Origin of the sequence: Citrobacter sp. S-77 (assembly GCF_963864895.1) — a bacterium.
GTDB classification, from domain to species: Bacteria; Pseudomonadota; Gammaproteobacteria; order Enterobacterales; family Enterobacteriaceae; genus Citrobacter; species Citrobacter murliniae.
Map to the genome: position 1 here is coordinate 2,173,073 of NZ_CAWLWU010000002.1, position 57,671 is coordinate 2,230,743.

At 51.7% G+C, this 57,671-nt stretch carries 35 protein-coding genes (1 of these 35 cut by a window edge); 20 read left to right on the top strand and 15 right to left on the bottom strand.

The features are described from left to right. Nucleotides 1-164 precede the first annotated feature (164 nt). Together AACS05_RS11005 and AACS05_RS11010 are read right to left on the bottom strand one after the other, a co-directional pair. Nucleotides 165-479, bottom strand: a complete 315-nt coding sequence (locus tag AACS05_RS11005) for a PTS sugar transporter subunit IIB (protein ID WP_045442697.1) — start codon at nucleotides 477-479, stop codon at nucleotides 165-167. A gap of 127 nt (nucleotides 480-606) precedes the next feature. Further along, entirely contained in the window at nucleotides 607-885 is a 279-nt protein-coding gene (locus tag AACS05_RS11010; RefSeq protein WP_045442700.1) for a hypothetical protein, read from the bottom strand. A gap of 236 nt (nucleotides 886-1,121) precedes the next feature. Here AACS05_RS11010 and AACS05_RS11015 point away from each other — a divergent pair, with 236 nt between their 5' ends. Together AACS05_RS11015 and AACS05_RS11020 are read left to right on the top strand one after the other, a co-directional pair. After that, nucleotides 1,122-1,754 carry a CatB-related O-acetyltransferase gene (locus AACS05_RS11015; RefSeq protein WP_045442702.1) on the top strand — a complete coding sequence of 211 codons (633 nt, stop codon included), beginning with the start codon at nucleotides 1,122-1,124 and terminating at the stop codon, nucleotides 1,752-1,754. 152 nt (nucleotides 1,755-1,906) lie between these two features. Beyond that, a complete protein-coding gene (locus tag AACS05_RS11020; protein ID WP_045442704.1) occupies nucleotides 1,907-2,833 on the top strand; it encodes a diguanylate cyclase in 927 nt (308 codons plus the stop codon). Nucleotides 2,834-3,105: 272 nt separating this feature from the next. Here the strand turns inward: AACS05_RS11020 and mgtS are convergent, their stop codons facing one another. Then, nucleotides 3,106-3,201: a protein MgtS gene (mgtS, locus tag AACS05_RS11025; protein ID WP_000901362.1), complete on the bottom strand. Its 96-nt coding sequence runs from the start codon at nucleotides 3,199-3,201 to the stop codon at nucleotides 3,106-3,108. Nucleotides 3,202-3,753: 552 nt separating this feature from the next. Here mgtS and urtA point away from each other — a divergent pair. Genes urtA through urtE form a run of 5 tightly spaced genes read left to right on the top strand, consistent with a single transcriptional unit; the run spans nucleotide 3,754 to nucleotide 9,223 of the window. Next, nucleotides 3,754-5,025 carry an urea ABC transporter substrate-binding protein gene (gene urtA, locus AACS05_RS11030; protein WP_045442711.1) on the top strand — a complete coding sequence of 424 codons (1,272 nt, stop codon included), beginning with the start codon at nucleotides 3,754-3,756 and terminating at the stop codon, nucleotides 5,023-5,025. 45 nt (nucleotides 5,026-5,070) lie between these two features. After that, the gene (gene urtB, locus AACS05_RS11035; RefSeq protein ID WP_045442713.1) at nucleotides 5,071-6,645 is read left to right on the top strand and encodes an urea ABC transporter permease subunit UrtB; all 1,575 of its coding nucleotides are present in this window, start codon (nucleotides 5,071-5,073) and stop codon (nucleotides 6,643-6,645) included. Then, complete coding sequence (gene urtC / locus AACS05_RS11040; protein WP_045442716.1) at nucleotides 6,645-7,718, top strand: urea ABC transporter permease subunit UrtC; 1,074 nt, start codon at nucleotides 6,645-6,647, stop codon at nucleotides 7,716-7,718. The genes urtB and urtC overlap by 1 nt, the downstream gene beginning before the upstream one ends. Beyond that, on the top strand, nucleotides 7,718-8,515 hold the full coding sequence (urtD, locus tag AACS05_RS11045; RefSeq protein WP_045442718.1) for an urea ABC transporter ATP-binding protein UrtD: 798 nt from the start codon (nucleotides 7,718-7,720) through the stop codon (nucleotides 8,513-8,515). The genes urtC and urtD overlap by 1 nt, the downstream gene beginning before the upstream one ends. 9 nt (nucleotides 8,516-8,524) lie before the next feature. Further along, nucleotides 8,525-9,223 carry an urea ABC transporter ATP-binding subunit UrtE gene (urtE, locus tag AACS05_RS11050; RefSeq protein ID WP_045442720.1) on the top strand — a complete coding sequence of 233 codons (699 nt, stop codon included), beginning with the start codon at nucleotides 8,525-8,527 and terminating at the stop codon, nucleotides 9,221-9,223. A gap of 42 nt (nucleotides 9,224-9,265) precedes the next feature. On the opposite strand, the gene ydeE is transcribed toward urtE, so the two are convergent. After that, nucleotides 9,266-10,453, bottom strand: coding sequence for an efflux MFS transporter YdeE (ydeE, locus tag AACS05_RS11055; protein ID WP_045442723.1), 1,188 nt, complete (start codon nucleotides 10,451-10,453; stop codon nucleotides 9,266-9,268). A 198-nt stretch (nucleotides 10,454-10,651) separates the two neighbouring features. Between ydeE and eamA the strand changes: the two genes are divergently transcribed. Further along, nucleotides 10,652-11,551 carry an O-acetylserine/cysteine exporter gene (gene eamA, locus AACS05_RS11060; RefSeq protein ID WP_045442725.1) on the top strand — a complete coding sequence of 300 codons (900 nt, stop codon included), beginning with the start codon at nucleotides 10,652-10,654 and terminating at the stop codon, nucleotides 11,549-11,551. 31 nt (nucleotides 11,552-11,582) lie between these two features. Here eamA and marB read toward each other — a convergent pair whose 3' ends face one another. The 3 genes from marB to marR are packed head-to-tail and all read right to left on the bottom strand — an operon-like array spanning nucleotide 11,583 to nucleotide 12,669. Then, complete coding sequence (gene marB / locus AACS05_RS11065; RefSeq protein ID WP_045442728.1) at nucleotides 11,583-11,801, bottom strand: multiple antibiotic resistance protein MarB; 219 nt, start codon at nucleotides 11,799-11,801, stop codon at nucleotides 11,583-11,585. Nucleotides 11,802-11,832: 31 nt separating this feature from the next. Then, complete coding sequence (gene marA / locus AACS05_RS11070) at nucleotides 11,833-12,216, bottom strand: MDR efflux pump AcrAB transcriptional activator MarA (protein ID WP_138140554.1); 384 nt, start codon at nucleotides 12,214-12,216, stop codon at nucleotides 11,833-11,835. Nucleotides 12,217-12,234: 18 nt separating this feature from the next. Continuing rightward, nucleotides 12,235-12,669 carry a multiple antibiotic resistance transcriptional regulator MarR gene (gene marR, locus AACS05_RS11075; RefSeq protein WP_045442733.1) on the bottom strand — a complete coding sequence of 145 codons (435 nt, stop codon included), beginning with the start codon at nucleotides 12,667-12,669 and terminating at the stop codon, nucleotides 12,235-12,237. A 257-nt stretch (nucleotides 12,670-12,926) separates the two neighbouring features. Between marR and AACS05_RS11080 the strand changes: the two genes are divergently transcribed. Then, nucleotides 12,927-13,592 carry a MarC family NAAT transporter gene (locus tag AACS05_RS11080; RefSeq protein ID WP_045442735.1) on the top strand — a complete coding sequence of 222 codons (666 nt, stop codon included), beginning with the start codon at nucleotides 12,927-12,929 and terminating at the stop codon, nucleotides 13,590-13,592. Between the two features lie 37 nt (nucleotides 13,593-13,629). Here the strand turns inward: AACS05_RS11080 and AACS05_RS11085 are convergent, their stop codons facing one another. Together AACS05_RS11085 and ptrR are read right to left on the bottom strand one after the other, a co-directional pair. Continuing rightward, the gene (locus AACS05_RS11085) at nucleotides 13,630-14,823 is read right to left on the bottom strand and encodes a sugar transporter (protein WP_045442742.1); all 1,194 of its coding nucleotides are present in this window, start codon (nucleotides 14,821-14,823) and stop codon (nucleotides 13,630-13,632) included. 292 nt (nucleotides 14,824-15,115) lie between these two features. Continuing rightward, nucleotides 15,116-15,991 carry a putrescine utilization regulator PtrR gene (gene ptrR, locus AACS05_RS11090; protein ID WP_045442743.1) on the bottom strand — a complete coding sequence of 292 codons (876 nt, stop codon included), beginning with the start codon at nucleotides 15,989-15,991 and terminating at the stop codon, nucleotides 15,116-15,118. A 105-nt stretch (nucleotides 15,992-16,096) separates the two neighbouring features. On the opposite strand from ptrR, the gene sad reads away from it, so the two are divergent. From sad to AACS05_RS11125, 7 genes are all read left to right on the top strand, one after another. After that, nucleotides 16,097-17,485, top strand: coding sequence for a succinate-semialdehyde dehydrogenase (gene sad, locus AACS05_RS11095; protein WP_045442744.1), 1,389 nt, complete (start codon nucleotides 16,097-16,099; stop codon nucleotides 17,483-17,485). Nucleotides 17,486-17,587: 102 nt separating this feature from the next. Further along, entirely contained in the window at nucleotides 17,588-19,165 is a 1,578-nt protein-coding gene (locus tag AACS05_RS11100; RefSeq protein WP_045449605.1) for a methyl-accepting chemotaxis protein, read from the top strand. Nucleotides 19,166-19,227: 62 nt separating this feature from the next. Next, the gene (glsB, locus tag AACS05_RS11105) at nucleotides 19,228-20,154 is read left to right on the top strand and encodes a glutaminase B (RefSeq protein WP_045442746.1); all 927 of its coding nucleotides are present in this window, start codon (nucleotides 19,228-19,230) and stop codon (nucleotides 20,152-20,154) included. Further along, nucleotides 20,154-20,513, top strand: a complete 360-nt coding sequence (locus AACS05_RS11110) for a DUF4186 domain-containing protein (RefSeq protein WP_045442747.1) — start codon at nucleotides 20,154-20,156, stop codon at nucleotides 20,511-20,513. Before glsB ends, AACS05_RS11110 begins: the two co-directional genes overlap by 1 nt. An 80-nt stretch (nucleotides 20,514-20,593) precedes the next feature. Beyond that, entirely contained in the window at nucleotides 20,594-21,121 is a 528-nt protein-coding gene (locus tag AACS05_RS11115) for a GNAT family N-acetyltransferase (RefSeq protein ID WP_045442748.1), read from the top strand. Between the two features lie 106 nt (nucleotides 21,122-21,227). Further along, complete coding sequence (locus AACS05_RS11120; RefSeq protein ID WP_045442751.1) at nucleotides 21,228-22,679, top strand: tagaturonate reductase; 1,452 nt, start codon at nucleotides 21,228-21,230, stop codon at nucleotides 22,677-22,679. A gap of 214 nt (nucleotides 22,680-22,893) precedes the next feature. Continuing rightward, nucleotides 22,894-23,808 (top strand): bestrophin family protein, encoded by a 915-nt coding sequence (locus AACS05_RS11125; RefSeq protein ID WP_045442753.1) that lies wholly within the window; start codon nucleotides 22,894-22,896, stop codon nucleotides 23,806-23,808. A gap of 8 nt (nucleotides 23,809-23,816) precedes the next feature. On the opposite strand, the gene AACS05_RS11130 is transcribed toward AACS05_RS11125, so the two are convergent. From AACS05_RS11130 to AACS05_RS11150, 6 genes are all read right to left on the bottom strand, one after another. Beyond that, nucleotides 23,817-24,194, bottom strand: coding sequence for a GFA family protein (locus AACS05_RS11130; protein WP_045442757.1), 378 nt, complete (start codon nucleotides 24,192-24,194; stop codon nucleotides 23,817-23,819). 162 nt (nucleotides 24,195-24,356) lie between these two features. Beyond that, nucleotides 24,357-25,115 (bottom strand): trans-aconitate 2-methyltransferase, encoded by a 759-nt coding sequence (gene tam / locus AACS05_RS11135; protein ID WP_045442762.1) that lies wholly within the window; start codon nucleotides 25,113-25,115, stop codon nucleotides 24,357-24,359. Nucleotides 25,116-25,259: 144 nt separating this feature from the next. After that, nucleotides 25,260-25,532 carry a hypothetical protein gene (locus AACS05_RS11140; RefSeq protein ID WP_045442764.1) on the bottom strand — a complete coding sequence of 91 codons (273 nt, stop codon included), beginning with the start codon at nucleotides 25,530-25,532 and terminating at the stop codon, nucleotides 25,260-25,262. A 36-nt stretch (nucleotides 25,533-25,568) separates the two neighbouring features. Beyond that, nucleotides 25,569-25,745 (bottom strand): YnfU family zinc-binding protein, encoded by a 177-nt coding sequence (locus tag AACS05_RS24975; protein WP_223306989.1) that lies wholly within the window; start codon nucleotides 25,743-25,745, stop codon nucleotides 25,569-25,571. Between the two features lie 218 nt (nucleotides 25,746-25,963). After that, nucleotides 25,964-34,552: a GH36-type glycosyl hydrolase domain-containing protein gene (locus tag AACS05_RS11145; protein WP_045442766.1), complete on the bottom strand. Its 8,589-nt coding sequence runs from the start codon at nucleotides 34,550-34,552 to the stop codon at nucleotides 25,964-25,966. A 153-nt stretch (nucleotides 34,553-34,705) separates the two neighbouring features. Then, nucleotides 34,706-34,870 (bottom strand): YnfU family zinc-binding protein, encoded by a 165-nt coding sequence (locus AACS05_RS11150; protein WP_223306990.1) that lies wholly within the window; start codon nucleotides 34,868-34,870, stop codon nucleotides 34,706-34,708. Nucleotides 34,871-35,721: 851 nt separating this feature from the next. Between AACS05_RS11150 and AACS05_RS11155 the strand changes: the two genes are divergently transcribed. The 4 genes from AACS05_RS11155 to AACS05_RS11170 form a co-directional block, all read left to right on the top strand. Further along, nucleotides 35,722-37,005, top strand: coding sequence for a TolC family outer membrane protein (locus AACS05_RS11155; protein WP_045449606.1), 1,284 nt, complete (start codon nucleotides 35,722-35,724; stop codon nucleotides 37,003-37,005). A gap of 123 nt (nucleotides 37,006-37,128) precedes the next feature. Then, nucleotides 37,129-55,188: an Ig-like domain-containing protein gene (locus AACS05_RS11160; protein WP_045442769.1), complete on the top strand. Its 18,060-nt coding sequence runs from the start codon at nucleotides 37,129-37,131 to the stop codon at nucleotides 55,186-55,188. Between the two features lie 177 nt (nucleotides 55,189-55,365). Further along, on the top strand, nucleotides 55,366-57,558 hold the full coding sequence (locus AACS05_RS11165) for a type I secretion system permease/ATPase (RefSeq protein ID WP_045442771.1): 2,193 nt from the start codon (nucleotides 55,366-55,368) through the stop codon (nucleotides 57,556-57,558). Continuing rightward, on the top strand, nucleotides 57,555-57,671 hold the 5' portion of the coding sequence (locus AACS05_RS11170) for an HlyD family efflux transporter periplasmic adaptor subunit (RefSeq protein WP_045442773.1). It continues 1,059 nt past the right edge of the window; only the first 117 of its 1,176 coding nucleotides appear in the window; the start codon lies at nucleotides 57,555-57,557; its stop codon lies off the right edge, out of view. Before AACS05_RS11165 ends, AACS05_RS11170 begins: the two co-directional genes overlap by 4 nt.

Sequence of the window (57,671 nt, forward strand, 5' to 3'; positions counted from 1 at the left end):
GGGGAATTCTTCCCGGTTTTTATTTACAGGAATCTCCCTCGAACCTCGTCCAGTATGTTCTGGGCGAGGTGAGTGTTTCCGGCGTAGTGGCGTACATAAAGGTAATGTGCCGCGCTTAAGTTGATAAATTACCTATACATGATGTGTATGGTCGACCGCACAATTTAATCGATCATCTCTGGCATATGAGCGAGTACAAAGCTTAATACTTTCTCTCCGTCCAGCGAGGCATACGGAAGACTTTCTATAACAGCAATGGGGCGTAAGTCACCGACAACGGCTTTGAGCTCAGAGAGTTTGTACTGGATGTGGGGAGCAACCAGAAAACAGTCGAATGCAGGTGCCACACTGGCAAAATTATCCAGCCCAACTGCGCTGATTATCATCTGGTGGTTTTGTGCGTTCGCTATTTTCTGCATTTTTTTTGCCAGAGAATTGGCTGTATTTCCGAATAAGCAACATATTAGTAACTTTTTCATGATTATGTCCTTCAGGGAACCGATCACACACTAATCCCGGTAATCACCGGAAAATGCGTTCTCGATCATGTTTGCATGACAATAATCACAGGCGAAGGATAAAGCTGCGTTTTTTCAGCGGCCTTGTCTATTTGAAATATTTATCTAACGGATCGTGATGAGATTGCTTTCGGTAGAAGAAAAACCATACCACAAAGCCGATTATTGCACCCAGCCCTGAAAGTTTGAGCAAAAGTAGTTTTCGTAACTCAAAGTAATCAGTGACAGTAAGTTCGCCTCTCCACAGATCAATGGCTACACCCGCTACAACAAAATCAGCAAACAACGCCATGACTACAACTGCGATAGCGTACGCACAAACCAGGTAACATAGTGAACAAATCCTTACTTTTGTGTCGACACGCATACATGTCTCCGTTGTTAGTTTATGCAAAAAACGATATCACGAATCCATAGCGATTGTTGATGTTACGGATAAACCTGGAGTAGAACCCCCAACTTTATTCTGTGCCAGATAACCACCAGCTTCAGGTTCGTCAGCCGCCAGATGACTCATCTGCTTTCTCTCATGACAATCAGATATAATGAGGCCATTCATAATTGCGTTGTTTTTTAAAAACGCTATATAAAAGGATGACGGAAATGTCAGGAAAGCATTGGTCAAGAATGGAATATCTTCATCAGACAGTGACTAACCCAAATATTTGTATCAAAGGGACTCATAGCTATTACAGTGACTGTTGGGATAAAGGATTTGAACATTCAGTTGTGCGATATTTGCTCGGTGATGAGGTTAGTAGAGACTGGGAACCTCTTGGCCATCTGGATAAGCTGATTATCGGTAATTTTGTCTGTATTGGCGCGGAGAGCGTTATTCTTATGGGGGGGAACAGTACACATCGGCTTGACTGGATAAGTCTTTATCCCTTTATGGAATCTATTAAGGATGCCTACCAGTTTCGTGGTGATACCGTACTACAGGATGGTTGTTGGTTAGGTATGCGAGCAATGATAATGCCTGGCGTCACCATTGGAGAAGGCGCCGTAGTGGCCGCTGGTTCGGTTGTTACCAAAGATGTACCTCCATACGCAATCGTTGGGGGCAATCCTGCAAAAATCATAAAATATCGATTTCCTGAAAATGATATTAAGCGATTACGGGATCTTGATTTATATCAAATTCCAGAAGAAAGGTTGCTAGAGTTACAACCACTATTATCATCTGGAGATATTTCAGAACTGGAATTGAGAGTCTCCAGCCTCAGAAAAGCATAGCCGTGAGGGTGATACAGTCTGCGTAATAACAGCCCGTATCACTACTAATTTTAACGGTGGTATATTAACTACTATTAATAAGTTTACATAAGTTTTCTTTTTTATCGTTAAACTGTTTCTGTTGAAGTGCTCACACAGGGAAGGGAGTCGAGATGATAAAAAGAACACCGGAAATAGATACAATTTTGCTGGAACTCAATCATTCAATTGATGCTCACTACAAATGGTTGGTGAAAATGTTCCGCTGCGTCGTATCGTCTGACGTCACGCAGTTGGACATTACAGGATCTCACGCGCATTGTGCCTGCAAATTTGGTCAATGGTTAAATAATTCTGCGCCGCAAAATAATGGAGATTGTAGTTATATTGCCGGGATTACATCCGCGCATGAAAAAATGCACTCGTTAGGTAAAGAGTTACTATTGGCGATAGTCGCAGAGCGTAGTCATTCATGGCATTTTGATAGCTTTCAGGACGCGCTATTGTCGTTTACGTCTGCGGTAATGGACTATAAAATATATTTACTCAATATTCGTAGCAATATCGATGTGTTAACCGGGTTGCCCGGCAGAAGGATGCTTGATGAGACTTTTGACCGCCAGTTGCTCGATGCTGAGCCACTTAATTTGTACATCGTATTGCTGGATATCGACCGTTTTAAATATGTTAATGATACTTATGGTCATCTGGTTGGCGACATGGTGTTGCGTAGTCTGGCTGCAAATCTACAAGTATGGACACGTCATGATGAAACCGCGTATCGCTATGGTGGTGAAGAGTTCATTATCCTTATCAGGACGAAGACTGATGAGCAAGCGTACCAGGCGGGATTACGTATTTGCCATTTAATTGGCGGTAAAAAAATCTCATATCCTGACGGCGAACTGAGCATCACTGTGACTGCAGGTATCTCCCGTGTGCACCAGGGGGAAACGCTGGATATCGCTCTCGGGCGGGCGGACAGTGCGATGTATGAAGGGAAGCAGACTGGCAGGAATCGCTGTATGTTTATGGATCAACATCAGCAAATCAGGTTGGTTGAGACTAACGATCGATTGATGCCACGGGTCAGAGAGTGAGTTTTGTCTGGGGAGTTTCGTTTCGTTTAACTTTCATTGGGGTTGTCAATGATAGCATAGACGACTATCCGTTATCTCAGCAGGGAATCGCCTGATAGCGTATAAAGCAAAACACAAATCTATCCATGCAAGCATTTACCGCTGGTCTGTCCGGCGGTTTTTTTTTACCTGTTACGCTGGAAAATTCTTACTGGACTGTGGCGGGTAAAAAAATGGCCCCTTGTGCAGTTACGCTACAAGGGGCCGGTTCGGTGCAGGACTATCGTCGTTCATCAATCATCCCATTTGTGACTAAAATAGGCGGCCAGAAAACCGGAAAATAAAATAATTCCCAGAACTGCCATGAAAATATTCATATTACCTAACATATTAAATTACTCCTTTGCTTTTTGAGTTTCCTCTCTTACCTTAATTTCACCTCGTTTATAACCATACCCTCCATACTTCAAGTTACCTGGGGCTTCGCTCAGTTGTCGCTTGCCAGCAACTCAAATTATTTTGGATATAGAGTAGCAATTCAAACTTAAACAAAGGCTGAACTATGTGATTATTTCGACGGAAAGGTAAGTTTTTAACGCTATTTCGTCGAGGAAAATAAATAATAGTGACGAAAATAATGATGGAATAATGCAGGAACTCAAAAAGCGACTGTCATTATCCCCGTTTGTGATGCTGCAACCGATACAAAGTGTTGCACGTTTCTAATGCAACGCTGTTTCATGGTGGTTCAACTTACCTGGCATTTGAGCCCAGGTGTTGCAGTTGAATTCCTGTATTTGTTTCTAATTCATTGATTTTAAATGGGCTTAAAATATCTGGCATCGTTTTTGCCTTATTACTTCTGAACACCCTTAATTTGCACCGTTTTGTCAGCCCGGCTGCACCGGAGCTTTCGCAAATCATCTTTCAGGAGTGAAATTATGCAGCGTCGTACATTACTAAAAGCTTTTGCTCTTTCGGCCTCTGCTGTGGCAATGGGGCTAAGTTTTAGCGTCCAGGCCGCAGACACTATTAAAGTCGGCATCATGCATTCATTGTCAGGGACGATGGCAATTTCTGAAACACCGCTTAAAGATGTGGCTCTAATGACCATCGATGAAATCAATGCCAGTGGTGGTGTGTTGGGCAAGAAGCTGGAACCGGTGGTGGTTGACCCGGCCTCAAACTGGCCGTTGTTTGCCGAAAAGGCCCGTCAGTTGTTGAGTCAGGATAAGGTGGCGGCGGTCTTTGGCTGCTGGACATCGGTGTCGCGTAAATCGGTTCTGCCGGTGTTCGAAGAGCTAAACGGTTTGCTGTTCTATCCAGTGCAGTACGAAGGTGAGGAGATGTCACCTAATGTCTTTTATACAGGAGCAGCACCTAACCAGCAGGCGATTCCGGCGGTTGAGTACCTGATGAGCGAAGACGGCGGCAGCGCCAGACGTTTCTTCCTGCTTGGTACGGATTATGTCTATCCCCGTACAACTAATAAAATTTTGCGCGCCTTTTTACATTCGAAGGGCGTCGCCGATAAAGACATTGAAGAAGTGTATACCCCATTTGGACACAGCGATTATCAGACAATTGTTGCCAGTATTAAAAAATTCTCCGCTGGCGGCAAAACAGCGGTGGTATCGACCATTAATGGTGACTCCAACGTTCCGTTTTATAAAGAACTGGCTAACCAGGGGCTGAAAGCAACGGATGTTCCGGTGGTGGCATTCTCAGTTGGCGAAGAGGAATTACGTGGCATTGATACCAAACCACTGGTGGGAAATCTGGCGGCCTGGAACTACTTCGAGTCCGTTGATAATGCAACTAATCAGAAGTTTGTTGCTGATTATCGGGCCTATGCCAAAGCGCATAAGCTGCCGAATGCGAATTCTGTAGTGACAAACGATCCGATGGAGGCGACCTACGTCGGCCTGCATATGTGGGCGCAGGCGGTGGAAAAAGCCGGCACCACCGATGTGGATAAAGTACGTGCTGCGATGGCAGGGCAATCTTTCGCTGCACCTTCAGGTTTTACCCTGACGATGGATTCAACCAACCATCACCTGCATAAACCGGTCATGATTGGTGAAATTGAAAGTAACGGCCAGTTCAACGTGGTATGGCAGACCGATGCCCCAGTCCGCGCTCAGCCGTGGAGTCCGTATATCAGCGGCAATGACAAAAAGTCAGAACAGCCCGTCAAAACTGCCAGCAACTGATCTTTTGCCCTCCTGCGGGAGGGCGCAATTTTGGAGAACGCTATCATGAAAGCCATGCGCTTAATTCGTGGCGTGTTGCTGCTGACGTGGCTTTTGCCGTGGATAGCACAGGCAACAGATGCCGATATCTTTACCGCAGCCAGCCGTACTCAACAGGCCGCCTTACTGGAACAATGGTCGCTCAACCCTGAGGCGCAACGTTTACCTGTGCTGTATGCATTGGGGAGCGAAAGTCTGCTGACCGACAGCGCAAAGAATGCGTTTACAATGAATGGCACCCTGGTGCAACCGCTTGGTGCAGTGACCAGCCCATCCGGGGAGTTAACAAAAATCCGCCTGACTAACCGACTACGTAATCTGGTCGCCGGGACGCTGGCGATACATCAACTTCTAAGTGACAGTGTCACTGAAAGAGTTGCCGCTGCAAGGACATTGCAACGGGAAGCACTTCCTGCCATGTTGCCGTTTCTGCAACAAAGGCTGGCGCAGGAGACTGATGCAGGCGTGAAGTCACAGCTCTCCATTGCACTGGCAAATCTGCAACTCAACAGCACGTTGCCGCAGGTCAGACGCCAGGCGATCAAACTGTTGGCTGAGTCAAATGATCCTGAAACTCAGGCGCGGTTACAACCCTTTACCCAGATTGAATATGAACCTGATGCCAGCGTACGCGCGGCAGCAAGCGAGAGCCTGAATTCCATCGGCCATCGCATGATGATTAGCGATCTTCTTGGGCAGGCGTTTATGGGGTTATCACTGGGGTCAATTTTGCTGCTGGCAGCTCTGGGATTGGCAATTACTTACGGGTTACTCGGCGTCATCAATATGGCACATGGTGAAATGCTGATGCTTGGGGCCTACTGTACCTGGATGGTGCAACAACTGATGATCCACTTTACTCCACAGTGGTTGTCCTTTTACCCGATTGTCGCACTGCCGGTTGCTTTTCTTCTTACCGCAGGGATAGGGATGATTCTCGAACGCGGCGTTATTCGTCATCTATACGGACGCCCTCTTGAAACGCTGTTGGCGACCTGGGGGATCAGTTTGATGCTTATCCAGTTGGTGCGCATGACCTTTGGGGCACAGAACCTGGAGGTTGCTAACCCGGTATGGCTATCGGGTGGCATCCAGGTCTATGCCAACCTGATTTTGCCGTGGAACCGGCTCGTGGTACTTGGTTTTGCCATTCTGGTTCTGTTCTTTACCTGGCTGTTGCTGAATAAAACACGTCTGGGAATGTACGTGCGTGCGGTAACGCAAAATCGCAGTATGGCGGCCTGTTGCGGTGTGCCTACCGGGCGTGTGGATATGCTGGCTTTTGGCCTGGGATCCGGAATTGCCGGACTGGGTGGTGTGGCGTTGTCGCAGCTAGGCAACGTCGGACCTGAACTGGGACAGGGTTACATTATCGATTCGTTTCTGGTGGTAGTGCTCGGCGGCGTTGGGCAACTTGCAGGCAGTGTGGCTGCCGCGTTTGGCCTTGGGATCTTCAATAAAATACTTGAACCGCAGGTTGGCGCTGTACTCGGCAAAATTATGATCCTGGTGCTAATCATTCTGTTTATTCAGAAACGCCCCCAGGGATTGTTCGCGCTGAAAGGGAGGGTTATTGACTGATGACGATGCCAATGACATTAACGTTGGCGCGTAAAGCGCCGCGTACAATGCGGATACTGGGGCTGAGTTTGTTGCTCGCGCTGATTATATTGCCGTTTCTTGCGCTCCTGCCTGCAGAGCATCCGCTGGCAATATCCGTTTGGACGCTGACCCTGGTTGGAAAAATCCTCTGTTATGCCATTGTTGCGGTTGCGCTGGATCTGGTATGGGGATACGCCGGAATGCTTTCTCTCGGACATGGCATTTTCTTCGCGCTGGGGGGTTATGCAATGGGGATGTATCTGATGCGTCAGGCGTCTGGCGAAGAATTGCCCGCATTTATGTCTTTCCTGTCATGGAGCGAACTGCCCTGGTTCTGGTGGGGAACGCAACATTTTATCTGGGCAATGCTGTTGGTCGTTCTGGTTCCCGGTCTGCTGGCGCTGGTATTTGGCTATTTTGCTTTCCGGTCAAAAATCAAAGGTGTCTATTTTTCCATCATGACCCAGGCGCTGACTTTTGCCGGGATGCTGTTGTTTTTTCGCAATGAAACCGGGTTTGGCGGCAACAATGGTTTTACCGGATTCACGACGATTCTGGGGTTTCCCATTACCGCAACCTCAACTCGTGTCGCCTTATTTTTAGCGACCGTAATGCTGTTGGTTCTGGCGCTGTGGCTGGGACTGGCGCTTGCCCGCAGTAAGTTTGGCCGTATTTTGACTGCTGTACGTGACGCTGAAAACCGTCTGACGTTTTGCGGTTATGACCCGAAAGGATTCAAGGTGTTGGTGTGGACACTTTCTGCGGTGCTATGTGGGCTGGCAGGGGCACTGTATGTCCCACAGGTAGGCATTATTAATCCCAGTGAAATGTCGCCAACCAACTCAATCGAAGCGGCCATTTGGGTTGCGCTGGGTGGGCGTGGCACGCTAATTGGTCCGGTATTTGGCGCACTGCTGGTCAACGGTGCTAAAAGCTGGTTTACCGTCATTATGCCGGAGTACTGGCAGCTGTTTCTCGGCCTGATATTTATTGGCGTAACGCTGTTTTTACCTCGTGGGGTGATCGGCTTGTTTCGTAAGGGAGATAAATAATGCTGCCAGATGAAGGACTTTTTACCCGTCAGATGCCCGGCGACCGCTTTCGTAATCAAACTGACCCGGTACTGCAACTGGAAAAAATCAACGTTAACTTTGATGGTTTCCAGGCGCTAACAGATTTAACACTCAACATTGGTGTAGGGGAGTTACGTTGCATTATTGGCCCTAACGGTGCAGGAAAAACGACATTGATGGATGTCATTACCGGCAAAACAAGGCCGCAGAGTGGACGTGCGATTTATGACCAATCGACAGATTTAACCGCGCTTGATTCGGTCGCTATTGCCCGTCAGGGGATTGGGCGTAAATTTCAGAAGCCTACGGTATTTGAAGCTCTGACAGTGGAAGAGAATCTTGAGCTGGCAATGAAAAATGATAAATCCGTGTGGGGTTCCTTACGGGCTTGTCTTTCGGGGGAACAGCGGGATCGTATTCATGACATGTTGGGGCTACTGCGGCTGGATAACGATCGTCGTCGTCGCGCCGGACTGCTTTCTCATGGACAAAAACAGTTTCTGGAGATCGGCATGCTGCTGGTGCAGGAGCCGCATTTGTTGTTGCTGGATGAGCCAGCAGCAGGGATGACCGATGCAGAAACGGAATACACCGCAGAGCTGTTTCGGACACTTGCCGGTAAACACTCTCTAATGGTCGTTGAGCATGATATGGGTTTCGTTGAAACCATCGCTGACCATGTCACTGTTTTGCATCAGGGGCGTGTTCTGGCCGAGGGGAGTCTGCGTGAAGTGCAGGCCAATGAGCAGGTTATTGAAGTCTATCTCGGGCGATAGGAGGTTCTGATGCTACAGGTGAACGAACTGAATCAATATTATGGCGGTAGTCATATTCTACGCGGCGTGAGCTTTGAAGCGCATATCGGCGAGGTAACATGTCTGCTGGGGCGTAATGGTGTTGGAAAAACGACGCTGCTGAAGTGCCTGATGGGGCTCATTCCGACCCGCACCGGAAGTGTAATCTGGCAGGAGAAGAATATCACGCAGCGAAAGCCGCACCAGCGCGTTCAGGCTGGCGTGGCATATGTACCGCAAGGGAGGGAAATATTTCCTCGTCTGACGGTGGAAGAGAACCTGCTGCTCGGATTGTCCCGGTTTCCTGCGCATCAGGCAAAGTCTGTTCCGGATGAAATCTATGCGCTCTTTCCGGTCCTGAAAGAGATGAAACACCGCCGGGGCGGCGATCTGTCTGGCGGGCAACAGCAACAGTTAGCGATTGGTCGGGCACTGGCGAGTCGTCCACAGCTATTGATACTCGATGAGCCGACCGAGGGGATCCAGCCTTCAGTCATTAAAGAAATTGGCCAGGTTATCTCTCAACTGGCACATCGTGGTGATATGGCGATTTTGCTGGTGGAACAATTTTATGACTTTGCCGAACAACTTGCCGACCGATATTTGTTGATGTCGCGCGGAAGTATTATTCAAAGTGGATTGGGAGAAAATATGCAAGCAGAGGGGGTGCGTGGGCTGGTGGCTATCTGAGTAGTGAGGCTACAGAGCCGCCCGGGCTCTGTAGCTGCATGATCAGCAGACCGCTGGCTGACCCCAGGGCTTGGCGCGCATCCCTTTTAGCATCAGTGCCCAGGCAAGGACGATGGCGATAATAAGCACCACAAACAGTGACCAGGATGGCAACGTCGTCAAAATAACGCCACTGACTAACGGGTTTACCGCTGCGCCAAGCCAGCCCAGTGACTGGGCGGAGAAATAACTCGCTTTCATACCCGCCGGTGCAATGTTGTCGATGAGCATGTATTCACCGGGAGCGTAAATAATCTCGCCAATTGTGAAGAATGCTGCGGATATCCCCCAAAGTAGCAAGCTGTTGCCTGAGAAAATAAATCCGACCAGCCCCAAAACGAAGAAGAGTGTCCCTCCGGCCATCAGTGGTCGAATATTGGCAGCAGTGAGTCGGCGCCCGACGGCATATTGCAATGTCACTACCATCGCTGCGTTGACGGGTAGGACGACAGCGACCACTTTTTCGGCAAAATTACCGTCTGCGACAACCATAACGTACTGAGAAATACAGGACGCAAATGCGCCGCCGACAAATGAGGCCAGAAAAGCAGACAGCGTAAACCAACATAATGCTCTATCACGCAGCAAAACCGACGGAGACCATACTGATGCATTCACACCTTCTGATGTCGTTTCTGAACGCTTCACCCAGGTCTGGATAAACACCAGCGGAAAGGCCGAGCAAAGCGCCGCCAGCCAGAAGGGCAAATTAATACTTTGCATCACCAGCAACGTACCGAGCGGTGGACCCACCGTCCAGCCAATGTTAAGTACGGTGTAGTTGAGCGAAAAAATTTTGGTCTTATTGGTGGCAGAGAGATTATCGGCAAACCAGGCTTTCAGCACCGTGGCGAAGACTGAGTAAGCGCAGTTGATCAGCGCAAAAAGCAGAACTACCACCACCACGTTATGCACCAGAGGAATCGCAATAAAGCCGGATGCAAAGCCGGTAATTGCCAGCAGCATATAACGTTTTTTATCGAACTTATCTGCCAGAATACCGAACCCCAGGCTGAAAATGACACCTATTGTCAGTGCGACCGTCATGGCGTAGCCAATCAGATCGACGCTCAGTCCGTATTGACGGTTGAGGTAGATAGTCATAAACGGCAGTGTGGCGCCGCGTCCAATGGTTAGTAATAAAGATGAGGCGAGTAAAGCGAGGGTGGACCTTCTCAAGGTGGTATTCATTTTCCTGCCCGACAGTGCATGTTGTTATGTTTTTTTTAGATATCGGAAAGAAATAGCATGTCAAAAGTGTGATGTACACTCAATAAGTTGTCTGAAAATGCGCTGTATGGCCTACCTGAATTAATGATCTGTTACGGTACAAAGATTTCCGTTACTTTAACTTGTTTACAAAAATTTAATAATTCCAGGGGCGGTAGAATGTCGCGTAAAGACGGGTTGTTGGCGTTACTGGTCGTCGTCGTGTGGGGACTGAATTTTGTCGTCATCAAGGTTGGTCTGCACAATATGCCGCCGTTGATGTTGGCTGGGCTGCGTTTCTTGCTGGTGGCGTTTCCGGCTATTTTCTTTGTGGCGCGCCCCAAAATCCCACTTTCATTGCTGTTCGGTTATGGCCTGACCATCAGCTTTGGGCAGTTTGCGTTTCTCTTTAGCGCTATTAAATTTGGCATGCCCGCGGGACTGGCGTCGCTGGTATTACAGGCTCAGGCTTTTTTTACTATTGTGCTCGGGGCATTCGCCTTTGGTGAGCGTTTACAGGGTAAACAACTGGTTGGGATCGCGCTGGCAGTATTTGGTGTTCTGGTTTTAATAGAAGCCAGCCTGAATGGACAACATGTGGCAATGCTTGGTTTTATGCTGACGCTGGCGGCGGCGCTGAGTTGGGCCTGCGGTAATATTTTCAATAAGAAGATCATGCAGCATACTTCGCGTCCGGCCGTGATGTCGCTGGTAGTGTGGAGTGCGTTGATTCCCGTTATCCCGTTCTTTCTGGCATCGTTGTTCCTTGATGGGGCTGATCAAATCGTCCACAGCCTCGTCACGATTGATATGACGACAATTCTCTCGCTGGTCTATCTGGCCTTTGTGGCGACTATTGTGGGTTATGGGATTTGGGGATCGCTACTGGGACGTTATGAGACCTGGCGTGTCGCACCGCTGTCGTTGCTGGTTCCGGTGGTTGGTCTGGCGAGCGCGGCTGTGCTGCTTGATGAAACGCTAAGCGGGTTGCAGCTTATTGGCGCGTTGTTGATTATGGCGGGGCTGTATATCAACGTGTTCGGCTTTCGTTTGCGCAAGATTGTGCAGATGAGGGGCTAAAAAAAGCCCCGCGGTGGCGGGGCAAAACGAATTATAGGCTGCGCATATTGTAGTAAGGCACGCCCAATTCGTCGGACTTATCGCTTCCGGCCCCCATATGGTTGAAATCGAATGGGGACTGTTCCTGCGCAGGGGGCATAATCATCGCGTCACGATTATTTTGTAGCGTAGGCTGCGCAGTTTGTTCCGCCATGCTCTGGCCCGAAACAACAAGCAGCAGGGCCAGCATTGCAGATGACAGAAGTTTCATGATTTCCTCGGTTACGTCGTTTTACTGGCGATTAGCAATTACATTGATTAAGTGGATGCAAATACCGGGATTCGCCGTGCATATTGGTCATTCGGTATTTATGCGGCGGGACATCAAAATAGTTTTTAAATGTCCGGGTCAGCGTTTGTTGGGACTCAAAGCCGTAACGCTCAGCCAGGTAAAGGATCGGTTCGTTACTTTCTTTTAATTTTTGCGCTATTTCAGTCATTTTACGGCTGCGAATGTATTGACCTAATGAATGGCCAGTCTCTTTTTTAAACATCCGTTGCAGGTGCCATTTGGAGTAACCCGAACGCTCAGACACTTTTTCCAGCGAGAGCGGCGATTCAAGGTTATTTTCGATCCAGTCCAAAATGCTATGAATAGTGATTGTGTCAGTATTGCGTCTGGACATCGTCATACCTCTTTCTGTTTACGGCAGGATTTTCTTAAGCAAATGCTCAAGCGTTGTTACTTCGTCCGCCGTTAAGTTTTTTGTTAGTTCCTGGTGCAGGTCTTGCCCTACTAATTGATGACACTGCTCGCAAATTGCCGCGCCATGCTCGGTGAGTTTCACCAGCACGCCTCGCTTGTCATGTGGATTTGGAAGCCTTTCGATCCAGCCCTTACAGGCCAGCCTGTCGAGCATCCGCGTTAAGGCGCCAAGGTCGACAGACAGCACTTTTTTCAATTCGACAGGGGTAATGCACACCGCGCATCGGATGGAGCAGAGCACCTTAAACTGCGATGCAGTGATATCCAGCGGTGACAGATAGTCGTTTAACAAACGATCTTTTTTCTGATTAACCATGTAGATCAAACGACCCAGTGGGATGATTTCGTTGAACAGATCACTGGTGTTTTTCACAATGGTTGCCCTGGCAAGTAGTTAGTCACGGCTGATATTATTGCTTAGGCAAATATAAGTCAAATGAATGGATCAGCGAATGCCACGTTTTGCTAAAGTCGTGGGTGTCGCTTGCGGTGTGCTTATTTTTAACATTCTGATAATTATGGCTTATGCGTAAAGACGCAAAATGAATCCTTACATCGCTTAAATGGCTTATCCCTGGTGTTTCACCTTATACTTGCCGTTGACGAATAACGCACAGGAAAGATGATCTTATGATGGACTTGTTTAAAGCAATAGGACTGGGGCTGGTGGTCCTGTTACCGTTGGCAAACCCGTTAACCACCGTGGCGTTGTTCCTTGGCCTTGCCGGCAACATGAACAGCGCGGAGCGTAATCGTCAGTCTTTAATGGCGTCTGTCTACGTGTTTGCCATCATGATGGTGGCGTACTATGCCGGGCAGGTGGTAATGAATACCTTCGGGATTTCGATTCCCGGATTACGTATTGCGGGTGGGTTAATCGTTGCGTTTATCGGCTTCAGAATGCTGTTTCCGCAGCAGAAGGCGCATGACTCCCCGGAAGCGAGAAGTAAGTCAGAAGAGCTGGAGGATGAACCAACTGCCAACATTGCATTTGTCCCGCTGGCGATGCCAAGCACTGCCGGGCCGGGTACAATTGCAATGATCATCAGTTCGGCCTCTGCCGTGCGTCACGGTTCTGAATTTCCTGACTGGGTGATCATGATTGCACCGCCGATTATATTCGCGGTTGTCGGGATTATTCTCTGGGGGTGTTTGCGCAGTTCTGGCGGCATCATGCGCCTCGTTGGGAAAGGTGGTATTGAGGCCATTTCCCGTCTGATGGGCTTTTTGCTGGTGTGTATGGGTGTGCAGTTTATTATTAACGGTGTGTTGGAAATTATTCAAACCTACCATTAAACAACAGGCCCGATATTCCTGTCGGGCCTGGTTTTCACTACTGCTGAGGCTGTTCTTCCAGCGTAACTGGCCATTTGCGAAATATAATCACCGCCCATATCAGTGCAATAACGGCAGGCAGGGCACCTACGTAGCCAATCGTAGACATTGACCAGTGCAGGCTCACCTGATTTCCCACCAGCGCTCCTGCGCCAATACCAATATTAAAAATACCGGAGAACAGCGCCATGGCAACATCGGTGGCATCCGGTGCCAGCGCCAGCACTTTCACCTGCATCCCCAGACCTATCACCATAATGGCAATACCCCAGAAAATACTCAGTATGGCAAGGTGCATTTCGCTGTCGGCTGCAGGAAGCAACAGTACCAGGCACACCGTCAACAATGCGATGGCACTACCTATCAGCGCGGAGGAGTATTGATTCCCCAGTTTGCCAAAGATAATGCTGCCGATAATGCCAGCCCCGCCCAGAATCAGCAGTAGCACGGTAGCGAAGTTTGCGCTTAGTCCGGCGACGGTCTGAACGAAAGGCTCTATATAGCTGTAAGCGGTGTAGTGCGCGGTGACTACAATAACCGTCAACAGATAGAGGCTCATCAGTGCCGGACGACGGAACAACAGTGGAAGACTTTTTAAAGAACCGGAATGTTCGCTGGGCAGTTTTGGTAGCAGTTTAACCAGACAGACCAGGGTAACAAGTGCGCCCATACCGATAGCGAAGAAGGTGGTGCGCCAGCCAAAATACTGACCGACGATACGCCCGATCGGCAGACCTAACACCATCGCCAGTGCGGTCCCGGTGGCAATCAGGCTCAAAGCCTGCGCACGTTTACCGGCAGGTGCCAGCCGGATGGCCAGCGATGCGGTAATTGACCAGAAAATGGCGTGCGCAAAAGCAATACCAATACGGCTAATAACCAGCACAGTAAAATTCCACGCCAGAAAAGAGAGCACATGACTGGCGATGAACAGAATGAAAAGGCAAATAAGAAGTTTGCGCCGTTCGACCTGGCTGGTGAGCAGCATAAAAGGCAGCGACATCAGTGCGACAACCCAGGCATAGATTGTCAACATGATCCCGACCTGAGCGGTCTGCATACCAAAACTTTGCGCGATGTCTGACAGCAAACCAACGGGGACGAACTCAGTGGTATTAAAAATAAAAGCGGCAATTGCAAGCGTAACTACCCGTAGCCACGCGACCTTGCGGGAAACAGTGTTTGTTGTCATATAAATTAGTCGGGTTAGTTGCGAAAAGGTGAGGCCATGATCTTAAAACGTTTACTGGCTAAAATACAAACATTTCGTGATTCAGATCTCGTTTTTTGCCCGTATGTTACAGGCTGGTCACGTTGTAATACGAACCGAAGAAGAGATGAGGTCTAATCATAAAGCCATAATAAGTGACGTTGTCACTTATTCGGTGTTGCACATATGACCAGTCTGACGACAGTTATGGCGGATTCACACGTTAAGAGGAGTGAGAATCGCTTCCTTGCCATCGCCATCTGACTGACGTCGGTTAATCTGAGTTTTGTGAGAGTTGAGGGGTCAGTACTTCAATGAACGCCTCCAGTTGCCGCGTCATGCCCCCACGACGCCAGACCAGCCAGGTATTCAGCCAACGCCAGTTTTCACTAAGCGGCCAGGCGTTAACCTGATGATGCCCCGGCATGCTTTCGAGCATTGAACGCGGTATTAGCGCAATTCCGGCTCCGGCGATGACGCAGGCGAGCATGCCATGATACGACTCCATTTCATGGATTGTGCCAGGCATTGCGCGATCGGCATGAAACCAGCTTTCAAAATGGCGGCGGTATGAGCAATTAGCGCGAAAGGCGTAAATACTGCAACCATTGACGTCGCTGGCCCGATGGATCGGGGCGTGTCCGTGGGGGGTGACAATCATCATCTCCTCACGGTATACCGGCATTCCTTCTAACCCTGGGTGAGTAATCGGACCGTCAACAAATGCGGCATTCAGCGTACCTTCCAGTACACCGTCCAGCATGGTGCCTGAGGGGCCTGTTGCCAGCGCAAACTGGATTTTGGGGTAGCGTTGATTATATTCCGCCAGTGTTGCAGGGATGCGGACCGCCGCTGTACTTTCAAGCGATCCGAGAGAGAACAGTCCTTGCGGCTCATCCCCGGCGACAACCATTCTCGCTTCTTGCACCAGTGCCAGGATCCGCTGGCTGTAGCGTAGAAAGTTATGCCCGGAGGGGGAAAGCCTGAGACGCTGGTTTTCACGAATAAACAGATCGACGCCCAGATCGGCTTCAAGCTGGCGAATACGCGTAGTGAGATTGGATGGCACACGGTGTACCTTTGTGGCCGCCTGCGTAATGCTGCCGGTCTCTGCAACAGCATTGAACATTTCCAGTTGCGTCAGATCCATTGTTTTTCTCTATTCGTGAATGGTGTGGTTAATATTATTCATTTTTCATAAAGAGTAAATACGCTCATGATATAACCATATCCTGCGATAAAGAGAGTAAGACCTATGACCATCACAGCAGCAACACATGCTATTTCCGTCGATCCCTCCAATGGCGAAATATTAACGGCGATGCCGTGGGCCAGTGCTGATGAGATTGCACATGCACTAGACCTTGCAGCACGTGGATTCAATGAATGGAAACTTACGACCGTTGCGTATCGGGCGCAGATGCTACGTAATGTCGGACAGGCACTTCGCCTGCGTGCAGAAGAAATGGCTCAGTGCATTTCGCGTGAAATGGGCAAGCCACTCAGACAGGCTCGTGCTGAAGTTGCGAAGTCCGCCGCCTTATGCGACTGGTATGCAGAACATGGTCCGGCGATGCTTAACCCGGAACCAACGCTGGTTGAGAATCAGCAGGCGGTGATTGAGTATCGCCCTTTGGGCACAATTCTGGCGGTAATGCCGTGGAACTTCCCACTCTGGCAGGTCATGCGTGGTGCAGTGCCAGTTTTGCTGGCCGGGAATGGCTATTTGTTAAAGCATGCGCCTAACGTGACCGGATGTGCGGAGATAATCGCGCAGGTGTTTGCTGATGCCGCAATACCTGCTGGCGTCTATAACTGGGTTAATGCAGATAATGCCGGGGTCAGCCAAATGATCAATGACCCACGTATTGCGGCGGTAACGGTGACCGGCAGTGTGCGTGCTGGCGCGGCGATAGGCGCTCAGGCCGGAGCGGCGCTCAAGAAATGCGTGCTGGAGCTTGGCGGTTCCGATCCGTTTATTGTCCTCAATGATGCCGATCTGGATCTGGCTGTTAAGGCCGCTGTAGCAGGGCGTTATCAGAATACCGGACAGGTTTGTGCTGCGGCAAAGCGCTTTATCGTTGAAGACGGGATTGCGGCAGAATTTACTGAACGTTTTGTGGCGGCTGCCAGTGCGTTAAAGATGGGTTCTCCGTTGAATGAAGAGAATGAACTCGGACCGATGGCTCGTTTTGATCTGCGTGATGAACTGCATCAGCAGGTAGAAGCCTCGCTGGCGCAAGGGGCACGATTGCTACTGGGTGGGGAAAAAATTGCCGGCAAGGGTAACTATTATGCTGTGACGGTACTGGGCGATGTGACCCCTGAAATGACGGCTTTCCGTCAGGAGTTGTTTGGTCCGGTCGCGGCGATCACCGTGGCGAAAAATGCTGAGCATGCGTTAGCGCTCGCCAATGACAGTGATTTTGGTTTGTCGGCAACACTTTTCACCGCTGATGAGGCGCTGGCTCAGGAAATGGCCTCACGTCTGGAGTGTGGCGGTGTGTTTATCAATGGCTTTAGTGCGAGTGATGCACGCGTCGCTTTTGGTGGCGTGAAGAAAAGTGGCTTTGGTCGCGAGCTTTCGCATTTTGGTCTGCATGAGTTTTGTAATGTGCAGACCGTCTGGAAAAACCGTATCTGATCTTACTGGTGCCTCTAAGGGGGCACCTGTCTTATTTCTGCCATGTTTCTGTCATTTACTCTGCGTACACTCGCGTTTAACGCTTTGATACAGAAGAGTATTATGAACTTAATGCAAATTTTTCGTCGCCTTGTTTCCCGTCAGTTTGGTCTGTTAACCGGTATTTTCTGCATTATTACGCTGTTCTCTGTTTTGCAGGTGGCGACTTCGTTAATGCTTTCCGATTCTGTCACTGATGCTCAACATAATGAGCAACGTAATCAATTAGCGCTTTTGCAGCAGGCGAAGGTCGATGAGGCGAGGGTTGCGCTATTGTCCGCCAGCGATTTGCTTAACCGTGCCGGGGTCTATTTTATGCAGGACGCCGCTACTGGTTCGGAGGGGAGTTGGCGCCCGCTAATGGAGGAGGCGTATCGCGCACTGACGCAGTCAAAAAATGCCTGGGATTCCTGGATCAGCATGAACCCTCATCAGGATCCTGAACTGATGACGAGTTATCAGCGCTTTTATAGCGGAATTCAGGAACAGGCGGATGGACTGATGCAAACCAATTCTATTGATGCGTTTTTTGCCGTTCCTGCTCAGGCGTTTCAGACGGATTTTAACGAAAACTATGCACGCTTTCAGAAAGATGGCGGACGGCGAGTTGAAGCCGGGCGGCAGCAACTTTTGACCAGTCTCGAAGGGTTGCAGCATCTTTTTTTATTTATCCCTGTCGTGCTGGTAGTCATTGCGATTCAGGTCTGGTGGGGAATGTCCCGCTGGGTTATCACTCCTTTACGGCAGCTAATAGATCATATTGATATTCTGGCGGCGGGCGATCTTTCCCGGCCGACGCCAGTTGTGAGCCAGTTTAATCGTGAGGTTTCACAGCTAAGCTCACGAATTGATGCAATGCAGCAGGGATTGCGTGTGTTGGTGCAGCAAGTTAATGATGCCACAACATCAATGGTGGGGAATATCAGCCAACTTGCGCAAAGTAATAAGCAGTTGTATCAGCAGTCGGCAAAACAAAGTGAGGAACTGAATTCCGTCACTTCGCATATTTCGTTTCTGGAAACTCATGTGGAAGATAACAGTGGTTTTGCCCAACTGGCTAATCAGCGTGCTGTGCAGGCTCGGGATATCGCTGCTGGTGGCGATCGCATGATGGCAACGGTAAACCAGTCAATGCAGGCTATTGTGGCCCGGTCATCAGAAATGCGTGGAATTATAACGCTTATCGACACTATCGCTTTTCAGACGAAAATTCTGGCGTTAAATGCGGCCATTGAAGCGGCGCACGCCGGGGAGCAAGGGCGTGGGTTTGCGGTAGTGGCAAAAGAGGTTGGATTGTTGGCGCAAAAAAGTAGCCAGTCTACTCAGAATATTCAGGCGTTGATTCATCATTCCTTACTGGGGATTGAAGAGGGGTTCAATGCGGTTAACGTGCTGGATGAGAATTTACACCAGGTTATCTCATTAGTGGAAAACCTGGGGGATTTACTGAATGATATTTCAGGTGCGACCCTCAATCAGGGGAGCAGTATTCATCAGTTGACCAACCAGTTGCAGTCGCTTAACCGTGCTGCCATGCAAACCAGTGAACTGGTGAATGCTGCATCGGAATCGTCCCTGCAACTGCATAATGAATCCCATCAGTTAATGCAGGCCGTTGCCAGATTCCGTCTTCCGGTCTGACGCTGAGTATTCAGCTCTGTTATACTCGCAGGCCTTTCAGACCTGCGAGCAAGGAGCATGTTGTGGCCAGGGCCATGGACAATTCAATTTTAGAGACCATTGTGCAGCAGGTTCGCCCGCTGATTGGTCAGGGTAAAGTCGCTGATTACATCCCCGCATTAGCTTCCGTCGATGGTTCAAAACTGGGCATTGCCATTTGTACCGTTGATGGTCAGCACTATCAGGCGGGCGATGCGCAGGAGCGTTTTTCAATTCAGTCAATCTCGAAGGTGCTCAGCCTTGTCGTGGCGATGCGTCATTATCAGGAAGAAGAGATCTGGCAGCGTGTAGGCAAGGATCCCTCAGGACATCCGTTTAATTCTCTGGTTCAGCTTGAAATGGAACAGGGGATACCACGCAATCCCTTCATCAACGCCGGAGCACTGGTGGTCTGCGATATGCTGCAAGGTCGTCTAAGCGCACCGCGCCAGCGCATGCTTGAAGTCGTTCGGGCGCTTAGTGGCGTTTCGGATATTGCCTATGATGCGACGGTCGCCCGCTCGGAGTTTGAGCATTCGGCCCGCAATGCAGCGATTGCCTGGCTCATGAAATCCTTTGGTAATTTTCACCATGATGTCACTACTGTTCTGCAAAATTACTTCCACTACTGCGCGCTTAAGATGAGCTGCGTGGAGCTGGCGCGTACCTTCGTGTTTTTGGCCAATCAGGGTCATGCCTTTCATCTTAATGAGCCGGTGGTCACGCCACTGCAGGCCCGGCAGATTAATGCACTGATGGCGACCAGTGGTATGTATCAGAACGCAGGTGAATTTGCGTGGCGGGTCGGACTTCCGGCGAAATCCGGCGTCGGCGGTGGAATTGTAGCAATTGTGCCACATGAGATGGCGATTGCAGTCTGGAGTCCGGAACTGGATCCCGCGGGAAATTCACTGGCAGGGATCGCAGTACTGGAACAGTTAACCCAACAACTGGGGCGTTCAGTTTACTGATGATTCCGCTTGATCCTCTTTTTTCCCGACTGGCGAAGTCGACATTTCGTTCACGGTTTCGCCTTGGTGAGAAAGAAAGGCAGTACTGCAGAGATAAAGGTGCGCCGGTTATTGAACAACATGCTGCAGACTTTATTGCTAAACGACTGGCACCGGCATATCCCGTTAATGATGGCAAGCAAACACCGATGCGTGGACACCCGGTGTTTATCGCCCAACATGCCACGGCAACTTGCTGTCGCGGGTGTCTGGCAAAATGGCATGATATTCCTCAGGGACAACCGCTGAGCGCAGAGCAGCAACGTTACGTTGTCACGGTAATTTATCACTGGTTAGTGATCCAGATGAACCAGCCATAGATAACATAATCCTATGATACGACTCCTTGTGTTGTGCAGATGTTAAACGCAGTATGAAGGAGTCTATCTAAGGAGCATAAATGGTTACCTGTAAACCCTGTTTTGTGCTGAGCGCGGATCAGATTCTGAAGAGAATCAATGAGCTTGGCGATATCCTTGAGCTGTGCGTGAATGACGGCGCATCCGTGAGTTTTGTTTACCCCTTTAATCGTGATAAATCGCTGCCTTTCTGGGCGAGCGTTGCGCAAAGCGTTACCCGTGGAGAAAGAATCGTTCTTGTTAGCGAAAATTCGCAGGGAACGCTGGTTGGTACAGTTCAACTCATTATCGATCAACCTGAAAACCAACCTCACCGTGCCGATGTCGCCAAATTACTGGTACATCCGTCAGCGCGACGTAGCGGTGTTGCCAGGGAATTGATGAATGCGCTTGAGGACTGCGCACGTCAACAACATAAATCGCTGCTGGTACTCGATACAGCTACGGGCAGTGGCGCTGAGTTGTTCTACCACAATTGCGGTTGGCAAAAAGTAGGGGTCATACCTGACTATGCACAAATGCCTGATGGGGCGCTGACCGGGACCACACTTTTCTATAAAACTCTCTAATTTGTCGCCGGGGATTGATCAAAACAGGGTTTCAATGTATTAAAGTTTGCTAACCTATTGGACCAATTCAATCAGGTTGTATGACTAATCAAAAAGGGAACCCATTGTGCAAACACTAAATCGTCGCGATTTTCCCGGTGCTCACTATCCTGAACGTATTATTCAGTTTGGTGAAGGAAACTTCCTGCGCGCCTTTGTTGACTGGCAAGTTGATCTGCTGAATGAGCATACCGATCTGAATTCCGGTGTGGTCATTGTTCGTCCTATCGAAAGTACATTTCCGCCTTCACTGAGCACACAGGATGGTCTCTATACCACAATCATTCGTGGTCTGAATGAAAAAGGAGAGGCCGTTAGCGAGGCGCGTTTAATTCGCTCAGTTAACCGTGAGATCAGCGTCTATAGCGAATACGATGAGTTCCTGAAGCTGGCGCATAATCCTGATATGCGCTTTGTTTTCTCCAACACAACTGAAGCCGGTATTAGTTACCATGCGGGTGACAAATTCGACGATGCACCGGCGGTGAGCTACCCGGCAAAACTGACCCGTCTGCTTTTCGAGCGCTACACCCATTTCGATGGGGCGCTGGATAAAGGCTGGATCATCATTCCTTGTGAGCTGATTGATTACAATGGCGATGCGCTGCGTGAATTGGTGCTGCGTTACGCTCAGGAATGGGAATTGCCAGAAACGTTTGTGCAATGGCTTGATCAGGCAAACGCATTTTGTTCCACGCTGGTGGACCGTATTGTGACCGGTTATCCGCGTGATGAAGTCGCGAAGCTTGAAGCGGAGCTGGGTTATCACGATGCCTTCCTTGATACTGCAGAACACTTTTACCTGTTTGTTATTCAGGGGCCGAAGACATTAGCGTCTGAACTGCGTCTGGATAAATATCCGCTAAATGTGCTGATTGTGGATGACATCAAGCCGTATAAAGAGCGTAAGGTCGCAATTCTGAACGGTGCGCACACCGCTCTGGTTCCGGTGGCCTTCCAGGCTGGGCTGGATACAGTGGGTGAAGCGATGAATGATGCCGAGGTTTGCGCTTTCGTCGAAAAAGCTATCTATGAAGAGATTATTCCGGTACTGGATTTGCCACGTGATGAATTGGCTTCGTTCGCCAGTGCAGTAACGGGGCGTTTCTGTAATCCGTACATCAAGCATCAGTTGCTGTCTATTGCGCTGAACGGTATGACCAAATTCCGCACCCGTATTCTACCGCAGTTGCTGGCAGGGCAGCAGGCCAGCGGCAAACTGCCGGCGCGCCTGACGTTCGCTCTGGCGGCGTTGATTGCTTTTTATCGTGGGGAGCGTAACGGTGAGTCTTACCCGGTTCAGGATGATGCACATTGGATTGAGCGTTTTCAGCAGCTGTGGGCTCAGCATCATGACCGACAGATCAGCACCGTAGAGCTGGTAAAATCCGTTCTGGCTGTAAAAGATCACTGGGAACAGGACCTGACGCAGGTTCCCGGGCTGGTGGAACAGGTTTCTGCCGATCTGGATACGATTCTGGTGAAAGGCATGCGTGAAGCCGTAAAACCGCTTTGCTAATTTGCTGATCCAATAACCCGGCCCTGGCCGGGTTTTTCGTACTGCCTGATTAGTTACAACATACGGATGTTTCTCTTAAATCATACAGTCTGTGACGCTTGTGCTGACTGTTTCTTGCAGTGGTAGAAGTGCGGAATTAACTGTCGGGATGTGCTTGCAACATTGATCACGATCACGTTTAATGGCGCGGCTTTCACATTTTTCGAAGATAACCATGATCGTTCGACCTCAACAACACTGGCTACGCCTGATTTTTGTCTGGCACGGTTCAGTTTTATCCAAGATTTTTTCACGTCTGCTCCTGAATTTCCTGCTCTCCATCGCCGTTATTATCATGCTGCCGTGGTATACGATGCTGGGTATCAAATTTACGCTGGCGCCATTTAGCATCCTGGGCGTCGCAATTGCTATCTTTTTAGGTTTTCGCAACAACGCCTGCTATTCACGTTACGTTGAAGCCCGGCATTTGTGGGGACAGTTGATGATTGCTTCCCGATCGCTGTTGCGCGAAGTGAAAACTACCTTACCGGACGACGGCGAATTGCGGCAATTCGTTAACTTGCAAATTGCGTTTGCGCACTGTTTGCGTATGACTTTGCGCCGGCAGCCACAGTCGGAACCGCTGGTGAAATACCTCAGTGCGACAGATTTGCAGACCGTGTTTGCTTCGCAGTCCCCGGCAAACCGCATCCTGTTGCTGATGGGGGAATGGTTGGCTGTTCGCAGGCGCAGCGGTCAGCTCTCTGATATATTATTCCATAGTTTAAACAATAGGTTAAATGATATGTCAGCGGTACTGGCGGGGTGCGAACGAATTGCGAATACTCCCGTGCCGTTTGCCTACACGTTGATCCTGCATCGTACTGTTTATCTGTTTTGTATCATGCTGCCATTCGCATTGGTGGTGGATCTGCACTATATGACGCCGTTTATCTCAGTGCTTATTTCCTATACCTTTATCTCTCTCGACACGCTGGCTGAAGAACTCGAAGATCCGTTTGGCACGGAGAATAATGATTTGCCGCTCGATGCTATTTGTAATGCGATAGAAATAGATTTGCTGCAGATGAACGATGAAGCGATTGTTCCAGCTAAGCGCATGCCGGATAAGCATTATCAGCTGACGTAAAAGAGATTTCAGTTAACCTCTTTTTGCCACCATGTCGGTTGCATGTCTGTAAAAGAGTGGAACTCCGGAGCAAGATCCGCATCATTCGGATCGTCAAAACCTCCGACTAATAATGCAATGACGGGGGCGTCATCGATGGCGCCCACTGAACTTCCACACTGCTGACAAAAAGCTCTGCTGGACGTATCCGAAGAACGCCACGTCGTTGGCTTACCGGATTTGCCTGTCCATTCCACATTCCCGGCATTAAACTCAATCCATACTACTGTGGGCGCACCCGTATGCTTGCGGCAAATGTCACAGGAGCAGGTATGTGAATTATTGGGGTTGGTGGCAGTAAAACGAATTGAACCGCACAGACAACCGCCAGTGTAGATTTTTGACATGACAACTCTCGCCAGTTAAACGTTTTCAGACACTAGCAGATGAAAGGCTTTACCACTAGATTCTGATCTTAAAAAGGCGAAGGCGCGCATAATCAATAATGAGATCTGGCCTTCTCTGTATTAGCCTCTGTAATAAAGAGGCTAATATCGAATTCAATGAAGTTAAAAATCGCGTCGGGCAACAATAAACAGGCGTGGAAATGCCAGCAGGATATTACCGTTTTCCTGAAGTGGATACTGTTCCTGTAGAAGTTCATGGTAGCGCGCCAAATAATTACGCTGTTCACTTTCACTCAGCTCCTGCAACCATGGGCGTAGCCCCGTCGAGCTGACCCAATCGATAATCGACTGATGTGACTCCATAATGTGGTAATAGGTTGTGCGCCAGATATCCACGTCGCATCCCGCTTCAGTCAAAATGTCATAATAGGCATGCACACCGGGGAGCGGCGTGCGTCCCCGATCGGGATAACCCTGCTCATAGGCCACTTCACGCATCAGGACATGTGTCGGTTCCTGCCAGTTATCTGGCATTTGCACGGCAAGTACTCCGTTGTAGTTCAACAGGGATACCAGTTGTGGGAACAATTCATAGTGGTCAGGAACCCACTGCAGGGAAGCATTCGCGTAAAGCAGATCAAATGACTGTTCCGGCCGAAACTTGCTGATATTGGCTTCAACAAAGTGGCAGTTTGGCAGCGCTTTACGCGCTTCATTAAGCATGTTAGGTGATGAATCCACCCCGATGATTCTGGCCGATGGCCAGCGCTGATGCAGCAACGTCGTGCTGTTTCCCGGACCGCAGCCCAGATCGACGACTGTACGTGCATTTTCTAACGCCACTCTGCTCAGTAATTCTGCCGCAGGTCTTGTACGTTCGCTGGCGTATTGCAGATAGAGGGAGGGGTTCCAGTCGGCCATGTTTGATTCTCCTGTATGAGATGGAGTCGGTCTGAATCCAGAGCAGGCTGCTGCTCTTTAAGATTACGACATATGGCCGGTCATTACGTGTATTAACCGCAAATTTCTCGTAGAGCATCAATTATTCTTGTGCTAATGGATATATTAATAATATTCAAGCAATTGCCGTCCAGATTCGTCTTCTTCAAGATATTCAAAGGAGAGAAGACGAATTTTGGTATGGTTATAAAACCATTCATTCTCGTTTCGTTGAATAATGTCCCCAGTTTTGAAACATATGCCGGATGCTGCCCGCACGATTGCATATTTCCCATTATTAAACATAACTCTGTGGATACAAAAGGGTTGGCTGGCTTCTCCTAACAGTCGGTTGGCAATGATATCACCTTCAATAAAAACAGCTTTTCTGGTTTTCATAAGCTTTACCTTTAACTTTCAAGATTGGAATGCCTGTTAACCACCAATGCACCAGCATTCTGACGGGCGAAATAGCAGCCCGCAGGCAGGGCACTCCAGAACAGCATCCTTGCGCATTTTCCCGGCTTTTTGATCTGCTATGTGGGCACATACCGGACAGGTTACGTGTACGGGTCTTTCTTTGAATTGTCTGAGTCCATCTGTGTAAGACATAAATTAATGCTCTGTAGAATGTATTATTAATTATACGCCTTTGTTTAATAATATTTGATTTATGTTGTGTATATTTAATCCAGTGCTTGAGTTTCTTCTGGCAATGCAATGCAAGTAAAAAAAGAAGAGAGGATAAATCGCGATGCAGACCGCGTTTGATGTTCTCAGAGATAGTCAGCGCATTAACGGCGGACGTTAATGCGCATATTTAACGAGCTTCAGTTTTGAAGGATATCAACAGTATGAGATTGTCCATCATCCAACAGCGAGATTCTGTCATCAGGTAGAAGAACGCCATCCAGTATGACCTGGTATTCGCCATCACCGCGCGAAACGGTGATGTAATACTCACTGTTGCCATGCTGGTAGGTCATGCTTAAAGATGTCCAGCCATCCGGCAATTGAGAATGAATGGTCAAAACCGTACCGGAACGTTTTATCCCCAGCAGTTCCTCTGTTAGCAGGCGGTATGCCCAACCTGCAGAACCGGTATACCAACTCCATCCCGCACGCCCGGTATGGGGCGCGATGCTGTAAACATCCGCACTCATGACATACGGTTCGGCTTTATAGATTTCTACTCCGTTTGCACTCAACGTGTGGTTTATTGGATTTATCATTGACCACAACTGCCACGCACGCGATGTATTGCCCATTCGGGCAAATGCCATCACTGCCCAGATGGCACCATGTGTATACTGTCCACCGTTTTCTCGCACGCCTGGCAGATAACCCTGAATGTAACCCGGATTAGGCCCGTGACCATCGAAAGGGGGGGTTAACAGTTTAATCAACCCGGCATCGTTATCGACCAGGTGCTTATCCAGTGCCAGCATGGCCCGCGCACTATGGTCCGGGCTGGCTGCCCCGGACAATACGGACCAGCTTTGCGCAATCGCATCAATCCGGCAATCCTGAGAGGCTTTCGATCCCAGCGGAGTCCCATCGTCAAAATATCCTCGCCGGTACCATTCGCCATCCCAGGCTGAGGACTCGAGATTTTTTTGCAGGAGCAGGGCCTGCGAACGGCACATCGACGCGACAGTGGTATCCTGACGTTGTTCCGCCACTTCTGCGAAGCGCTGCAAAATATCGTACAGGAAGAATCCAAGCCAGACGCTTTCACCTTTACCTTCAATGCCGACCCGGTTCATCCCGTCATTCCAGTCCCCGGCCCCGATGAGCGGCAGGCCATGCGGCCCAAACTGTAGCCCATGCTGAATGGCTTTTACGCAGTGTAACCACAGCGATTCTTTTGTGTCACTGATGACAGGGGTATCGTAGACAGACTCTTCCCGGGGAGGGATCGGGCGGCCCTCCAGATACGGGATTGCCAGTTCCAGCACATTCATATCTCCCGTCGCTTCTACATAGTGGCAAACAGCGAGCGGGAGCCAGAGATAGTCATCCGAACAATGTGTACGCACGCCATTGCCGTGAGGTGGATGCCACCAGTGTTGCACATCTCCCTCAGCAAACTGTCTTGAGGCACAAAGCACAATTTGTTCGCGCAGACGTTCTGGTTCAGCATGGCTCAGAGCCAGTGTATCCTGCAACTGGTCGCGAAAACCAAATGCGCCGCCGGACTGATAATAACCACTACGCGCCATCAGACGACAGGCGATTGTCTGGTATAGCAGCCAGCCATTTACCAGCAAGTTAACGGTGGTATCAGGTGTGTGAACCTCGATTTTGTCCAGCACGCTGTGCCAGCAACTGTGTACCTTGTTCAACTCCTGGCGGGCGACTTCTTCATCCAAATAACGGGCGATTGTCACCTGGGCCTGAGCCTGGGTTTCCTCTGCGCCAAGAACAAAAATAAAGGTTCGCTGGTCACCATCAATTAATGTGGTCGCAGACTGTACCGCGCCACATGGATCCAGCCCGGCACCTGTTTTTCCTGAGAGCCTGCGTAATTTTATGGCTGCCGGGTAATGCAGGGAACCATTGCGGCCAATAAACTCACGGCGATCGCCTGTCAGTGAACAATGAGGGCCGCTGACGGCGAAAAAGGCGGTACGTTCATTACCGTTGGCACCGTAAAAATTATTGGCCATCACGCCGCAGCCATCCGGGATATTCGCAGAATGCGTCACAATATGCAGGGCCGATCGGGTTCGCGATTCCCCCAAAGCCCATTCCACATAGCCGGTAACGGACAGTTTACGCGTGCGCCCCGAATTGTTGCTGAGCGTCAGGATCGCCAGTTTGACGGGCTCCAGTTCAGCGACAAGTATCGTCAACTCACTGTCTATACCACTTTCACGATGAGAAAATACGCTGTAGCCGAAACCGTGACGGGTCAAATAATCACCCTGACCGCGTAGCGGTAACGTGGTCGGTGACCAGCAGGCACCGCTTTCTTCATCGCGCAGATAAAATGCTTCACCGCTGCGGTCGCTGACCGGATCGTTTTCCCACGGTGTTAACCGGTATTCATGCGCATTCTCATACCAGCTGTAGGCTTGTCCGGCTTCCGAGATTACGCTACCAAAACGGGCGTTTGCCAGTACGTTGGACCAGGGGGCTGGAGGGGGCGCATTTTCCCTGAGTACAATCTGATACTCACGACCGTCCTGAGAAAACCCGCCGTAACCGTTGAAGTGGCGTAACTGACTGGTATCCGGTGTCCAGTCACTGTGTTGATTGTTCCGAACCGTAGTGTGGGGAATCAGTGGCCTGGCCAGAATTTTGGTTGTATGGATCCGCTGGTTGAGCTGTTCATTAATTCCACCCGCGCGGTCATCAAGGTACAAACAGGCCACACTCATTAGAAGTTGTTTATCCTCGGCGCTCAGATGCTCACCATTACGCACAAAAATCCCGCCGGATTTATCTACCAGATTTGCTTCTGACCCGGCATAAATTAAATCCATGATCTTATTTTGCAGGGTCTGTTGGTAGCCTCCTGGGCTGTTATTCATAATAACCAGATCCACTTCCAGACCTTTCAGCCGCCAGTAGCGATGCGCCTGAATAAGCGTGGTCACCGTGTCGATACTCTCTTCGCTGACGATACTGAGCAGGACAATCGGCAGATCGCCGGAAATCGCCCAACCCCACAGGCCAGACTGACCCCGACGGTTACGGCTGATTACCTGGCTGTCGGCGCGTAATTCCTGGCAGGGGTAAAGCACCGCACTGGCGAGGCGATTAAATAGCGAAGCATCATCTTCACTGGCGTTCATCTGGCGTAATACCACCAGGCTGTGAGACCAGGCGACTTCGAAGACGCGATCAGCGATGGGGCGATCGCGATATTTTTCCAGCAGGGCCAGGCTTTGCTGACGACTTGCGCTGATGCCATAGACGATATCCACCGTCACTGGTTGTCCAGGTTGTAACGTAATTGTATGGCGTATTGCCAGAATGGGATCCAGCACTGACCCTGAGGTATTACTGAGTGGTCCATTTAAGCCAGTGGCAAACGCATTGGCCGGATTTCTGCCGCGCCCAAGAAATTTCGCTCTGTCGGTTTCAAACGAAGCGCCTTTATGGTTATCGCCACGCACGACCATCATGTGAAACAGGCAGGGACTCTGTTCGTCCGGCGAGCGCGGACGCCTGTGACAAAGGATGGCGTCACGGTCATTATCAAGCTCGGTCTGGATAAATAAATTACTGAATGCAGGATGCGCCAGATCGCTTGCTTCAGGTGCCAGTACCACTTCGGCATAAGTGGTTAGTTCGAAGGTTCTTGGCTGGCGACCACGATGTACCAGTGTCAGTCGGCGAAGCTCAATATCATCCTCCGGAGAGACCACAACCTGTGTTCTGACGCTCACTGTGCCGAAATTGCGTCTGAATTCTGCGCCGGCATCGGTAAAAATAACTTCATCACGGCTATCACCATTACTGACAGTTGGTTGCCAGGTATTGCTCCATACTTCTTCGGTCTGCGGATCGCGGATATAGCAAAATGCCCCCCAGTTATCCCGGGTGCTATCGCTGCGCCAGCGGGTGAGGGCAATATCGTTCCAGCGACTGTACCCACCGCCGCCAGCGGTTAACATCAGATGGTAATGGCTGTTAGACAACAGCTGGACCTCGGGTACCGGACTGTCCACGTCGGTGAAAACACGCGGTTCATAGCGAACCGGTTTAACTCTTCCTTCATGAGATTCAAAATGACGGCGCGGGCTATAGAGATCGACTGCATCCGGTACGCGCTCCTGTAACAGCAGGCTTGCTGACTGGAAAGCGGTACTCGACATGAACCGGTCTGCCATTGGAGCATTAAGCAACACGTGGGCCAGTGCCTGGAATGCCATTCCCTGATGGTGCGCCATCCAGGACTGCACGATGGCATACAGTTGTCCGGTGGCGAGGCGTGATGGCGTATAGTCCAGCGCTTCATAGAAACCGTATTCGCCGCGCGCACCGTTTTTGTCCAGTTCGAGCAGATTCTCACAGGCTTTCTGTGGCGCAATCATCAGAGCCAGTAATGTGGCATAGGGGGCAACGACCATATCGTCAGCCAGCCCGCGTCTCAGACCCAGGCCAGGTACGCCAAACGCCTGATACTGATAATTATGCTGAACATCAAAAGCATGATAACCCGACTCTGACACGCCCCATGGCACACCGCGCTCTTTACCCCAGTCTATCTGGCGCTTAACCGCAGACTGGCTCATCTCATCAAGCAGACAGCCGGGCCAGGCAGGCATAACCAGATTCGGCATAAGATATTCAAACATCGAGCCGCTCCATGACATTAATGCGGTTTCATTGTCGATGGTAGTAAACAGTCGTCCCAGGGCATACCAGCTTTTGAGCGGCAGTTGGTTAGTCGCAATGGCGAGAAAACTGGTCAGACGGATTTCAGAGGGCAGGAGGTCATAGTGACTTTTATCCAGCGTATTGGTATCGCCGTTGTAGCCGACGCTGAGCAGATTGGTTGTTTCACTATAAAGGAAGGTGAAATCCATTTGCGCATGGTCGTTCAGTCGTTGCTCCAGTTCAGTGATAATGTCCAGTCTCATGCGTGCCAGGGTGATAGCCGAAGCAGGAGGCGTGCCTTCCCCGGTATGCTTCGCACGGGCAATCCAGCTCAGTGTCGGCAGCGTAGTGGTGTCATACGATGGCGGTAACCAGCCGAGCAAATGTGACCATTCATGACATACCTGAACCAGTTGATGCTCCAGATGCTCTGCCCAGCGCACCACAAGATGACTCTCTTGCTGGCACTGAGCTGTCAGATGATTACACTGGGCGCGCATTTTTTTAAGTTCACTGAACAACTGTACCGGAGGCAATGACATCGCGCTGAGGCAATGTTTGCGCAGCAGTCGCATACCGGTTGGCGTATTCTGTCCCCAGTGCTTCTCCAGAATAGCCATTGTGTCGTTCAACCCGGTCAGTATCTGCTCGCAGTTTAAAACCGGCTGATGACGCATAGCGCTCAGACCTTCGCGCAGAGTCAGTAAATGGCCTGCCATATTGCCGCTGTCAACGCTGGAGATATAACGTGGGCTAAGAGGCGCCAGCGTTCGGGTGTCATACCAGTTGTACAAATGACCGCGGAAGTGCTCCATTTTATCCAGCGTATCGAGAGTGAGCGTCACACGTTGCAAGACTTCGCCACCAGGCAGATAACCAAAATCCCAGGCCGTCAGGTTGGCCAGCAGAGAAAGGCCAATGTTAGTGGGAGAAGTGCGATGCGCGATTGTCGGTTGCGGTATTTCCTGGTAATTATCAGGTGGAAGCCAGTTCTCCTGCTCTGTAGCAAACGTTTCAAAAAAGGCCCATATTTCGCGGCTCGTCTGGCGTAACAACTGTTTTTGTTCCTGATTCGGTGAGAATGTTTTACGTACAGGCTGTCGGCTTAACCAGCTTAACAGCAGGGGAGTCAGACACCACGCTACGCTGACGGGTAGCGCAACGGTCAGAAGCAGTGGAGCAAAATGTGCCGTCAGAGCTGCAAAGGTCACACCGCTTGCCACATTCATCCACATCGCCCGATAAAAACGAAAAACTGAGATATGGGATTGCTGATTATCCGGGCTGTGGCTGGTCCACTGGTTGAGATTTTGGTGACTGATACCGAGGCGCCAGAGCGTCACGCCAATCGCGTACAGCGAATATCCGGCTTCATGCGGTAATAACAAAAAGTTCAACCCGATGCTGGAAAGGCGCTTTAGTGCTCCGGCCGCGACCAGCAAGAGATGTTGTCTTAACGGACGGCGAAGAGGTTTATGCAGCAGATCGTAAGTGATGCTCAACATTGCAGGCAGCAGCCATACCAGTGCCAGCACGCCAAGCCAGTAAAACGGATTGGGTACCAAAAGCACGGAGGAAAACAGCAGTGCCAGCATAGAGGGGGCTACCAGGCTGCGACGCAAATTATCGAATAGTTTCCAGTATGATAGTGCGGATAACGGGTTTTTTCCCCGGCTTCCATCCGCCTTTCTGACGCGAAGTTTTAGCCAGTTCAGCAGTTGCCAGTCGCCACGGATCCAGCGGGTGCGGCGTGCAACGTCCGACAGATAGTTGTTCGGATACTGCTCATAGAGCAAAACCTCACTCAGTAGTCCGGAACGGGCATAGCATCCTTCCAGTAAATCATGGCTGAGGACCAGATTTTCCGGGCAGGTGTTGGTTGTGGCCTGGACAAAGGTATCGACATCATAAATGCCCTTGCCGACGAACGATCCTTCTCCAAAGAGATCCTGATAGATATCTGAAGACATCATTGAATAGGGGTTATTACCCGGAACGCTGCTGCGCATGGCGGCATAGCGTCCCTGGCCATTTCGTGGCATCTCTTCCGCCAGTCCGGGTTGTAAAATTCCGTATCCCTTAACGACTCTTTGACGCTGCGGATCATACTCTGGTCGATTCAGCGGGTGCGCCATCGTCGCGATCAGCTTATGTGCAGTATCGCGTGGCAGAACGGTATCGCTGTCCAGGGTGATGACATATTTAATGTGCCGTGGTAACAAATGGGCGGGCATGTCTGCCACGCTGGAAAATTGTGTTGTGGGATGGCGTAACCAGGTGTTCAGTGATGCCAGTTTGCCGCGCTTACGTTCATAACCCATCCACATACCTTGAGTGGGATTCCATTCAGGTTTTCGGTGCAGCAAATAAAAGCGCGGACGGCTGGCAGGATAGCGCTGGTTTAGCTCCTGCGTCTCTGCGATTGCCAGGTTTAACAGGTCGCTGTTACCTTCAGTATTTTCAAGTGTGGAGTCTGCAAAATCGGTAAGAAGGGCAAAGCAGAGGTTTTTATCCTGATTGCCGAGCCAGCACACTTCAAGACTGGTGAGCAGTTTGCTGATACTTTCATGGCGGGTCAGCATACAGGGAATAGCCACCATTGTGGCGCAATCATCGGGGATCCCGGTTGAAAAATCCATCCGTGGCAGCGGGCGAGGGATTCGAAAACGTGTCGTCGCCTCGCTCAGCAGATCGCTCACTAACTGGCTGACAGCCACAATTAACGGCAATGCCATAGCGATTAGCAACCATCCCATTCCCTGCAGCGCCGTATCGTGCAATATAGCGGCTGTTGTTGCCGTGGTCAGCAGGCTCAGGCTACCCAGCCAGGACAGCAGGGGGATTTTATTGAAACTGTGCCGCAGGCGTATGAGTCCAGGTGTGTCAGCCGACAGTTGAATTTCCAGTTTCTGGCGTCCTTCACCTGCCAGATAATAGCCAATATGATGACCGGGCGTTTCGGGCTCCGCTTCCTGAGAAAGCAAGAGCACTCGGTTGGCCACTTCCAACTCACTGAAGTGACTGTCTCGCGCCAGAATTTCAATAACATGGCGGTAATGATCCCGTGTATCAAAGTGCATTCTGGAATAAATGGCAGCAGGGTCAAGACGTAAGGTCTGTTCAACCACGCTTATCGTCTCGACAAAATCTGCCCAGTTAGTTTCACTTAGTAATCGTAAACCGGCGATGCTGTTACTGACAGAAAGCTGACTGGCAGCAAGCTGTTGATTGAAGCTATGAATTAGCTCATCGGTAGTGACACCCTGTTCAGCCAGGCGCTGCTCAACCCAGGTCAAAGGTAACGCCAGTGCATTACCATGTCCCTGCAGACGACGGACCAGTTCTGCGACAAATGCACTACTCAACGGTGGGCGTGAGCGCGCCATATCGGCAATCACCAGGATTAAATCTGCAGGGGCGTTCTCCGCACACTCGAAAATCCGTGTTATCCAGCTATCTGCCAGGCTACGTTCTTGCTGCGCCTTAACGACTTCCATACTGACGCGACGCAGGTTTTCGATCAGGGCCAGTCGCAACATACCCGGTAAAGCCCAGACTTCCCCTAATGTTAGCGGTGTCACCTGTTGGTAGGCTGAGATATAGCTGGTCATGCTGGCGGTATCCCAGCGTCCGTCGCCATGCGCAATCGCCTCTGACGCTACATCGTATATGCGCGGGCAATTATGGGGAGATGTCAGAGAAGGAAGGCCTTTGCCGAAGCTTTTCGGCAAGTGCTGGCGAACGATACGGATTTGTTCCTCAATCAGATAGTAGTTGTCCAGTAACCACTCTCCGGCGGGCATAATGCTGTTTTTTTTCCCTGCATTAAGCTCATAGCAGTTTTGCGTGATCACGGCTTCATTATCACCAAGACGTTTGAGCAAATAGTAAGGCAGTTTGTCCGGTGATAATTTATGTGTGCGCGCAAGCTTTTGACCGTATCGTTCCATCTGAGGCGTCGAAAACAGCTCTGAACGCAGGTTATTATTATTGTCAGCGGTAGGATCATTAGCCGGAAACGAAACATGTCCGGAGGTATTCGTCAGGATTCGGGAGCGGCTAAACCACGCCCTGGGGTTCATTTTCATAGCGTTGCTCTGATGCGACATAGCGCGCAAGAGCAGTTGTGAAATCAGTTCAGAAACGTTCTCTCAGGATGGGCGTAAGGCATCAGGGATTTAACAGCTGCTGGTGTATGTCTAAGTATAGAACATCGGGTTTGTGTTACCCGGTATCTGGAACTAGCGTTTGGGGACAAACAGAGCTTTACATCCAGGACAAAGCATTGCCTGTTTTAGACGGATTTTGGAGACAGGCTGAGATGATTTTAAGCCGCAAACAGGGCAGGTGATAGTGGTCGTCGATGCACCACTGAAGAACTTCATTGCGTAATCGATAAAGGACATGATGATTAACCTCTCAATGAATGTGTGTCACTCTACCACATCCGATTAAAATTTAATCTGTTTATTTCCCCATATGCACGTCATCATGCGTCATTATGGTTCGACAATACCTCCAGTTTTTCATCCATAAAAACGTCCATACGTTGTGAGCGTAGCGTTGCGGTTAGAAACACAGTAGATGCGGGTTCATATCAATTCCAGATCAATGCAATCCAGTTACAAAAGCTATTCGTGGCGCATCAGCAAAAAAACACCTTGTTAATGGCCTACACCCTCATAAAGGATTATTGACCTTTTTGGGGGTGAAAATTCTTAATTTTGTTTCATTGTGCTGTTGGTTTTTTTGTCTGCTGGTGTGATTTGATGGAGATTGCTATTCTGAATAAAAATCATTCAAAAATATTTGTCAATAAATACCACAGGTCTTGGTTAAAACTGACTTTTTTTGAAAATCTTTGAGTAAGTTCACAATGAAATTAACGCAAAAATATGCAACTGTCATGAGAGAGGAATCTCATATATAACAAAGGCTTTTTCTAGGGGTGTAAAAAACAACCTTTCGATTTTTTATAAAGATTGCACAATATTCTCTATTTTGTTAACGCTGTATTAACATTGTGGGTGTAGTTAGGGATCACAGTTTTTGTTATGCTCCAAATTAATTGATTTTATTGGCGAAGCTCCTATTTCACAGTTTCTTGATTAATCAATCCGTTATGGAAAAAGAAAATTCATTCCTTAATTGATTCGTAGTAAAAACGAATTCTGGAGGAGAGTCGATAAATAAGGAGGCTTATGTGTGGGCTTTTGTACCCTTAAGGCACAACATATTTTATTTTTTATTTGCAGGCATGATCGTATGTGGTACTGCGAGAGCCTATAACGGTACACCGAACACAGCCCGAGTTGCGTATGTGACACTGAAGGAAAGTATTCTTTTCGCTTTTGACCGTGACCCATCAATAAGTCAGCAGGCCGCTCAAATGGGAATTGGTCAGGCGCAAATTGACGAAGCACGAAGTGGTTGGATGCCGCAAATATCACTTAATGGCAATACAGGGCATAGCCAGACAACAGACTCAAGCGGCTCACTACAAAACTCAGCAACATGGGGGCTAAGTCTGACACAGCTTGTCTATGATTTTGGCAAAACGAACAGCGCAATCAGTCAGTCTGAAGCACAACGAGATAGTTACCGGTACCAGCTTATGGCCACATTATCTAGTGTCGCTGAGAAAACGTCTCTCAGTTACGTTGAGGTCAGACGCTATACCGAATTGACACAAGCAGCGAAAGAAAATATTACTGCGCTTAAAAATGTTCAGCACATGGCACGATTGCGCGCAGATGCTGGTCTGAGTTCTACGTCTGATGAGCTTCAGACGCAAGCGCGTGTCGCGGGAATGCAGGCAACGTTTGAACAATACAATGCAGCGCTGAGTAGCGCGCGGGCAAGACTTGCTGTGTTAAGCGGTATTGATGCAGAGCAGTTGCAACCAGTACCTGATGAATTAGTCGTTCAAGAGGATTCTCTTGATAATATTGATTATTCATTAATTCCATCTGTACTCGCCGCAAGGACAATGGAAAGGTCTGCTCAGTATGCCGTTGAAAAAGCAAAATCACAGCACTGGCCGACTCTAAGCCTTAAAGGTGGGCGTACGCGTTATGAATCGGATAACCGAAGCTATTGGGACGATCATGTTCAGCTAAATATTGATGCCCCTATTTATCAGGGTGGCTCGGTTTCAGCGAGAGTTCTCCAGGCTGGAGGGGCACGAAAAATGGCAATGTCGCAAGTCGATCAAGCGCGATTTGATGTACTACAAAAAGCGTCAGTTGCTATGGCGGACTGGTCCGGAGCACACGGCAGAATAAATGCCGGAAATATACAATTGCAGAGCGCTCTGCGTGCTCGCGAGGTTTATAAAAATGAATATACTCTTAGCAAAAGAAGTATTAATGACTTACTAAGTGTTGAACAAGATGTCTGGCAAGCAACGCTATCAAAAATAACGGCTGAATATGATAGTTGGAGTGCCGCAATTAATTATGCTACAGCCCTGGATAATTTATTACCTGCTATAGGTGTTGAAAAAAATGCTGCGGCGAAATTACCTGATCTAAGTTATTAACGAAAATAAAACGCTGTAAAATTGCTTAAAAAAACTGAAGACAATGGGAGTCATTCCCAGAGATTGCTACATCTGAATATTGGCAATGAGTAAAAGATGGTGGCGCCTGCAAGGAGAAAAAATATGAGTTCAGTAAAAATTGTTGATGTCATTATCCGAAAGACGGCTGAAAAAACAGTTCTGACAGGTGAAGGGAACCTCTCTGTTTCTGTCTCTGCACCCTGCGTTATCGAGGTCCATGGTTCTGCACAGGATGTGGCACGCTACGTGCGACAGGGTAAGGATCTCTTGCTTTACATGAAAGATGGTAGCGTGATCCGCTGCAACAATTATTTCATGGACGATCCTGAAGGTAAAAACCATTCAGAGTTGGTCTTTAACGATGAGGATCAACTTACCCATATATCGTTTGCTGAGACCGGAGAAGCGTCTGGGCTTGCGACCACTGAACTGACTTCTCATGCGACAACAATATCCAGTATCGAACCTTTTCTCGAGCAAGGTAGTGCCCTGAGCGATGCGCCGTGGGGCTGGATTGCGGGTGCAGCATTAGGCGGCGGCGCGATTGGCGCATTGCTGGCACATGGTGGTGATGGCAAAACCAAAATCATTGATAACACCAAAGAAGTTGAGAGCGCAACACCGACCTTTTTGGTAACGGACAAAGTGGGTGACAAGCAGGGTGTGCTGAGTGCAAAAGAGGTCACGGATGATAATACCCCAACCTTCAGCGGCACCGGACAACCTGGTGCGACCATTCAGATCAAAGATAGCAGCGGCAGCACCATTGCCAGCGCCATGGTCGGTAAAGACGGGGCCTGGACGGTAAAGCTTCCGACGCAGACGGACGGAGAACACACCTGGTCCGTCGTGCAGATCGACGGCAGTAAAACCACGGCTGCAGGCAGCATTACCGTGATCGTCTCAACGGCAGACGCGACCGTTACGCTCGCCACCACCGCAGACGATAATGTGATTAACGCCAGCGAGCAGTCCGCTGGCTTTACCCTCTCCGGTGCGAGCAAAAATCTCGTGCAGGGAACGGTGCTCACCGTCACGCTGAACGATAAAACCTATACTGCAGAAGTGGGCGAAAACGGCGCATGGAGCGTGAAGGTGCCCGCTGCAGACGCACAGGCCCTGGGTGACGGTACCTGGACGGTCAACGTCAGCGGCAAAGATGTGGCGGGTAATACCGTAAGCGGTAGCCAGACGATTGGCGTGGATACCGTGGCACCGACATTATCGATCGATGCGATTTCCCAGGACAACATCGTCAATGCTGCAGAGCACAACCTGACCCTGACCCTGACCGGTAAAACGAACACGGAAGCGGGCCAGATTTTAACCGTGACGCTGAACGGCAAAAACCACACGGCCACGGTAGGCAGTGACGGCACCTGGTCCGTTACGCTTCCTGCCAGCGAAGTACAAGAGCTGGCTGACGGCAACCATTCGTTGACCGTGAACGTCAGTGACAAGGGGGGTAACGGCTCTTCAACCACCGTCGATTTCACCGTTGATACCGCAGCACCCGTAGTCACGATCGATACCGTAGCGGGTGACGATACTCTCAATACCAGCGAGCAGGGCCAGGCGCAAATTATCTCCGGCAAGGCGAGCGGCGCGGCAGCGGGCGATGTGGTCACGGTTACCCTTGGTGGCCAGAGTTTTACCGGTGTGGTACAGGCCGATGGCAGCTGGAGCGTTGGTGTGCCTGCCTCCGTCATCGGCGCAATGGGTGAGGGGCGCCACAGCATTTCTGTCTCTGTTACCGATGCCTCGGGCAATACCGGCAACGCGACGCACGGCGTGACGCTGAGCGGCAATCCGCCAGAATTCACCATTGATGTCATCAGCCAGGACAATGTTCTGAATGCACAGGAGGCAATGCAGCCGCTGAGCCTGAGCGGAACCAGCAATCTGCCAAACGGCGGCGCCATCACCGTGACGCTGAACAACGTCAACTATCAGGCCACCGTTGAAAACGGCATCTGGAGTGTCCTGGTGCCGGTTTCCGACGTGCTGAATCTGGCAAATACCCTCTACACCGTCAGTGTGAGCGGCACGGACAGCGTGGGTAATAGCGGTTCTGCAGACGCTAATCTGCTGGTCGATACGGTGCTACCACAGGTGATTATCAATACCTTTGCGGGCGACAACCTTGTCAACAACGCCGAAGTGGCTGTGGATCAAACCCTAAGTGGGCGCGTCACCGACGCGGCGGCGGGCGATACTGTTTCCATCTCCGTTGGCGGCAAGAGCTATACCGCCACGGTGGGTAATAATCTGACCTGGAGCGTGACGATCCCGTCAGCGGATCTCAAGGCGTTTGGCGACGGCGATTTGACCTTCAGCGCTTCGGTCACTAATGCGCACGGCAACACCGGCAGCGGCGAACGTGATATCAACGTCAACGCCGAGCTGCCTGGTCTGCGCGTGAACATGATTTCTGGCGATGATGTGATCAACGCCATCGAACAGCAGCAGGATCTGACCGTCATCGGTTCCAGTAGCCATCTGGCCGCAGGCACGCAGATTACCGTCACCATCAACAACGTTGACTACACCGCCGTGGTGAACGCCAGCGGTAGCTGGCAAATTGGTGTTCCTGCGTCCGACCTTCAGGCATGGACGGCAGGGGATATTACGGTCAACGTCAGCGCGCAGGACACGTGGGGCAATACCGTTTCTGCTGAGCACCCCATCGAACTGGATCTGAACGCCGTAGCGGTGACCATTGATACCATTAGCAGCGATGACATGCTGAACACGGCCGAAAAAAGGGCTGAGGTCACGCTGTCAGGTCAGACGCAGGGCGTGGAAGCCGGTCAGACCGTGGTGGTTAAATTTGCCGACCAAATCTTTACCGCGCAGGTGCAGCAGGATGGTTCCTGGAGCCTGACCGTTCCAGCGAGTGCAATGGAACCCCTGATCGACGGACGTGCGCAGGTGAGCGTCAGTGTCACCAATGTGAACGGCAATAGCGCAGAAGCCTCGCGCATCGTCACCGTCGATACGTTGCCACCTACTATCACGTTGGACAACCTGACGCCCGATAACATCATCAATGCGGCGGAAGCGCAGCAGGATCTGGTGGTCAGCGGCACCAGTAATGCCCAGGCGGGGCAGACTGTCACCGTGACGCTGAACGGTAAATCTTACCAGACCACAGTCCAGACGGGCGGAACCTGGACCCTCAACGTACCGGCTGCCGACGTAGGCGCGCTGGTAGATGGCACTGTGACGGTAAGGGCTACTGTGAACGACGTGGCGGGCAACAGCAGTAGCGCAGATCGCGTGGGGCTGGTGGATGCCACCGTACCGCAGGTGACGATCAACGATTTTGTCACCGATACCAATACCGTGAACCAAATCGCCCATTCTCAGGCGCAGATCCTCAGCGGCTCCGTCACCGGCGCGGCAGTGGGTGATTTGGTCACCATCACCATCAATAATGTCGACTACACGACTGTGGTAGACGCTGTGGGCAACTGGAGTCTCGGCCTGCCAGCGTCTGTTGTTCAGGGGCTGGCCGACGGTACCATGACGATTAACGTCTCCGTAACTGACCAGTCCGGCAACACTGGCAGCAATTCGCTGGACGTTGTCGTTAACACCGTGACGCCGCAAATCGGCATCAATATCCTGGCGGCGGATGATGTGATCAATGCCACCGAGAAGGGCGAAGATCTGCTGCTCTCGGGTACCAGCAACCAGCCGGAAGGCACCCCCCTCACTGTTAATCTCAACGGTATCAACTATACCGCCATCACAGACGCTAGCGGTAACTGGAGCGTTAGCGTACCTGCGTCTGCGGTGAGCGCGCTGGGCGAAGTGAACTACACCGTGACTGCCAGCGTCACCGACAGCGTCGGCAACAGTGCCTCTACCACCCACAACGTGCTGGTGGACAGCTCGCTGCCGGTAGTGACCATCAACACCCTCGCGGGCGATAACATCGTTAACGCCTCGGAAGTGACGGCAGGGCAAACCCTGACTGGTAAGGTGAGCAATGCGGCGGCGGGCGATACCGTTACGATTATCCTCGGCGGCCAGACGTACACCGTTACCGTGCAGGACGATCTCACTTGGAGCATGCTGTTAACCGAGAGCCAGTTAAGCGCGCTCGGTAACGGCGAGCTGACCGTATCGGCAAGCGTAACCAACGCACACGGCAATACCGGTTCTTCTTCCCTGGACTTCACCATTGACGCCCAGCTGCCGGGTCTGCGTATTGATACCGTCGCCGGTGATGACGTGATCAACGTGATTGAACACGCGCAGAATCTGATTGTGTCCGGTACTAGCACCGATTTGGCGGCGGGCAGCACCGTCACCGTGACCATCAACAGTAAAGTTTATTCGGCAACGGTACTGGCAGATGGCACCTGGCAGGCGGCGGTTCCGGCGGCGGACGTGTCCCAGTGGGCGGACGGTTCGCTCACCATCAGCGCCAGTGCGCAAGATATCTCCGGCAACCCGGTGAACATCGGCACCGTTGTGGATGTGGATCTTGCCCCGGTGGCCATCAGCATCAGCAGCGTGACCGAAGACAACGTGCTGAATGCCGCAGAAAAAAGTCAGGATCTGGTGTTAAGCGGCACCTCATCGAACGTCGAAGCGGGCCAGAAAGTGACGGTCATTTTCGGCGGCAAGAGCTACACCACAACTGTCGACGTCGATGGTAACTGGAGTTATACCGTTCCAGCGGCTAATTTAAATAGCCTGAAAGATGGCGACGCCAGCGTGCAGGTCAGCGTGACCAACGTGAATGGCAATTCGGCCTCTTCCGCGCAGGAATACAGCGTCGATACCACCGCGCCGACGGTGACCATCAACACCATTAGCAGCGACAATATGCTAAATGCGACTGAAGCGGCGCTGGACCTGACCCTAAGCGGTACCTCAAGCGCCGAAGCCGGTCAGACGGTCACTGTGACCTTCAATGGCAATCAGTACACCGCGCAGGTTCAGGCAGACGGTACCTGGACGCTGAACGTTCCGGCAGCCGACATAGCAGGTATCACCGACGGCAATGCGGCGGTAACGGCGACCGTTTCCGATAAAGCGGGCAACCCGGCGAGCACGGGTTCATCCGTGCTGGTCGATGTCACTGTGCCAAATATCAGCTTCAACATCGTGGCGAGCGACGACATCATTAATATCGCCGAGCACGGCCAGGCGCTGATCGTCTCCGGAAACGTGAGCGGTGCGCAGGCGGGTGACGTCATCACCGTAACCCTGAACGGCAAAGATTACACTGCAATGCTCGGTGGTTCCGGTAACTGGAGCATTGGTGTGCCAGCCTCTGACGTTGGCGCGCTGGTGAACAGTGGCTACACCCTGAGCGCTTCCATCACGGATAAAGCCGGTAACAGCACCACTGCAACGCATGATATTGACGTCTCTCTGACCACGCCAGTTATCACTATCAATACCCTGGCGGGCGATGATGTCATCAACGTCACCGAGAAGGGCGAAGATCTGCTGCTCTCCGGCACCAGTAATCAGCCGGATGGCACCACTATCACTGTGACCCTGAATGGCATCAACTATATTGCCACCACCGATGCCAGCGGTAACTGGAGCGTCGTCGTTCCTGCAGCGAACGTCTCTGCGCTGGGTGAAGCAAACTACTCCGTCACGGCCAGCGTGACCGATACCGCAGGTAACAACACGAATACCAGCCATGGCGTACTGGTGGACAGCGCGATCCCGGTGGTAACCATCAACGCTATCGCTACCGACGACGTGATCAACGCGGCAGAAGTGGTCACGGGGCAGGTTCTGAGTGGTAAAGTCAGCGGTGCGGCGAGCGGTGATGTTGTCACGATTAACATTGGTGGTTATACGTACACGGCGACGGTTCAGGATGACCTGAGCTGGTTGGTAAATGTTCCATTGAGCGTCTTAACGGCTATCGGTAACGGCTTGCTGACTGTGTCAGCAAGCGTGACTAACGGCCACGGCAATACCGGCTCTGGCGAGCGTGACATCGCCATTGATGCCAATTTACCTGGCCTGCGCGTTGATACCGTGGCGGGCGACAATGTGATCAACAGCATCGAACATGCGCAGAACCTAATCGTCACCGGCTCCAGTGAGGGCCTTGCAGCAGGCTCCGCGCTGATGGTAACCGTGAACGGCAAAACCTACGCCGCTACGGTGCTGGCTGACGGCACCTGGAGTGCAGCAATTCCGGCGGCAGATGTTAGCGCACTGGCGGCGGGTACCGTGTCGGTCACAGTTGAAGGCGAGAGCGCGGCGGGTAACCCTGTATCCATCAATCACAACGTAACGGTCGATCTGGCGACGGTCGCCATCAGCATCGATGCCATTGCCACGGACGACGTGATTAACGCAGTGGAAAAAGGTGCGGAGCTGGTGCTGTCTGGCTCAACGACCAACGTGGAGCAGAACCAGACCGTCTATATCACCTTTGGCGGCAAATCTTACACTGCAAGTGTAGATGCCAGCGGTAACTGGACGGCAACCGTACCGACGGCAGATTTGGGCAGCCTGAAAGACGGTGATGCCAGCGTGCAGGTAAGCGTGACCAACGTGAACGGCAACAACGCTTCCGCCGGTCGTGAGTACAGTGTGGATGCGACCGCGCCGACGGTGTCTATCGAGATCGTTAGCGATAACAACATCATCAATGCGACAGAAGCGCAGGTCGATCTGGTCGTGAGCGGCGTGACCAACGCCGAATCCGGGCAGGCCGTGACCGTGATCCTGAACGGCCAGAATTACACCACCACCGTACAGGCAAACGGTAGCTGGAGCGTGACCGTACCTTCTGCGGATCTCGGCACGATTGTTGACGGCGACTACACCATCACCGCGGCGGTTTCCGATAAAGCGGGCAACCAGGCCTCGGCGGATCGCGATGTGCTGGTCGATACCACAGTGCCGAAACTGACCATCAATACCGTTTCTGACGACGACGTGATCAACAGTGCTGAACATGCGCAGGCGCTGATTGTCACCGGTTCCGTGACAGGCGCGGCAGCGGGCGATGTGGTGACCGTCACCATCAACAATAAAAATTACACCGCGACCCTGGATACTTCGGGCAACTGGATCGTGGGGGTGCCTGCGGCAGACGTGAATGCGTTGACTGCCGGAGATTACATCATCAGAGCGGCGCTGACCGATAAAGCCGGTAACAGCAACAGCGCCACGCACGACGTGGAAGTGAACCTAACCGCCCCGGTGCTGACCATTGACGTAATTTCCGGTGACGATGTCATCAACAGCACCGAAAAAACGCAGGATCTGACCCTCTCGGGCACGGCTTCCGGTCTAGCGGCAGGTGCGGTCGTCACCGTGATGCTCAACGGTATAGCCTACATCGCCACCGTCGATACCAACGGAAAGTGGACTACCACTGTTCCGGCGGACCAGGTGGGAGCGCTGGGTGAAGCCTTATACACCGTCACCGCGTCGGCAACGGATAGCGTAGGCAACAGCACCAGCACGTCACACACTGTGAACGTGGAGTCCGTATTACCTGGCGTGACCATCGACACCGTTGCGGGCGACGATGTGATCAACGCCGCCGAACTGGCGAACGGCCAGACCATCAGCGGTAAAGTGGTGAATGCCGAAGCGGGCAACACTGTGACCGTGACGATTGGCGGCAACACCTATACCACGGCGGTACAGGACGATCTGAGCTGGTCCATTAACGTCCCGGAATCCGCATTGAAGGCGCTGGGTAACGGTGAACTGATTGTAACCGCCAGCGTGACCAACGGCGTCGGCAACAGCAGTACAGGTGAGCGCGATATCACCATCGACGCGAACCTGCCGGGGCTGCGTGTAGACACCGTAGCAGGCGATGACGTGATCAACAGCATCGAGCATGCACAGAATCTGATTATCACCGGCTCCAGCAATGGCCTGAGCGCAGGTACAGCGCTGACAGTGACCGTCAACGGCAAAACCTACCCGGCAACCGTGCTGGCGGATGGCACCTGGAGCGCGGCGATCCCGTTAGCGGACGTGAGTGCCTTAGCTGCGGGAACTATCACCGTGACCGTTGAAGGCCAGAGCATCGCCGGTAACCCGGTTTCTATCGACCACAACGTGATGGTGGATCTGGCGACCGTTGCCATCAGCATTGATGCTATCGCGACTGACGACGTCATTAACGCCGCCGAGAAGGGCGCGGATCTGGTCCTTTCGGGGACCACCTCCAACGTGGAAGAGAACCAGACCGTCAACATCATCTTCGGCGGTAAGAGCTACACCGCGACCGTGGATGCAGATGGAAAATGGGCGGCGACTGTGTCATCTACTGACCTGGCTGGCATGAAAGATGGCGACGCCAGCGTGCAGGTGAGCGTCACCAACGTCAACGGCAACAGCGCGACTGCGGGACGCGAGTACAGCGTGGATGCCACCGCGCCGTCCGTGACCATCAGCACTGTTGCGGCTGACGATATTCTGAATGCAACGGAAGCCCAGTCGGATCTCACCATTTCCGGCACCAGTACGGCTGAAGCAGGCCAAACGGTAACCGTGAGTATGAACGGTAAAGACTACACCGCGACCGTCAACGCAAACGGCACCTGGACTCTGGATGTTCCGGCGGCTGACCTGACAGGATTAACCGACGGCAGCATGGACATTACCGCATCGGTAAGCGACAAAGTGGGTAATCCGGCGTCTGTCGACCACAACCTGACGATAGATGTGACCGTTCCTACGGTGACCATCAATACCGTTGCAGGCGATGACATCATTAACGTGGCTGAGCATTCTCAGGCACAGATTGTCAGCGGCTCAGCGACCGGCGCGGCTGCGGGAGATAAAGTTACCGTCACTATCGGCGGCCAGACCTGGACCACCGTACTGGATGCAACCGGTAACTGGAGCGTGGGCGTTCCGGCAAACGTGATTTCCGGCCTCAGTGATGGCAGCGTAACCATAAACGTCAGCGTGACGGATGCGGCGGGCAACACCGGCAACGGCACGCACAATGTGACCGTTGATAGCGGCCTGCCGTCGGTCAATTTCAACGCTATTAGCGACGACAACGTGCTGAATGCGTTGGAAAAAGGCCAGGATTTGAGCGTGAACGGTACAAGCGTTAACCTGGCCGAAGGCACCACCGTCACCGTCACGCTTAACGGCAAACAGTATACAGCAGCCACTGCGGTAGACGGCAGCTGGAGCCTGACGGTTCCGGCAGCCGATCTGGCGGACCTGGGCGAAGCGAACTACACCCTGAATGCAACGGCGATCAACGCCGTGGGCAACGGTGTGAGCAATACTGCAAACCTGCTGGTCGATACCGCGCTGCCAACCGTCACCATCAACACGGTTGCAGATGATAACGTCATTAACGCGGCGGAAGTCGCGGCAGGCCAAACCCTGAGCGGTACCGTGGCCCATGCGGAAGCGGGCAACACCGTTACTATAACCCTCGGCGGCAACACGTATACCGCAACGGTGCAGAACGATCTGAGCTGGTCAGTGAACGTGTCGTATGATGTGCTGACGGCGCTGGGTAACGGTAGATTGAGCATTTCGGCAACCGTGACCAACGGTCACGGTAACACCGGCTCCGGCGAGCGTGATGTTACCATCGACGCCAACCTCCCGGGTCTGCGTGTTGATACCGTTGCGGGCGATGATGTGGTCAACAGTATTGAACACAATCAGAACCTGATCGTGACAGGTTCCAGCGATGGAATAGCGTCAGGTACGATGCTGACGGTTAGAGTAAACGGCAAAGATTATGCGGCAACGGTGCTGGCAGATGGTACCTGGAGCGCGGCTGTTTCGCAGGCGGACGTGAGCGCATGGCCGGAAGGCACCGTGAAGATCAGCGTTACTGGCGACAGTACGGCGGGCAACCCGGTGACTATCAGCCATGACGTCACCGTCGATCTGGCAGTCGTTGCTGTTAGCATCGACGCCATTGCCACCGACGACGTGATCAATGCCGCTGAAAAAGGTGTCGATCTGGTGCTTTCCGGCGCGACAACCAACGTCGAAGCCAACCAGATCGTCACGCTTAGCATGGGTGGCAAAATCTATACTGTGAAGGTGGGTGCCGACGGCACCTGGACGGCGACCATCCCATCGACAGACCTGGTGGGACTGAAAGACGGCGACGCCAGCGTGCAAGTGAGCGTGACCAACGTGAACGGTAACAGCGCATCGGCGGGCCGAGAGTACAGCGTGGATGCGACCGCACCTTCCGTAACTATCAATACCCTTGCGGCTGACGATATTCTGAATGCAACGGAAGCGCAGTCTGACCTGACGGTTTCCGGTACCAGCACCGCAGAAGCCGGGCAGACGGTGATAGTGAGCCTGAACGGCAAAGATTACACCACGACCGTCGGCATCAATGGTAGCTGGACATTGAACGTCCCATCTGCGGATTTGGTAACACTCGGTGACGGCAGCGTCATCGTGACCGCTAGCGTGAGCGACAAAGCGGGTAACCCGGCATCCGTAGACCACAATCTGACGGTGGATGTGACCGTTCCGATTGTGAGCATTAACACCATTGCGGGTGATGATGTGATTAACGTGACTGAGCACGCTCAGGCGCAGATCGTCAGCGGCTCCGCCACTGGCGCGACGGCAGGCGACAAAGTCACCGTCAATATTGGCGGACAGACTTACACCACCGTGCTGGACGCGGCGGGTAACTGGAGCGTGGGCGTTCCAGCGAGCGTGATTTCCGCGCTGCAGAACGGTACCGTGACGGTCAACGCCAGCGTAACCGATGCTGCGGGCAATACCGGCTCTGGCACCCATACCGTCACCGTTGATACCGGGCTGCCGTCAGTTGTCTTCGACACCCTCAGCGGCGATAACGTGCTGAACGCGGTGGAGAAAGGCCAGGATCTGAGCGTGAGCGGCACCAGTGCCAACCTGGCGGAAGGCACCCTGGTCACAGTGACCCTGAACGGTAAACAATACACGGCGACAACCGCTGCAAGCGGAAGCTGGAGCTTGACGGTTCCGGCGGCGGATCTGACCGCTCTGGGTGAAGCAAATTACACTCTGAGCGCGACGGCGACTAGCGCCGTGGGTAACAGCGTCAGCAACACCGCGAACCTGCAGGTGGACACTGGCCTGCCAACCGTCACCATCAATACCATCGCGGGTGACAACGTCATCAATGCCTCCGAAGTGGCTGCAGGCCAGACTATTAGCGGTAAAGTTGCCAACGCAGAGGCGGGCAGTATCGTAACGGTTTCTATCGGCGGGAATGATTATATCTCAACGGTTCAGAGCGATCTGAGCTGGTCAGTGAACGTGTCGTATGATGTGCTGACGGCGCTGGGCAACGGCAGTTTGAGCATATCGGCAACCGTGACCAACGGTCACGGTAACACCGGCTCCGGCGAGCGTGATGTTACCATCGACGCCAACCTCCCGGGTCTGCGTGTTGATACCGTTGCGGGCGATGATGTGGTCAACAGTATTGAACACAATCAGAACCTGATCGTGACAGGCTCCAGCGACGGTCTGATCCCAGGCACCGCGCTGACCGTAACGATCAATGGCAAAACCTACGCAACATCCGTGCTGGCAGACGGTACATGGAGTGCGGCAATCCCGGCGGCAGACGTGGGTGCTCTGGCAGCAGGCACGGTGACCGTCACAGTAGAAGGCCAGAGCACCGCGGGCAACCCGGTGACTATCAGCCATGATGTCACCGTCGATCTGGCAGCCGTAGCTGTTAGCATCAACACCATCGCCACCGACGACGTGATCAATGCCGCTGAAAAAGGTATCGATCTGGTGCTTTCCGGCAGCACGTCCAATGTGGAAGAAAACCAGACCGTGACCATCACCTTTAGCGGCAAGTCTTACACCGTGAAAGTCGATGCCGACGGCAACTGGACTGCAACCGTGCCCTCCGCTGATCTCACCGGACTGAAAGACGGCGACGCCAGTGTGCAGGTGAGCGTCACCAACGTGAATGGCAACAGCGCCTCTGCGGGACGCGAGTACAGCGTGGATGCGACGGTGCCAACCGTGTCAATTGATACGGTGGCAGGCGACAACGTGATTAACAGCGCGGAAGCCTCTGCGGGGGTAGCGATCTCCGGCACCACCACGGCAGAAGTAGGGCAGACGGTGACCGTGACGCTTGGCGGTAAGAGTTACACCGCGCAGGTTCTGCAGGGCGGCGTCTGGCGCGTTAACGTGCCAGCGGCAGACCTGACAACCATGGCGGACAACGGCTACACCGTACAAGTGAGCGTGAGCGATGCGGCGGGTAACACCGGCAGTGCGGATAAAACGATTACGCTCGACACTACGCCGCCAACCGTCAGCTTTAACATCGTGGCTGGTGATGACGTGATTAACAGTCTGGAGCATACCCAGGCGCAAATTGTCAGCGGGACAGCAACCGGCGCGAACGTCGGCGATAAGCTGGTCATCACCATTGGCTCAAACCAGTACACCACCACCGTTGATGCCAGCGGTAACTGGAGTGTGGGCGTACCGGCCAGCGTGATTTCTGCCCTGACTGACGGCACCGTAACCATCAGCGCAACTATCACCGACAGCGCGGGTAACAGCAACACCCAGACGCACAATGTAGTGGTGAATACCGCCCCCGTGGCGCTGACCGTCAACACCCTCAGCGGTGATGACGTGATCAACGCGGCGGAAGCGGGCAATACGCTGACGATCAACGGTTCCAGCACGCAGTTTGCCAGCGGCACGCAGGTGACTGTGATCCTGAATGGGAAGAGCTACACGGCCATCATTCAGAACGACGGCTCCTGGAGTACAACGGTACCGGCTGTAGACGTGGGCGCACTGGGCGATGGCGCGAGCTATCAAGTCTCTGTTTCGGCGCGGGACAGCGCAGGCAACAGTGCTTCGGCGACACATAACATCAGCGTGGAAACCACTGCGCCAGTTGTCAGCATTGCCACGATTTCCAGTGATGATGTTCTGAATGCGGCTGAGGTGCAGCAGCCGCTGACCGTGCACGGTTCTTCCAGCGCAGAAGCGGGCCAGACGGTGACCGTGACGCTGGGTGGCAAAACTTACACTACGGTGGTGAGGAGTGATGGCACATGGACGCTGGATGTTCCGGCGGCAGACCTGGTAGTCCTCAGTGAAGGCACCCTGACAGTCACTGCGTCAGTGAACGACAAAGTCGGTAACAACGGCCAGGCCACGCATACCCTGACGGCTGATACCGTGGCACCAACCGTCACCATCAGCACTGTGGCAGATGACGATATCGTCAACAACGCTGAGCAGTTGGCGGGCCAGACCATAAGTGGTAGCACCACGGCGGAACAGGGCCAGATGGTGACGGTCTCCTTCAACGGCCACAGCTATCAGGCGACCGTGGCGGCGGACGGTTCGTGGTCGGTCTTCGTGCCGGGCCATAATTTCCTCGGCCTGACCGATGGGGATTACACCCTCACCGCGACGGTGAGCGATAAAGCGGGCAACCCGGGCAGCGCCACGCACGAAGTGACGTTGAGCGGTGACGTACCGACGATTACGATTAACACCTTTGCTGAAGATGACATCGTCAGCGCGGCGGAGCACGGCACGCCTCTGGTCGTCAGCGGTGCCACCGACGCACCTGCGGGTCAGACGGTGACCATTACGCTCAACGGTAAAACCTACACCGCAACTGTGCAGAATGACGGTAGTTGGACCTACACCGTCGCCAGCGCGGACGTGACCGCGCTGGCAGACGGCGGTTCATATGTGATTAACGCTCAGGTGAGCAATACCATTGGTAACAGCGCCAGCGCCGACCACACCGTGACAGTTGATTTGACTGCACCATCAATGGTGATCGGTATTGATTCGCTGCAAAATGACACCGGCCTGAGCGCGAGTGATTTCATCACTAACGACAGTAAGGTCATCGTTAACGGCTCACTGACCGCACAACTTGGTAATAACGAGAAAGCACAGATCAGTCTTGATGAAGGTGGGACTTGGATTGATCTGACCGTTACTGGCTTGCAATGGCGCTACACCGACGGCCGCGCCCTGACAGACGGAACGTACCAATATCAGGTTCGTGTGATCGACAATGCGGGTAACGTCGGCGCAACGGACAGCCGGGACGTGGTGATTGACCTGACCGCACCGGCGGCCACGACCATTACTGTGGATTCCGTTACCCAAGATACCGGACTGTCTGGCAACGACTTTATTACCAGCGACAACCAGATCAGCCTGAAAGGAACGCTCGGGGCGGCGCTGGGCAATGGCGATCACGCGCAGATTAGCCTGGATGGCGGTCGCACATGGACTGACGTCAGCGTCAGCGGTCTGAGCTGGACGTATGTCGATGGCCGTACGCTGGCCGATGGTGATTGCAACTATCAACTGCGAATTATTGATAACGCAGGTAATGTCAGCGCCAACACCAGCCAGGTGGTGACTATTGATACCGTCGCACCAGACACCAGAAAAACCATCACCATTGATAGCATCAGCGATGATAGCGGGCTGAGCAGCAGCGACTTCATTACCAACGATACCTCGCTGACGCTGCACGGTTCGCTGGGAGCAACACTGGCCGCTGATGAATACGTTCAGATCAGTATTGACGGCGGCGATACCTGGCAGAACGTAATTGTGACTGGCAACAACAGTTGGCACTACGTTGATGGGCGCACGCTGCAAAACACCACCTACGATTATTATGTGAGGGTAGTGGATGTTGCCGGAAACATCGGTGCTTCCGCGCATCAACAGGTGACCGTTGATACGGTCGCTCCTGACGCGGCTATCACAGTAACAGTGGATAACATTACTGTTGATACTGGGTTCGATAATAATGATTTCCTGACCAGCTCAACGTCGTACACTCTGCACGGTACGCTGGGTGTGAAACCTGGCACAAATGAGTATGTCCAAGTGAGAGTTGATGGTGGGACTACATGGGCCTACGCCACGGTGAATGGGACGAGCTGGAGCTATACCGATACCCGCACGCTCACCGATGGCGAGCATCGCTATCAGGTTCGCGTGGTAGATCAGGCCGGTAACGTAGGGGCGACGACCTCTCAGGTGGTCACTGTCGATACCCAGGCACCGCAGAATGGCATCACTATTGACAGCATTAGCGAAGATACCGGGCAGTCCAGCAGCGACTTCATCACCATTGACACCAAGCTGACCATTAACGGCTCGCTGGGCAGCGGGCTGGAAAGCGATGAGCGCGTGCAAATAAGCCTTGATGGCGGCAATGCTTGGATTGACACAGCCGTGACTAACCAGCGCTGGAGCTACACTGATACCCGTGATCTGGCTGACGGTGATTACACCTACCAGGTGCGGATCGTCGACCAGGCAGGTAACGTCGGCTCTACCTCTTCGCAGGTGGTGACGGTCGATACCACGACGCCAGTCACGGTCGGTAGGGTCGTCAGCTACACCGACGGAGAAGGCGAACGCCAGGGCAGTTTTGGCGCATCGGTGGCAACAGATGACAGTTCCCCTGTGATTAACGGGACACTTAACCGTGCGCCGGACAATGGCGAGATTGTGCAGTTGTATCGTGATAGTGTGCTGCTGGGATTGGTAACGATGAGCGATGCCGCCAGTTGGTATTTCCAGGATAGTGGTTTGAATGATGGTAATCACACCTATATGTTGCGTGTGACCGATCTGGCGGGTAACCACACCGATTCAGATGATTTTGTGCTGAAAGTAGATACTCGCATCCCTACCACCACCGTGAGCATTACCGCCCAGACTACGACAGACACTACCCCCATTCTGAGTGGTTTGCTATCGGCGAAACTGACTAACAGTGAGTATCTCGTTATCAACGTGAACGGTAAAACCTACACCTCTGATTCAGGCGGTGCGGTAGTGGTCGATCCGGATAATAACACTTGGTATTTGCAGATCCCGGACGGCGATGCGCTGAGCGTGAAGAATTATGATGTCACAGCAGTAGTGAAAAGTAGCGCCGGCAACGGTAATACCGTTGATTTGACCACCGGCAGCCTGGTCGTGGGTAATGAAGCATCATTGACACCAGCCTGGTCATTTACCGCCGCGAATGATTCCTATTCTTCCAGCTATATGCTGGATTCGGATGGGCTGTGGACGATTATCGCAAATCAGCAATTCGCATCGGCGGACGCCAGCAGCCGTAACTCTTACACCGTTTCAGGTAATTTTTCTATGACGGGGAATTACACCACGGGTACTTATGCGGATATCAACCGCGACGGGCTGGCAGACGTGCTTGCTGAAGGGACAAGCTGGGACTACATGGCGCAGTTAATCAATAATGGTGACGGTACTTATACCACTACTGTGTTGACTAATACTTCTGTCATACATACTGCGGTGTGGTATGGCGCGGTGGTTGCCATTGATATTCAGGGTGATGGTTACACCGATTTCGTCATTGGTGATGCTGGGGGACCTGATTCCAGCACCTTCATGCTCAATAACAACGGTACGCTGACCGGTAGTTCTAAGTCCGGGACATACACCAACTTTGTATCAGGTTCGACGGTAGGTAGGTACAACAGCCTGATTGAGGCGTCCGGTGTGGATTTGAATAACGACGGAAAAGTGGATATTGCCCAGCATACGACCAACGGGAATAACTCCTATGCGCTGTCGACCATGTTTAACCAAGGCAATGGTTCTTTTACATGGGGGCAAAACTTTACCAATACCATGTACAGCGGCATTAGCGCTGGCGCGGCTTCCAGTGCGGTAAGTATGACGTGGGCCGACTTTAATGGCGATGGTTACATGGACCTGTATATCAGCATGTCCCGTACCTCCAGCGGAACCAGTCAGGGCGGCGTGTTAATGCTGAACGATGGTAGCGGTAACCTTCTTGCAGGCACTGCGGTTGGAACAGCGACCACGGATAAGTTTGTGGGTAACGTCAGCGTGGCGGTGGACTGGAACCTCGACGGTAACATGGACATCATCAAACTGGCGAATAGCGGGCAGTCTTATCTTTACACCAATGATGGACTGGCGGGTACAGCAAGTTTTACAGCTTCAAAATTCAGTACCGCTACGTCAACTCAGGTATCCGGAGCTGCTCTGCTTGATTACGACTGGGATGGTGCACAGGATCTGCTGATTTTCCGTCAAAACGGTACTGTTTTACTGGAGCGTAATACCAATACGGTTGCGCCTGGAACAGCATTGCATTTGAAGATTGTCGACAGCGAAGGAATTAACGCCTTCTTTGGCAACACTGTCCAGCTATACAACTCGGCAAATCAGTTGGTCGCCAGCGAAATCATCAATGCCCAGTCAGGGATCGGCATAAACGATTCCTCGTCACTCATCAGTTTTTACGGTTTGGACCCCAGTGAAACTTACCGTGCGGTGCTGGTTCGTGCCATTAACGGTGTTTCAAGTAATGCAACCTGGGATGGACTGACAGCAGGAGACGGTAAAGAGAGTTATTCCCTGACGGCTGATGCTGCCACAGGCGGACACCACGGAACCCTGACAGGTACCGGATACAACGATACCTTTATAGCTGAGGCGGGGAATTATACCTACAACGGTTCTGGTGGTTGGACGACAACCTCTGAACACGACACGTGGAGCAGTACAGGCGGCGTGGATGTCGTAGATTATCGCCATGCTGCTTCCGGTGTAACCGTCGATCTGGGGCGCTCTACGGCTCAGAGTACCGGGTTCGATACCGCGACGTTGGTTAATATTGAAGGGATTAATGGTTCCAACTACAACGACGTTATTACTGGCAATAGCGGTGATAACCAGTTCGAAGGGCGCGGCGGTAATGACACCTTCAATATCGGCAGCGGCGGTCACGATACGTTGCTTTATAAGCTGATCAACGCTTTGGATGCCACGGGTGGCAACGGCAGCGATGTGGTAAACGGCTTTACTGTCGGTACCTGGGAGGGGACGGCAGATACTGACCGTATTGACCTGCGCGATCTGCTTTCTGATAGCGGCTATACCGGCACGGGATCGGCGAGCTATGTGAATGGCGTGGCGACGTTGGACAGTGGGGTGAACAATCTCACTGACTATATCCAGGTGGTACAAATTGGGAGCAACACTCAGATTCAGATCGACAGAGATGGAACGGGTAGCCAGTTCGACTCGACCATCGTCGTGACGCTTAATGGTGTGCAAACCGATTTGGCCACGTTGCTGGCAAATCATCAATTGTTATTAGCGTAATCAAATGAGCTGCGAGGGTATAAACTCACGCAGCTATTCATTTCTTTACATAAAAATTGATAACAAACAGAAAAATAAAGATTTTTTCTTTTTTATTAGGATTCTGTTCGTATTGATATATCAATTAAATGACATAATTTCGACGCGTGACAATGTTGTTGGATAGGAAGTAGCACTATGAAAACTCATCCGCTTTATGAGCCATGGCTACAAGCCATGCTTATTATTGCGAAACATTACCGGCTTGATTTTTCGTTAGAACATGTCCGGGTGGTGATTAATCACGAAAGCCAGTCACCGCGTCAACAAGTCCTGGAAGATATGGCTCGCCATTTGGGATTAGGATTGAGGAGAGTTTCGGTGAATGCCGAATTACTCGACCCCTGGCGTTTGCCGTTAATTGCTGAGTTTACTGGCGGTCAAATTGCAGTTATCAACCGGATGGATAAAGAGGGGAATGTTAGTCTTCAATTCAGCGGCGATAGTGGTCTTGAAACAGTATTAACGCGAGAGGAGCTTGCAACGCGCCTGCTAGGGGGGGTCGTGCTTCGCCCTCTTGAGTCAACGCCAGACGCACGCGTTGATGATTATATCAAACCTTATGAGAAAAACTGGTTCTGGCAACTGGCGCTGAAAGACTGGCGCCGTTATGGCGATATCATGCTGGTGGCGATGATCGCGAATGTACTGGCGCTTTCAGGCATGGTGTTTTCTATGCAGGTGTACGATCGCGTAGTTCCGTCACAGTCGGAAGCAACGCTATGGGTCCTCTTTGGAGGGGTCATGGTGGCTATTACCTTTGAGTTCATCATGCGTATGCTACGCGTCCATCTTTCAGATGTAATTGGTAAACGCGCAGACCTGCGGATCTCAGAACGCGTATTTGCTCATGCTCTGAGAATTAAAAATGGTGCGCGGTCAAAATCCACGGGCTCTTTCATCGCTCAAATCCGTGAGCTGGAATCGGTGCGAGAGTTGATTACCTCCACGACTATCGCGGCAATTTCCGATCTCCCCTTTTTCCTGTTGTTCGTTTTTATCCTCTGGATGATTGGCGGGCCGCTTGTGCTGGTGGTATTGCTGGCCGTTCCGTTGCTGCTAATCCCTGGACTGCTGGTACAACGTCCGTTAGGACGGCTCTCCAGCGAAGGGATGCGCGAGTCGGCTATTCGTAACGCCACGTTGGTAGAGGCGGTACAGGGTCTTGAAGATATCAAGCTGATGCGTGCTGAGCAGCGTTTTCAAAATCAGTGGAATAACACCAATGATGTCGCCGCTAATGTGGCAATGAAACAGCGTTGGCTAACGGGGTTACTGCTGACCTGGACCCAGGAGGTTCAATCCATCGTTTATGCTGTGGTGCTGCTGATAGGTTGTTATCTGGTGATTAGTGGAGATATGACCACCGGCGCGTTAGTGGGTACCTCTATCCTTGCATCACGCACAATTGCTCCACTATCACAAATTTCCGGCGTGCTCTCTCGCTGGCAGTCAGCGAAGGTTGCACGTAAAGGGCTTGATGATCTGATGCAACGGCCAATTGACGATCCGCAATCCGGCAAGAAAGTTCATAAAGCCCATCTGCGCGGAAATTACGTCATGGAAGACGTGAGTTTCTATTATGATGAGGAAGAAAAACTTGATGTATTAAATATATCACGTCTCCATATTCAAGCCGGAGAACGTATTGCCCTGCTGGGACGTAACGGCTCAGGGAAAAGTACGCTTCTGCAACTTCTTGCGGGTATGCAGGAACCACAGCAAGGTTCCATCTTACTTGACGATATCTCACTCAATCATCTTGACCCTGCTGATTTACGCCGGGACATGCAGCTACTAAGCCAGCAGGCTCGCCTGTTCTTTGGCTCAGTGCGTGACAATATTATAATGGGCAATCCCTTAGCGACTGATGAGGAGATCCATCAGTCGCTGGTGATAACAGGAGCATTGGATTTCGTTCGTAAACAGAAAATGGGTCTGAATTACATTGTAAATGAGGGCGGGGCTGGTCTGTCTGGCGGTCAGCGACAGGCGCTATTACTCGCCCGCGCACTCTTAACATCACCTAATATTTTGCTGCTTGATGAACCGACGGCCTGGCTTGACGAGGTGAGTGAGAAACAGTTTATCGGCAGTCTGAAAGGCTGGTTGGGAAAAACGCGCACACTCATTGTCGCTACACACCGCTTACCTATCCTTGAACTGGTTGACCGCATTATTGTGCTGGATAACGGCCGAATTGTTATGGATGGACCACGAGATAGCATTCTTCGTGAACATGGTATGGCTCCACAAAAAGCGGGCCAACGTACGGTAACAATGAAAAAAGCGACTTCTCAAAAAACGGTAATAAATGAGGAGGGCGTATGAGCGATTTCAGTCGTTTTAACAGTCGTCTTCAGGAGCCTCATCTTCCTCGCTCTAGTCTGGTGGTATGGAGCGTGGTGTCTATGCTTGTTGTTTTCATCGCGTGGGCAGGTTGG

Excerpts from the sequence above, each read along its gene's own strand:
- AACS05_RS11005 (WP_045442697.1), bottom strand. The coding sequence starts at position 479 with ATGAAAAAGTTACTAATATGTTGCTTATTCGGAAATACAGCCAATTCT.
- AACS05_RS11010 (WP_045442700.1), bottom strand. The coding sequence starts at position 885 with ATGCGTGTCGACACAAAAGTAAGGATTTGTTCACTATGTTACCTGGTT.
- AACS05_RS11015 (WP_045442702.1), top strand. The coding sequence starts at position 1,122 with ATGTCAGGAAAGCATTGGTCAAGAATGGAATATCTTCATCAGACAGTG.
- AACS05_RS11020 (WP_045442704.1), top strand. The coding sequence starts at position 1,907 with ATGATAAAAAGAACACCGGAAATAGATACAATTTTGCTGGAACTCAAT.
- mgtS (WP_000901362.1), bottom strand. The coding sequence starts at position 3,201 with ATGTTAGGTAATATGAATATTTTCATGGCAGTTCTGGGAATTATTTTA.
- urtA (WP_045442711.1), top strand. The coding sequence starts at position 3,754 with ATGCAGCGTCGTACATTACTAAAAGCTTTTGCTCTTTCGGCCTCTGCT.
- urtB (WP_045442713.1), top strand. The coding sequence starts at position 5,071 with ATGAAAGCCATGCGCTTAATTCGTGGCGTGTTGCTGCTGACGTGGCTT.
- urtC (WP_045442716.1), top strand. The coding sequence starts at position 6,645 with ATGACGATGCCAATGACATTAACGTTGGCGCGTAAAGCGCCGCGTACA.
- urtD (WP_045442718.1), top strand. The coding sequence starts at position 7,718 with ATGCTGCCAGATGAAGGACTTTTTACCCGTCAGATGCCCGGCGACCGC.
- urtE (WP_045442720.1), top strand. The coding sequence starts at position 8,525 with ATGCTACAGGTGAACGAACTGAATCAATATTATGGCGGTAGTCATATT.
- ydeE (WP_045442723.1), bottom strand. The coding sequence starts at position 10,453 with ATGAATACCACCTTGAGAAGGTCCACCCTCGCTTTACTCGCCTCATCT.
- eamA (WP_045442725.1), top strand. The coding sequence starts at position 10,652 with ATGTCGCGTAAAGACGGGTTGTTGGCGTTACTGGTCGTCGTCGTGTGG.
- marB (WP_045442728.1), bottom strand. The coding sequence starts at position 11,801 with ATGAAACTTCTGTCATCTGCAATGCTGGCCCTGCTGCTTGTTGTTTCG.
- marA (WP_138140554.1), bottom strand. The coding sequence starts at position 12,216 with ATGTCCAGACGCAATACTGACACAATCACTATTCATAGCATTTTGGAC.
- AACS05_RS11080 (WP_045442735.1), top strand. The coding sequence starts at position 12,927 with ATGATGGACTTGTTTAAAGCAATAGGACTGGGGCTGGTGGTCCTGTTA.
- AACS05_RS11085 (WP_045442742.1), bottom strand. The coding sequence starts at position 14,823 with ATGACAACAAACACTGTTTCCCGCAAGGTCGCGTGGCTACGGGTAGTT.
- ptrR (WP_045442743.1), bottom strand. The coding sequence starts at position 15,991 with ATGGATCTGACGCAACTGGAAATGTTCAATGCTGTTGCAGAGACCGGC.
- sad (WP_045442744.1), top strand. The coding sequence starts at position 16,097 with ATGACCATCACAGCAGCAACACATGCTATTTCCGTCGATCCCTCCAAT.
- AACS05_RS11100 (WP_045449605.1), top strand. The coding sequence starts at position 17,588 with ATGAACTTAATGCAAATTTTTCGTCGCCTTGTTTCCCGTCAGTTTGGT.
- AACS05_RS11110 (WP_045442747.1), top strand. The coding sequence starts at position 20,154 with ATGATTCCGCTTGATCCTCTTTTTTCCCGACTGGCGAAGTCGACATTT.
- AACS05_RS11115 (WP_045442748.1), top strand. The coding sequence starts at position 20,594 with ATGGTTACCTGTAAACCCTGTTTTGTGCTGAGCGCGGATCAGATTCTG.
- AACS05_RS11125 (WP_045442753.1), top strand. The coding sequence starts at position 22,894 with ATGATCGTTCGACCTCAACAACACTGGCTACGCCTGATTTTTGTCTGG.
- AACS05_RS11130 (WP_045442757.1), bottom strand. The coding sequence starts at position 24,194 with ATGTCAAAAATCTACACTGGCGGTTGTCTGTGCGGTTCAATTCGTTTT.
- tam (WP_045442762.1), bottom strand. The coding sequence starts at position 25,115 with ATGGCCGACTGGAACCCCTCCCTCTATCTGCAATACGCCAGCGAACGT.
- AACS05_RS11140 (WP_045442764.1), bottom strand. The coding sequence starts at position 25,532 with ATGAAAACCAGAAAAGCTGTTTTTATTGAAGGTGATATCATTGCCAAC.
- AACS05_RS24975 (WP_223306989.1), bottom strand. The coding sequence starts at position 25,745 with ATGTCTTACACAGATGGACTCAGACAATTCAAAGAAAGACCCGTACAC.
- AACS05_RS11145 (WP_045442766.1), bottom strand. The coding sequence starts at position 34,552 with ATGAAAATGAACCCCAGGGCGTGGTTTAGCCGCTCCCGAATCCTGACG.
- AACS05_RS11150 (WP_223306990.1), bottom strand. The coding sequence starts at position 34,870 with ATGTCCTTTATCGATTACGCAATGAAGTTCTTCAGTGGTGCATCGACG.
- AACS05_RS11155 (WP_045449606.1), top strand. The coding sequence starts at position 35,722 with ATGATCGTATGTGGTACTGCGAGAGCCTATAACGGTACACCGAACACA.
- AACS05_RS11160 (WP_045442769.1), top strand. The coding sequence starts at position 37,129 with ATGAGTTCAGTAAAAATTGTTGATGTCATTATCCGAAAGACGGCTGAA.
- AACS05_RS11165 (WP_045442771.1), top strand. The coding sequence starts at position 55,366 with ATGAAAACTCATCCGCTTTATGAGCCATGGCTACAAGCCATGCTTATT.